General features: G+C 65.5%; 39 protein-coding genes. 21 read left to right on the top strand and 18 right to left on the bottom strand.

What is annotated here, in order from left to right:
- Positions 1 to 47: 47 nt before the first annotated feature.
- A complete protein-coding gene (locus V3572_RS15895) occupies positions 48 to 545 on the top strand; it encodes a hypothetical protein (protein ID WP_332112003.1) in 498 nt (165 codons plus the stop codon).
- Entirely contained in the window at positions 542 to 964 is a 423-nt protein-coding gene (locus tag V3572_RS15890) for a hypothetical protein (protein WP_332112002.1), read from the top strand. The genes V3572_RS15895 and V3572_RS15890 overlap by 4 nt, the downstream gene beginning before the upstream one ends.
- Before the next feature lie 62 nt (positions 965 to 1,026).
- Here the strand turns inward: V3572_RS15890 and V3572_RS15885 are convergent, their stop codons facing one another.
- Positions 1,027 to 1,245, bottom strand: coding sequence for a hypothetical protein (locus tag V3572_RS15885; RefSeq protein WP_332112001.1), 219 nt, complete (start codon positions 1,243 to 1,245; stop codon positions 1,027 to 1,029).
- A 173-nt stretch (positions 1,246 to 1,418) separates the two neighbouring features.
- Positions 1,419 to 1,811: a response regulator gene (locus tag V3572_RS15880; protein WP_332112000.1), complete on the bottom strand. Its 393-nt coding sequence runs from the start codon at positions 1,809 to 1,811 to the stop codon at positions 1,419 to 1,421.
- A 156-nt stretch (positions 1,812 to 1,967) separates the two neighbouring features.
- Here V3572_RS15880 and cysQ point away from each other — a divergent pair, with 156 nt between their 5' ends.
- Positions 1,968 to 2,729 carry a 3'(2'),5'-bisphosphate nucleotidase CysQ gene (gene cysQ, locus V3572_RS15875; protein ID WP_332111999.1) on the top strand — a complete coding sequence of 254 codons (762 nt, stop codon included), beginning with the start codon at positions 1,968 to 1,970 and terminating at the stop codon, positions 2,727 to 2,729.
- Positions 2,730 to 2,759: 30 nt separating this feature from the next.
- Here cysQ and V3572_RS15870 read toward each other — a convergent pair whose 3' ends face one another.
- Complete coding sequence (locus tag V3572_RS15870) at positions 2,760 to 3,611, bottom strand: universal stress protein (RefSeq protein WP_332111998.1); 852 nt, start codon at positions 3,609 to 3,611, stop codon at positions 2,760 to 2,762.
- A gap of 245 nt (positions 3,612 to 3,856) precedes the next feature.
- Between V3572_RS15870 and V3572_RS15865 the strand changes: the two genes are divergently transcribed.
- On the top strand, positions 3,857 to 4,822 hold the full coding sequence (locus tag V3572_RS15865; protein WP_332111997.1) for a glycosyltransferase: 966 nt from the start codon (positions 3,857 to 3,859) through the stop codon (positions 4,820 to 4,822).
- On the opposite strand, the gene V3572_RS15860 is transcribed toward V3572_RS15865, so the two are convergent.
- The 3 genes from V3572_RS15860 to V3572_RS15850 all read right to left on the bottom strand — a co-directional run bounded on the left by V3572_RS15860 (position 4,801) and on the right by V3572_RS15850 (position 7,108).
- Positions 4,801 to 6,177, bottom strand: a complete 1,377-nt coding sequence (locus V3572_RS15860; RefSeq protein WP_332111996.1) for a S1C family serine protease — start codon at positions 6,175 to 6,177, stop codon at positions 4,801 to 4,803. The two genes, V3572_RS15865 and V3572_RS15860, sit on opposite strands and share 22 nt — an antisense overlap.
- Before the next feature lie 206 nt (positions 6,178 to 6,383).
- Entirely contained in the window at positions 6,384 to 6,797 is a 414-nt protein-coding gene (locus V3572_RS15855; protein WP_332111995.1) for an Hsp20/alpha crystallin family protein, read from the bottom strand.
- Between the two features lie 83 nt (positions 6,798 to 6,880).
- Positions 6,881 to 7,108, bottom strand: coding sequence for a Trm112 family protein (locus V3572_RS15850; RefSeq protein WP_332111994.1), 228 nt, complete (start codon positions 7,106 to 7,108; stop codon positions 6,881 to 6,883).
- A gap of 498 nt (positions 7,109 to 7,606) precedes the next feature.
- Here V3572_RS15850 and V3572_RS15845 point away from each other — a divergent pair, with 498 nt between their 5' ends.
- Together V3572_RS15845 and V3572_RS15840 are read left to right on the top strand one after the other, a co-directional pair.
- Entirely contained in the window at positions 7,607 to 8,005 is a 399-nt protein-coding gene (locus tag V3572_RS15845; protein ID WP_332111993.1) for a hypothetical protein, read from the top strand.
- A gap of 199 nt (positions 8,006 to 8,204) precedes the next feature.
- Positions 8,205 to 9,062 carry a PHP domain-containing protein gene (locus V3572_RS15840; RefSeq protein ID WP_332111992.1) on the top strand — a complete coding sequence of 286 codons (858 nt, stop codon included), beginning with the start codon at positions 8,205 to 8,207 and terminating at the stop codon, positions 9,060 to 9,062.
- Between the two features lie 298 nt (positions 9,063 to 9,360).
- On the opposite strand, the gene V3572_RS15835 is transcribed toward V3572_RS15840, so the two are convergent.
- From V3572_RS15835 to V3572_RS15815, 5 genes are all read right to left on the bottom strand, one after another.
- Entirely contained in the window at positions 9,361 to 9,831 is a 471-nt protein-coding gene (locus V3572_RS15835; protein ID WP_332111991.1) for an HAD family hydrolase, read from the bottom strand.
- Between the two features lie 66 nt (positions 9,832 to 9,897).
- Positions 9,898 to 11,307 carry a sigma-54-dependent transcriptional regulator gene (locus V3572_RS15830; RefSeq protein ID WP_332111990.1) on the bottom strand — a complete coding sequence of 470 codons (1,410 nt, stop codon included), beginning with the start codon at positions 11,305 to 11,307 and terminating at the stop codon, positions 9,898 to 9,900.
- Positions 11,300 to 13,210 (bottom strand): two-component system sensor histidine kinase NtrB, encoded by a 1,911-nt coding sequence (locus V3572_RS15825; protein WP_332111989.1) that lies wholly within the window; start codon positions 13,208 to 13,210, stop codon positions 11,300 to 11,302. Before V3572_RS15825 ends, V3572_RS15830 begins: the two co-directional genes overlap by 8 nt.
- A gap of 31 nt (positions 13,211 to 13,241) precedes the next feature.
- Positions 13,242 to 14,648 carry a DUF4405 domain-containing protein gene (locus V3572_RS15820; RefSeq protein ID WP_332111988.1) on the bottom strand — a complete coding sequence of 469 codons (1,407 nt, stop codon included), beginning with the start codon at positions 14,646 to 14,648 and terminating at the stop codon, positions 13,242 to 13,244.
- Between the two features lie 166 nt (positions 14,649 to 14,814).
- On the bottom strand, positions 14,815 to 15,258 hold the full coding sequence (locus V3572_RS15815; protein ID WP_332111987.1) for a Spy/CpxP family protein refolding chaperone: 444 nt from the start codon (positions 15,256 to 15,258) through the stop codon (positions 14,815 to 14,817).
- Positions 15,259 to 15,669: 411 nt separating this feature from the next.
- On the opposite strand from V3572_RS15815, the gene V3572_RS15810 reads away from it, so the two are divergent.
- From V3572_RS15810 to V3572_RS15795, 4 genes are all read left to right on the top strand, one after another.
- The gene (locus V3572_RS15810) at positions 15,670 to 15,891 is read left to right on the top strand and encodes a NifU family protein (RefSeq protein WP_332111986.1); all 222 of its coding nucleotides are present in this window, start codon (positions 15,670 to 15,672) and stop codon (positions 15,889 to 15,891) included.
- Positions 15,892 to 15,945: 54 nt separating this feature from the next.
- On the top strand, positions 15,946 to 17,349 hold the full coding sequence (gene gltX, locus V3572_RS15805; RefSeq protein ID WP_332111985.1) for a glutamate--tRNA ligase: 1,404 nt from the start codon (positions 15,946 to 15,948) through the stop codon (positions 17,347 to 17,349).
- 133 nt (positions 17,350 to 17,482) lie between these two features.
- The gene (locus V3572_RS15800) at positions 17,483 to 17,710 is read left to right on the top strand and encodes a type II toxin-antitoxin system Phd/YefM family antitoxin (RefSeq protein WP_332111984.1); all 228 of its coding nucleotides are present in this window, start codon (positions 17,483 to 17,485) and stop codon (positions 17,708 to 17,710) included.
- Complete coding sequence (locus V3572_RS15795) at positions 17,707 to 18,102, top strand: type II toxin-antitoxin system VapC family toxin (protein ID WP_332111983.1); 396 nt, start codon at positions 17,707 to 17,709, stop codon at positions 18,100 to 18,102. The genes V3572_RS15800 and V3572_RS15795 overlap by 4 nt, the downstream gene beginning before the upstream one ends.
- An 83-nt stretch (positions 18,103 to 18,185) precedes the next feature.
- Here V3572_RS15795 and V3572_RS15790 read toward each other — a convergent pair whose 3' ends face one another.
- Both V3572_RS15790 and V3572_RS15785 read right to left on the bottom strand, forming a co-directional pair.
- Positions 18,186 to 18,614 carry a flagellar protein FlaG gene (locus tag V3572_RS15790; RefSeq protein WP_332111981.1) on the bottom strand — a complete coding sequence of 143 codons (429 nt, stop codon included), beginning with the start codon at positions 18,612 to 18,614 and terminating at the stop codon, positions 18,186 to 18,188.
- Positions 18,615 to 18,847: 233 nt separating this feature from the next.
- The gene (locus V3572_RS15785; protein WP_332111980.1) at positions 18,848 to 19,756 is read right to left on the bottom strand and encodes a DMT family transporter; all 909 of its coding nucleotides are present in this window, start codon (positions 19,754 to 19,756) and stop codon (positions 18,848 to 18,850) included.
- 294 nt (positions 19,757 to 20,050) lie between these two features.
- Here V3572_RS15785 and V3572_RS15780 point away from each other — a divergent pair, with 294 nt between their 5' ends.
- The 7 genes from V3572_RS15780 to V3572_RS15750 all read left to right on the top strand — a co-directional run bounded on the left by V3572_RS15780 (position 20,051) and on the right by V3572_RS15750 (position 30,908).
- Entirely contained in the window at positions 20,051 to 21,340 is a 1,290-nt protein-coding gene (locus V3572_RS15780) for a class II fructose-bisphosphate aldolase (protein ID WP_332111979.1), read from the top strand.
- A 335-nt stretch (positions 21,341 to 21,675) separates the two neighbouring features.
- Positions 21,676 to 26,046, top strand: a complete 4,371-nt coding sequence (locus tag V3572_RS15775; RefSeq protein WP_332111978.1) for a hybrid sensor histidine kinase/response regulator — start codon at positions 21,676 to 21,678, stop codon at positions 26,044 to 26,046.
- A gap of 165 nt (positions 26,047 to 26,211) precedes the next feature.
- Positions 26,212 to 26,985, top strand: a complete 774-nt coding sequence (locus tag V3572_RS15770; protein WP_332111977.1) for a sulfite exporter TauE/SafE family protein — start codon at positions 26,212 to 26,214, stop codon at positions 26,983 to 26,985.
- A gap of 166 nt (positions 26,986 to 27,151) precedes the next feature.
- The gene (locus tag V3572_RS15765) at positions 27,152 to 28,831 is read left to right on the top strand and encodes a hydantoinase/oxoprolinase family protein (protein WP_332111976.1); all 1,680 of its coding nucleotides are present in this window, start codon (positions 27,152 to 27,154) and stop codon (positions 28,829 to 28,831) included.
- The gene (locus tag V3572_RS15760) at positions 28,825 to 30,138 is read left to right on the top strand and encodes a histone deacetylase family protein (RefSeq protein ID WP_332112004.1); all 1,314 of its coding nucleotides are present in this window, start codon (positions 28,825 to 28,827) and stop codon (positions 30,136 to 30,138) included. The genes V3572_RS15765 and V3572_RS15760 overlap by 7 nt, the downstream gene beginning before the upstream one ends.
- Positions 30,139 to 30,195: 57 nt before the next feature.
- Positions 30,196 to 30,606, top strand: a complete 411-nt coding sequence (locus V3572_RS15755) for a HEPN domain-containing protein (protein ID WP_332111975.1) — start codon at positions 30,196 to 30,198, stop codon at positions 30,604 to 30,606.
- On the top strand, positions 30,570 to 30,908 hold the full coding sequence (locus V3572_RS15750) for a nucleotidyltransferase family protein (RefSeq protein WP_332111974.1): 339 nt from the start codon (positions 30,570 to 30,572) through the stop codon (positions 30,906 to 30,908). Before V3572_RS15755 ends, V3572_RS15750 begins: the two co-directional genes overlap by 37 nt.
- An 84-nt stretch (positions 30,909 to 30,992) precedes the next feature.
- On the opposite strand, the gene V3572_RS15745 is transcribed toward V3572_RS15750, so the two are convergent.
- The 3 genes from V3572_RS15745 to V3572_RS15735 all read right to left on the bottom strand — a co-directional run bounded on the left by V3572_RS15745 (position 30,993) and on the right by V3572_RS15735 (position 34,194).
- Complete coding sequence (locus V3572_RS15745; protein ID WP_332111973.1) at positions 30,993 to 32,192, bottom strand: aspartate aminotransferase family protein; 1,200 nt, start codon at positions 32,190 to 32,192, stop codon at positions 30,993 to 30,995.
- Between the two features lie 40 nt (positions 32,193 to 32,232).
- Positions 32,233 to 32,694 carry a dUTP diphosphatase gene (gene dut, locus V3572_RS15740; protein ID WP_332111972.1) on the bottom strand — a complete coding sequence of 154 codons (462 nt, stop codon included), beginning with the start codon at positions 32,692 to 32,694 and terminating at the stop codon, positions 32,233 to 32,235.
- 147 nt (positions 32,695 to 32,841) lie between these two features.
- A complete protein-coding gene (locus tag V3572_RS15735; protein ID WP_332111971.1) occupies positions 32,842 to 34,194 on the bottom strand; it encodes an SH3 domain-containing protein in 1,353 nt (450 codons plus the stop codon).
- Positions 34,195 to 34,379: 185 nt separating this feature from the next.
- Between V3572_RS15735 and V3572_RS15730 the strand changes: the two genes are divergently transcribed.
- Positions 34,380 to 35,264, top strand: coding sequence for a M48 family metallopeptidase (locus V3572_RS15730; protein ID WP_332111970.1), 885 nt, complete (start codon positions 34,380 to 34,382; stop codon positions 35,262 to 35,264).
- Here the strand turns inward: V3572_RS15730 and V3572_RS15725 are convergent.
- The gene (locus V3572_RS15725) at positions 35,245 to 35,595 is read right to left on the bottom strand and encodes a hypothetical protein (protein WP_332111969.1); all 351 of its coding nucleotides are present in this window, start codon (positions 35,593 to 35,595) and stop codon (positions 35,245 to 35,247) included. The genes V3572_RS15730 and V3572_RS15725 overlap by 20 nt on opposite strands.
- A 185-nt stretch (positions 35,596 to 35,780) precedes the next feature.
- Here V3572_RS15725 and rnr point away from each other — a divergent pair, with 185 nt between their 5' ends.
- A complete protein-coding gene (rnr, locus tag V3572_RS15720; protein ID WP_442877396.1) occupies positions 35,781 to 38,165 on the top strand; it encodes a ribonuclease R in 2,385 nt (794 codons plus the stop codon).
- Positions 38,166 to 38,409: 244 nt separating this feature from the next.
- Here the strand turns inward: rnr and V3572_RS15715 are convergent, their stop codons facing one another.
- Positions 38,410 to 39,687: an ABC transporter substrate-binding protein gene (locus V3572_RS15715; protein ID WP_332111967.1), complete on the bottom strand. Its 1,278-nt coding sequence runs from the start codon at positions 39,685 to 39,687 to the stop codon at positions 38,410 to 38,412.
- A 159-nt stretch (positions 39,688 to 39,846) separates the two neighbouring features.
- Between V3572_RS15715 and V3572_RS15710 the strand changes: the two genes are divergently transcribed.
- Positions 39,847 to 40,524 (top strand): response regulator transcription factor, encoded by a 678-nt coding sequence (locus V3572_RS15710; RefSeq protein WP_332111966.1) that lies wholly within the window; start codon positions 39,847 to 39,849, stop codon positions 40,522 to 40,524.
- Positions 40,511 to 41,896: a sensor histidine kinase gene (locus V3572_RS15705; RefSeq protein WP_332111965.1), complete on the top strand. Its 1,386-nt coding sequence runs from the start codon at positions 40,511 to 40,513 to the stop codon at positions 41,894 to 41,896. The genes V3572_RS15710 and V3572_RS15705 overlap by 14 nt, the downstream gene beginning before the upstream one ends.
- The last annotated feature ends 314 nt before the right edge of the window (positions 41,897 to 42,210 follow it).

Raw genomic sequence — 42,210 nt, 5'->3', positions numbered from 1 at the left:
ATGAGGAGGAGCTATGTCTACCAAAGTCAAATCCTGGGAAGTTTCCGATGAGTTCGCCCGGCGTCCCGGCCCCGGCGGCCGAACCTCCGGCCTCGTTTCACGGCATCGCCTGGGGAACCCCTCTGGCCGACATCAAGGGCATGACCGTGGTCGAAACAAACGGCCCGGCCGCCTATGCCAAGGTCACGGGCCTTGCGCCCCGCATCGCCGAGGTGGCGGTGACCGAGGTCGTCTACGCCTTTTGCAACGATCTTTTTGCCGGGGCCATGGCCACCTTTCAGGGCAAGGACCGCCTGGAGGCCATCCGGGCCGTGGTGGCCAAACGCTACGGCCAGCCCGTGACCCCCGGAGAAACAGCGGAGAACGTGGGCTGGCCTCTGGGGGATGTGATGATCATGCTGGAATATGACGCCCCCATCGGCGTCGGGGTGCTCAGCTATCTCCATGCCCCGACCTTTCTCCCCTGCAAGGGCGTGGGGGAGCAGACCCCCCCGGCGGCCATTCCCCAGACGGCGGCCCCCGGGACGCCGCCCATGGCGCCATGAAACACCGCCTGTATCTCGTCCTCCCCGTCCTGCTTGCGGCCTGCGTCCTGGCCCGGCCCATCCCCGGCCAGGGGGCGGCCGAACCCAGGGCCATGCCCTTCAACGACACGTCGATTTTTAATTATTTCAAGAATGTCGAGGAAAAAGAGGGGAGTCTCGACCGGGTCATGAGCCAGGAGGAGTTCGTCAGCCGCCGCTGCGCCCTGTATGCCACGGTCATGGGCGAGGCGGGCTACGACTTCGAGGCCACGGTCAAGGCGGCGGCCGTGCCCTCGGTCAGGATCGGGGACATCTCGCGCAATCCCCGGTTCAAGTTCCTGGCCGGGGTGTTTCAGATTCATCCAAAGGAGTTTCTGGCCCGAAAGATCATTTCGGAAGAGACGTATCAGGCGGTCATGGCGGTTTTCGAGGGAAAATGACCCCTGGTCCCGGTCTGCCCAGGGCGGGCGCGGGTGCGCGTGTCAGGCGGGGTTTCGCGGCGTCAATTGCGCTCGGGGTGGCCGCTGGCCAGTCGGCATTCCCGTCCCGTCCCCACCAGGCAGGCCCGCAGGCAAAAGATGCCGTGCGGGGACAGCCGGTCTTCGGTTCCGGCCAACAGTTCGCAGACCGCCCGGTTGACGGCCTCGGCGAAATCCCATCCCAGCCGCACATAGCTCGCGGCCTTGCGTTCCACGATTTCCTTGAAAAGGGCCATGTCCATGGCGCGCTCCTTTGTGACTGCGGCGGCCTGTCCGGTCGGCCGGGCTTTTTTTGCCGAGGCTGCGGGCGCCGTGGGGCGGGCGTGGCAGGGCGCTTGGCAAACAACCCGATGCAAGGGAAATGCCGGGAAAATAACGCCGCCGAGGGCGAAGGGCGCGGACGTGGCGGGCGCGATCAGTCCGCGCCGTGTCCGGCCAGGAGCCGTTTTTTCTGGGCGTCCTGGATTTTGTAGAACAGATCGTCCATTTCGGCAGGCTTCATGAGATAGTCGAAGGCCCCCTGTTCCATGCCTCGGATGGCCGCGTCCACATTGGCATGGCCCGTGAGCATGATCACCTCCACGCTGGCGTGGCTCTTCTTGATTCGGGTCAACGTCTCGATGCCGTCCATCCCGGGCATCTTGACGTCCAAAATCACCACGTCCACGGGATGTTCGTCCAAAATCGCCAGGGCCTTTTCCCCCCGGTCGGCGGTATACACCGTGAGTCCCCGGCGGGTCAGCCGCTTGGCCAGCGTCTCCACGTAGGCGTCCTCGTCGTCCACCAAAAGCACCCTACACTCGCTCACAAAAAAACCTCCAGCCTTCATCTTTGCCGACACCACCACGCTCCATATCCGCGCGGGTCCGGAAAGGCAACCGGTTCCACCTGTCCACGACTTCCGCCTTGCCCCGGATGCGGGTATGATGCATCCGTCGTCAGAACCACCCACAAGGACACCATCATGCAGCATGCCGATATTTTGGCCCTGTGCGGCGTCGCCCGGCTGGCCGGCCAGGAGATCCTGCGCGTGGCCGAAACCGCGTTCGCCGTGGACGTCAAAGCCGACGACTCCCCCGTCACCCAGGCCGACCGGGCCTCGGACGCCATCATCCGCCAAGCCTTGACCGTGCTGTATCCCGACATCCCCATCCTGTCCGAGGAATCGGGCCAAAGCGACTATGCCGTTCGCAAGAACTGGAAACGGTTCTGGCTGGTGGACCCCCTGGACGGCACCAAGGAGTTCATCAAGCGTAACGGCGAATTTACCGTCAACATCGCGCTTTTGGAAAAAAATCGTCCGGTTTTCGGCGTCATCCAGGTTCCGACCCAGGACGCCATCTATTATGGCGGGCCGATGCACGGCGCGTTTCGCATCTCCGGCACGGACGCCCCCGTCCCCATCGCCGTGCGCCGACCGGCCCCGGGCGAGCCCGTGCTCGTGGGGGCCAGCCGCTCCCATCCCGACGCACACCTCGACGCCTACCTGGCCGCGCTGCCGCCCCACGAACTGGTCACGGCGGGCAGCGCCTACAAGTTTTGCCTGCTGGCCCAGGGAACCATCCACCTCTATCCACGGTTCAACCCGACCATGGAATGGGATACGGCCGCCGGGCAGGCCATCGTGGAAGGGGCGGGAGGCCGGTTCACCGCACCGGACGGGTCGCCGTTTCCCTACAACAAGCCCTGTCTGAAAAACGGTCCCTTCGTGGCCACGGCCCTCTGAGGGAACTCCCCGGCCGGAGCGGTCACCCGCTTACTTGCACAGCCACAGGGCCGCGCCTTCGAGCTTGCGCAGGAGCTTGAGGCTGGTCGTGCCCACGATGTGCTCCATGAAGGCCTGGGGCTTGTCGCCCGTGCGGCCGATGGCCACGGCGGCATAGTTTTCCGTGCGGGCCAGTTTGAGGATGGCCTGGGCGGGGTCGTCGGAGACGATGGCCTTTTTGCGGACCCGGGCGGCATCGATGCCGTTTTCCGTCAGGATGTGCCGGGCCTTCTCGAACAGGGGGGCGGGATCGGGAGCGCCGTTGGCGCGAATGTTGAGCAGGGTGATGTCGTGGGCGGGCTCCCCGGACAGGATGAATCCGACATGGTCGGCCACGCGCAGGCATTGGGGCGAATCGTCCAGGCAGACCAGGACGTCCTTGCGGTTTGGGTCCGGGTTGCGGCAGACCCAGATGGGAAAGCCCACGGATTCCCACAGGATCTTGTGGGAGACGCTGTCGGTGAACATCTCGTCGAACCAGGACAGGCCGCGCCGCCCAAGGACCGCGGCGTCATACAGCCCGGCCTCGCACTCCTTGATGATGTCCTTGACGATCCCCTGATCGCCCCGGCAGGTCTTGGTGAAAACGTTGTTTTTGGGAAATCCCATGTCCAAAAGCCAGCTCTTGGCCTTTTCCATGGCCGGCAGGGCGTCTCCCGGCTGGCAGCGCGGGGACTCCTGAGCCGGGGCCGGGTGGCACGGGGCGTGGGCGGCGGTTTTGGGGCTGACGTAGAACAGGGTCAGCTTGACGGCGTCGCGCCGGGAAAAAAAACCGTACACGTAGCGCAGGCTCAAAGACGAGGTGAAATCGTCGCCGATGGCGACCAGAAGGTGTTTCTCCATGTCTTTCCTCAAGGGTGTCGTTTTTCCCCGTGGGCCCAGGCCACGGGACAGGTCTTGGCGTTTGGCCGTGGGAAGTGTTGCCGTCTTGCCGCAGCCGAGTCAAGGGCGGCCGGGGGCTTGCGGGAGGGGCTGGGCCTTTGCGCAGGAAAATGCGGGGCGGACATAAAGAACCGACCCCTTTCGTCCGATGAGATAGTCGGAATAACCGTCAATCCCGACAACCCCTTTCACCGGATACCACAACCATGGGAAAGATCTCGGTCATGCGGCCTCGTCCCGCCGACATCCATCCCCTCCTCGTGCTGCACGCCTCGCACCGGGTGGACAGCCTGATTTTATGCCTGAAGTGTCTGGAGCGGTTCACCGATCTTGCCCGGTTCAAGCGCATCTACGTGTTGCGCGACGCCGCCGCCGAAGAACACCGGGTGGTCCTGGCCCGCTTTGCCGCCAGAACCGGGAACGTGGATGTCCGCGAATGCCCGGAGGGTGGCCCGATCCCGGGATGCAACGCCGTCTTGAACGAGATTTTCGCCGAACATCGCCGGGATGTCGTGGTCCGGGTCGATGCCGACGTGTTCGTCACCCCTCGCTGGCTGGACCACCTGGTGGAGGGATATCGCCATCACGCCCACCTGGACGACGTGGTGCTGGTGAGCCCCCTGGTCCCGGTCAGCGCGGCGGGCCGCCGGGTTCTGGGACGGTTTCTCAGGGTGGCCTATCCGTCCGAACGGCACATGTACGCCGGGCCCCCCGTGGAGCAGGACTGGGTCTATCACCGCTGGATGTGGGAAAAGGTCGTGCGCGAAGGGCTGGCCGCAGCTTGGCTGGACGAGTCCGGCCCTCCCTACCACTATCTCGACGAGGTGACGCCGCACTGCGCCATCTACGACCGCAGGCTCATGGAGCGCGTCTATCCGCTGCCCGTGTCCCCGGTCCAAGGTCTGCCGACGACGGATGCCGATTCCGTGGTCCGGGCCATGCAAAGCGGCAATCTGCGCACGGCGGTCCTTTTGCGTAGCGTGGCGCACCACTACAGTTTTCCGGAGTGCGAGGACTATCTGCGCGGACACGTCTCCCTGGAGGCGGTGTGGCGCTATACCGAGAGCCTGCGTGTCGATCCCGCCGCCCAGGAAACGCCGCGACCGGCCATCCGACGTCCGGCCCTGCGGCTTCTGGCCGCAGGCGGGCTTCACCGGGTGATGCGGGCGTAATACCCCCGACCGCCGCGCTCCACCAAAAGGATGAGCGTGCGGTGCATGCTGTGACGCAACACCGCCCGGGGCAGATCGTCCATGCCGTTCACCCGTTCCCCGCCGATGCCGAGAAGTCGGTCCCCCGGGGCCAACCCGATCTTTCCGGCCGGGCTGGCCTTGACCACCTGGGCCAGGATCAACCCCTTGCCGCCGCCGTCGCGCACGGTGATGCCCCAACGCGCAGCCGCCAGGGCCTCGGCCGTCTCCCGCTGGAAGGGGGCCGCCCGGACCCCCACGGTGCGGCGGGCGCCGTCGTGCAGGATCTCCAGCACTACCTCCTCCCCCGCCGTGACGGTACGCAAAAGCCCCTGAAAATGTTCGGCATCCTCAACCTTGGCCCCGGACGCCGACAGCACCACGTCGCCGGGGACGATCCCGGCGGCCTGGGCCGTTCCCCCGGGGGCCACCTCGGTGACCAGAAGCCCGGACGGCTCGGGCAGGCCGAAGTAACGCGCCGTCCGTTCGTCCACGCCCTGGCCGAAAAGCCCCAGCCATACGGGCGACACCTTGCCGGTATCCATGAGCTCGGCCACCACCCGCCGGGCCTTGTCCACCGGGATGGCGAAGCCGATGCCCTCGGCCCCGGCCCGGATGGCCATGTTGATGCCGATGACCCGGCCTTCGATGTTCACCAGGGGGCCGCCGCTGTTGCCGGGATTGATGGCCGCGTCGGTCTGGATGAGGTCGGCGTAGGCCGCGCCGTCCTCGGCCCGGAGCGCCCGGCCCACGGCGGAGATGACGCCCGTGGTCACGGTGTGGCCGTAGCCGTAAGGGTTGCCGATGGCGATGGCCGGTTCCCCGATCAGGATGTCGCGGGAGTCGCCCATGACCGCCTGGGGCAGCTTCGTCCCGCCGCGCAGTTTGAGGACCGCCACGTCGAAATCGGCGTCGGAACCCAGCAGGTCGGCCTCGAAGGAGCGGCCGTCCTGAAGCACGGCGGTGATGGTCTCGGCCCCGGCGATGACGTGGTTGTTGGTCAGGACCAGGCCCTTGGCCCCGTCGATGATGACCCCGGAGCCCAGGCTTTGTTCCGTGTGCTTTCTCCCGGGGTTGCCCGGGAACTCGAAGCCGGGCCCTATGAAGCGGCGGAAAAAGTCGTCGGGGAAAAAGCCCCCGCCGAAGGGATCGGCCTGGCGCTGCACCACCTTGGCCGTGGTGATGCTGACCACGGCCGGGGCCACGGCCCGCACGGCCTGGACCGTGGGGGTCAGGCGGGCCGGGGAGACGGACGCCGGGGCGGCCTGGGCCATGGCCGCATGGGGAGCGGCCGTCAGGCAGGCAAGGATCATGGCCAGGAGGAAGGTCTTTTTCATGATGGCGAAAGGGCCCCGAAGGCGGGGCGGGTCGTGGCGGCGGTCGCGAAAACGCCCATGCGGCGTCCCGCGCCCGGCGCGCCGATAGGAAAGGATTCAGTGAGAGTAACCACCGCAGGGGAGGTGACAAGCCCGAAAACGGCGGGTTCCCCACGGCCGGGACAGCCTTCGGCCACGTCCCGGTTCGGGCGGCGCAGGCCGTGGGATCAGGAGATGGGGATGCGCCGCCGGATTTTTTCCGGACCTTTCTTGGGCACGGTGATCTCCAGGATGCCGTCGGCCAGGATCGCCGTCGCCGCGTCCCGGACGATGCCCGGCGGCAGGGCGAAGCGTCTGGCGAAGGGACCGTGGGAGCGTTCCAGCATGCGGTACAGGCCGGTCGCGCCGTCGCGGGGCGCGCGGCGTTCGCCGCGAATCCACAGGGAACGGCCGCGCAGCTCCACGGTCATGTCCTCGCGGGCCACGCCCGGGGCCTCGACGATGATCACGAAGGCCTCCGGGGTCTCCATCACGTCGGCCGTCGGCGACCAGAGAAAACCGGATTCGACGCCGGGATCGCAGCCCGGCGTCGCGGCCGTGCGGCGGGCGCGTTCCTCGGCCTGATCTCGCTTTGTCGCCATGTCTTCAATCCCCATCCAGGGGGTCCAATTGAGCTTGCCCATAGGTATCGCCGTTATTTTCCGGAGAGCCGGAGTGTCGCAGGTTACGCGTCGCGGGCGTCTTTGGCCGAACGCTTTCCGGCCTTCCAGGCGTCGTCCGGGACGGCCTCTTCGAGGAGCATGATCGGGATGTCCTCGCGCACGGGATAGACCATGGCGCAGGCCGGACAGGCCAATCCTTCGATGGCGTCCGGGGCGGCCAGGCAGGGGGTGAGGTCGCCCTTGCACTTGGGACAGGCCAGGATGCTGAGAAGTTCCGGGGAAAGGGCCACGCGACGCTCCTTCTGTGATTTTTTTCGTCTTATAGTCGTTTCCCGGCCGGGGGACAAGGGCGGGGGGAGGGGCGCGCAAAGTGGCGATACCATCGAAAAATTAATGATTATGCAGAGGGATAGATTATTTTTGTCGCAGGTCTGTCCTCGGGTGCATAGAGGTGTTTTCCATTGCCAGCGCCCTGAATTGATAGATGAAAATCTCGAAGGATTTGGTTTGAGTTGCGCCACTCGACAAGTCCCGTTCATCTTCCGCCCAGATTGTCTGAGTCGGGGTGGTTTTAAGGAAGGCGCCCGGGATGTATTTTTCAATTCATGGATTATATACAGAATTGTAGTCTTATTCATATATTTGCTCTATGAACGTGAAAATTCTTGCATTTTACATAAATTATTTTATATAAAAAGATTGACAAGAATTGTATAAATAATAAAATTTCGCAAAGTGTGGCTTAGGTTGTCCGACATTTCGAGAAAACTCGCAAAAAGGAGGCAACGATGAGCGCCATTACGGAGAAGATCAAACAACTTCTGGCATTTACAGTCGCTGACAATGATGAGGGACGCGAGGGTAGCAGAGGCAGGATCTTTGAGTCGGGGCATACCCGCGACTACCTCACAATCTACGGTGGGATTGATGTCGTTGAACAGGAAAGTGCTGGGGATTCGAGCCGAGGGATCATTAAATTCTCTTTCAATTGTCGGGTGAGAGAAAAATGGTATGAAATGGGAGCTGAGACGAATTCCAAGGATTATAACGCGCCCGGGGAGGTGACGGCAGAATACTTATATGCCTTTGGAAAGCTGATGGTCAGCGGCGTGAAGAGGAATGGGAGTGAAGGACGCTGCGCCAGAAGCATCATAAACAAAATCATAAATATTTGCCAATCATTCTAGAGTGGCGTTTCCTGGGGGCATGGCGGGCGTTTTGATAGAAGGGTTTCCCAGGCTCGCCATGACCCCGTTCTGAAATATATCTGTCGCGCGACAGAGTTGGCAACGGCGAAAAGCATAAGACAAGCCCCTTGATGCGGGGAAGAGGCGTGTCCCCGTTCTTCCGCTTCACAAACCCCCGGCCACGGGCTAGCATCCTTTGATGCCCGGCATCGATCTGCACACCCACACCACGGCCTCGGACGGCACGGCCACCCCGCGCGAACTCATACGCTTGGCCGCCGAGGCCGGGCTCTCCGCCATAGCCATAACCGACCACGACACCGTGGCCGGACTGCCCGAGGCCATGGCCGCCGGGCGCGAGTTCGGGGTCACGGTCGTCGGGGGGGTGGAGTTGTCGGTCTTCGACGGGCGGCGCGCCCTGCACCTGGTGGGGCTTTTCGTGCCGGAATCGCCGGGCGAACTGGGCGGTGTGCTGGCCCGGGCCCGCGAAAAGCGTCACGACCGCAACCGTCTGATCCTGGAGAAGCTCGCCGCCCTGGACATCCGCCTGGACTATGAAGAGGTGCTGGCCCTGGCCGACGGGTCCGTGGGACGCCCCCACATCGCCGCCGCGCTCCAAAATTCCGGCCGGGTCAAGACCATCAAGGAGGCCTTCGAACGCTATCTCGGGGCTGGCGGCCGGGCCTACGTGCCCAAGTCCAAGATGTTCCTGGCCAGGGCCGTGTCCCTGCTTATGGCCGAGGGCGCGCTTCCGGTCCTGGCCCATCCGTATCTGCTGCATGAGAAGGGCCGGTCCATGGAACGTCTTGCGGCCGGATACCGGGAACAGGGCGTGGCGGCCATCGAGGCCTACTACAGCGAACACAGCGAGTCCCAGACCCGGGAATATCTGGCCCTGGCCGCGAAATTGGACATGGGCGTCTCCGGCGGCTCGGATTTCCATGGCGCGGCCAAGCCCGGGGTGTCCCTGGGCCGGGGCCGGGGGCGGCTGTTCGTGCCGGAGAGCGTGCTTTCGGCGCTCGCCGCCCGGCGCGAAATCCTGTTGCGGCGGCCCTGACGCATCGGGTGCGACGCCCGCCCGTCCCCCGAAATCACCAGCCGTTCAGACGGCCGGGACAGGCCTCCAGCGGCGCCTACGAACGCGGCGAATCGAAAGAAACCCGGCAAACCCAAGGGGGCAGTTTTTTCGTGATGCGGCGTGTGCGTTTCGGAAGCCGTCGCAGGGCTCGGGGCGGCCGGGGCGGGACGCCCTCGTGTTGCGTTCGGTCATTTTCGTGATGGGTCGCCAAGCAGTAAAACATTGAAATTGTTCTTTTTCATTACAAAAAACAGAAATGTTATTTGTGAACGCCGTACTAGGTGCGCAGGGTCGCGACCAGCCGGGCGGGGTGGGCGAACACGTCCAGGGCGTCGCGGATGTCGGCGAACACGGCGTCGGCGGCCAGCACCGCGTCCAGGCAGGCCCCTTCCGGGCCGAGGATCGCCAGGCCCACGGCGCAGGCCCGCAGCATGAGCCGGTCGTTGCGGCCGTTGCCGACGCAGGCCGTGGCCGAGAGCCCCAAGGACTGGACAAAGGCCAGCTTGGCCGCATCCTCGGGGCCAGGGGGCAGCACCGTGACCGTGACCGGAAGCCCGGCCAGGGCCGCGCGCACCGTGCCGAAGGTGTCGGCCGTGATCACATGTACGGTCAGGCTGACGGCCAGGGCCGCCAGGCGTTCGGCCACCCCGGGTAGAAGCGCCCCGTCTTTGGCCAATGTGCCGTTGTAATCCAGGACAAGATGGGTAAGCGACACGTCCCCCGTGCCCGGAATCGTCGCCGTGAACATCGTTTCTCCCTGCCTGGCCATGCTGCGGCCGGCGTTGCGTTGTTACGTTGTCGCGTCGGCCCAAGGCTAGCGTCTGGCCAGCCCGTACTTGCGCAATTTGTATTGCAGGGTGCGGCGGCTGATGCCCAACAGGTCCGCCGTGCGTTCGCGGTGGCCGCCCGTGGCCCCCAGGGCCCGCTCGATGGCCGCCTTTTCCGCGCCATCGAAATCCATGGGACCGTCGTTGAGGATCGGCGGCGGCACGATCCCGCGTCCCGGCTCGGCCGCGCCAGGACCGCCGGGAAAGTGCGGCGGCAGCATTTCCGGGCCAAGGGTATCCGACCGGCTCAAAATCAGCGCCCGCTCCAGCACGTTTTCCAGCTCGCGCACGTTGCCCGGCCAGCCGTACATCGAAAGCCGTTCCAGAAAGGCCGGGGACACCCCGCGCACCACCTTGCGGTTTTTCTCCCCCAGCTTGCGTAAAAGATGCCCCACCAAAAGCGGCAGATCGTCCAGGCGTTCGCGCAGGGGAGGCATGCGCATCTCCAGGACGTTTAAGCGATAATAGAGATCCTCGCGGAATCGGCCGCTTTTGGCCTCGGCCGCCAGATCCCGGTTGGTGGCGGTGATGATGCGGGTGTCCACCTGGATGGGCGACACCCCGCCCACGGGCTCCACAATGCCGTCCTGGAGGACGCGTAACAGCTTGGCCTGGAGACCCGGCGGCATTTCGCCGATCTCGTCCAGAAAAAGCGTCCCCCCGTCGGCCAGGACGAACCGGCCCGGCTTGTCGCGAAGCGCCCCGGTGAAGGCCCCTTTGACGTGCCCGAACAGCTCGCTTTCCAACAGCTCCCCCGGCAACGCCGCGCAATTGACCCGGACCAGGGGCTTGGCCGCCCGGGGGCTGGCCTCGTGCAGGGCCTCGGCCGCCAGTTCCTTGCCGGTCCCCGAATCGCCAAGGATGAGCACCGTGGCCTCGCTCGGTCCCACCTGGGCGATCAGTTCCTTGAGCGAGCGCATGGACGGGCTTTCGCCGATCAGCCGGGCCGCGCCCGATCCCATGCGTTTCCGCAGGGCCTTGTTTTCACGCAGGAGGCGGGAGTAGTCCCGGGCCTTGTCCATGACCGCCGTGAGTTCGTCGTTGTCTGCGGGCTTGGTCAGATAGTCGAAGGCCCCGCGCTTCATGGCCGACACGGCCGATCCCACGCTGCCATAGGCCGTCAGCAGCACCACCGGGACCGGTTCTCCGGACGTGTCCAGGCGGGTGATGCACTCCAGGGCCTCCATGCCGTCCATGCCGGGCAGGCGCATGTCCAGGAGCACTACGTCGGGCTCCGACCCGGCCTTGGCGCGGCGCAGCCGTTCCAAGGCCAACTCGGCGCTGGCCGCCTCGTCCACCAACCATCCGGCATCGGACAGGACCGCCCGGACCATGAGCCGATGTCCCGGTTCGTCGTCCACCACCAAAACTCGTTTCTGCGCCGTTGCGTCAAGCATTCGTGTGCTCCAGGTTCTGCGCGCCGGGCTCTGCGTCATCCGGGAAGGTCAGTTCCACGCGCGTTCCCTGGCCGGGTGCGGAGGAAATGGACAGGGAACCGTCGTGATCGCGCATGATTTTATGGACAATGGCCAGGCCCAGGCCCGAGCCGTGTTTTTTGGTCGTATGGAAGGGTTCGAGCACCTTTTGCAGATCGCCTGGTTCGATGCCGCAACCGTTGTCGGCGACGGCCAGGGTGACCCGGCCGGGCGAGGGGGCGGCGCTTTCCAGCATGATGGTTCCGCCTGTTTCCGGCAGGGCGGCCAGGCTGTTGAGGATGAGGTTGATGAGGGCCTGTTTGAGGGCGTCGGGGTCGGCCATGATGGTTGCGACGGGGAAGTCGGTGGAAATGGCGGCGTGTTTATGCTCGATGTCGAACCGCAGGATCTGGGCCAGATCCCTGGCGAACGTCTTGAGATCCACGGGTTCGGGGGAAAGCTGGCGGGGCCTGGACAAAAAGAGCAGGTCGGCCACCACGCGGTCGAGCCTGTCGGCCTCATGGACCATGGTCAGGGCATAGGTCTCTTCGGGTTCGCGGCCCTTGAGCTTGGAGGCGAAGAATTGGGCGAATCCGCGCAGGGAGCTTAGGGGATTTCGAATCTCATGGGCCACGCCTGCGGCCAGACGCCCGATGGCGGCCAGTTTCGTGGCCTCGGCCAGATCGCGCTCCAGACGGCGGATGCGGGTGCGGTCGCGCAGCAGGATGAGCTTTTCCGAGGCGCGTTGTTGGCCGGTCTCCGGGGCGGGCCCCACGGGCACCCCCCGCAACTCCAGGCTCAAGCCGCCGTGTTCGAAAAGCCTCCAGGCGTCGTCGACGGGGTCGGTGGAAAGCGGCGGCTGCCCGGGCGTCGCCGCCTCCACGATCTCGGTCCAAGCCCCGCCCATGATCTCGGCCGGAGAACGCCCCGTCAGCCGGGACAGCAAATCCTGGGCCGCCGGGTTGAAGGCCGTGATCCGGTCTGCGGCGTCGAGGGTGACCAGCCCGTCGGGCATGTTGTCGAGCAGCCGGGAATGGAAGGACTCCAGTTGGGTCAGGCGTCTGCCCTGTTCCCGGCGGCGGGTGGCGGCCACCACCAGGACCAGGGAAAAGGCGGCCACGGCCAGGACATATCCGGCCTGGAGGATGGCTGCCCGGCGCACGTCGAGATAGGGCCCTTCGTAGTCTTCGAGATTGAGGCCGAGCAGGATGTAGGGTTTGGGGCGCGGGGCGAAATGGCCCGGGAAGCTGGAGAACGGGGGAGGCGGAGGCATGGACGGCGTCTGGAAGGACGGCAGGTCGGGCAGCATCGGCTTGGCCGGAAAAAGCGAAGAACCCGGCATGGGGGGCGGACCCGGAAAAGGCGGCATTCCCGGCAGGAAAGGAGGCGGCAGGGGGAAAAGCGGGCCGCGCGAGTCGGGTTCCAGTTCCGGGCGGGCCTGGGTGAAGTAGAGCAACAACTTCTGATCGGCATAGATCTGGGTGACAAACCACTCCCCGTCGGTTTCCAGGCGCTCCACGAGGTCGGGGGGCAGGTCGAACGCCGGGACTCCCCGGGGCGAAGAGAACGCGATGTTGCGCCCGGTCTCGTCGTACAGAGCCAGAAGCGCCACCTCATGGATGGAGGTCATCTCCTTGAAATAGTCTTCGACCAGGGCCCTGGCGGCGTCGGGGCTGTCCGGGCGGGCGCGCATGATCGCCCTGGTCAGGCTGGTCTGGATGCCGCGCAGGGTGCCCTTGGCCGAGAGCCTGACGTGGTTGTCGATGAGCGCCCGCTGGCTCTCCAGGTTGCGCCAGGTGAGATACACCAGGCTGGCGCCCAAAAGGACCAGGGCCAGGGCCGCCGGGAGCAGGGGGCGGCTTTCCCGAGAGATGCCTATGTCCATGGGGAAGCGGTCCTGGCCGCGTGTTGGTTGTTCATGGGGTCAGGATGATGCGCATGACCTCGTCCGGGGTCACATTGTTTTCAAGGGCCAATTCCTGGAAGGTCATGTCGCCGAAGGCCGTGATGCCCTTGGCGCCCAGCCGGTCCACAGCCAGGGTCAGGGGCAGGTCGAACTCGCGGCAAAAGGTGGACAGCATGGTCTTGTCCAGGTCCGGCGGGGGCACCACCAGGCCGCTTTGGGCGGGCGAGGCGGGCCGTTCCAGGCCGGGCTGCCAGGTTTCCTGGGGCAATATGCCGGTCTGGGCCGGGTACTGGTTCGCGGTCTGGGGGAGGGGCTGCCCGGGAATCTGGCCCGGAATCTGGCCCGGGATCTGGGCTGGGGTCTGGCCAGGGACGAACGCGGGGGCCGGGATCTGGAGCGGATTTTGGGTCTGAACCGGGGCCAGGGGTTGCGGGGCCTGGGGGGGCGTCTGGACCGGCGCCGGCGCCTGCGCCTGCGTCGGAGGCTGTGTCTGGGCCGGGGCCGGTTTTTGGGCCTGGGCCTGAGTCGGACGCTTGATGGGGGTGTCCGAGCGCAGGGACTCGTACACGTCAATGGGCAACAGCCCGTTTTTGTCCGCGATTTCTTTGAGCGTCATGGAGGCCGGGGCGTCGATGCCTCCGGCTTTGAGCTTGTCGGTCATGCGGGCCAGATCCAGGCCGTATTCCTCGCAGATATCCGACAGGCGGCGCTTGCCCAGGCCCGGGGGCGGGTCCGAAGGCAGCACCACCGAGGTCTGCATGCGCGGCGGCTGGATCTGGGCCGGGGCGCTGGTGGAGGGCACGGTGACCGTCCGCGAGGCCTCCCAGGCGTGTTTGAGGGCCTCGTAGACCCCGCCGGGGGCCAGTCCGTTGTCCTTGGCGATGTCTTTGAGCGTCTGTTCCGTCGAGGCCAGGCGGATGTTTTTTTGGGCCAGGGCGGCCTTGGCCCGTTCCAGATCGATGCCGAAGCGGCGGCAGAATTCGTCCAGCGGGGTCAGTTCGGCGTGGCCGTACGGGGGTTCGCCGTAGGTCTCGGACAGGCTGTCCTTGATGGCGGTGGACGTGCCGAGAATCTGGGCCATGGGCGGCAGCCCCAGGAGGGTTCCGGCAAAGACGAAAAGCGTCAGGGCCAAGGCGGCCAGAAGCGGCCGGTTCAGGGCCTCGATCTCCCCGTCCTGGCTGCGCAGGCTTTCCAGGATGGAGCGCCAGTCCAGGACAAGGTGCAGCGCCGCCAGAAGCAGGAGGAAAAAGCCCATGGTCACATGCACGTCGATCAGGCGATCCCGGGTAAGTCCGAAAATGGTCCAGTCGGCCCAGGCGGCCACCCGTGCATGGGGGGAAAGATACAGGAAAACGCTGGTCAAAAAGAGGCAGAAAAAGGTCAGGACCAGGGTCAGGGTCACGATTTTTCGAAGCATGGGGTTCTCCGGATGATGGCGACGTGGACAGGGCTTACGCCGCGCGTGTCCGGGGAGCATAGCAGGAGTTTCGTTCGGTCACAATTTGCCGGGCCCTGGCTTATGTGGCGGGGTTCCGGGGAGGGCATCCCGAAACCCCGCACCATGGAGGGAGGGTGATCAACGTTTATCCGGGGAATCCCGGAGGGCCCATGTGGCTGTGTCCGCCGGGACCGCCAGGGGGCAGGATGACGCCGGTTTCCTTGATGACCTTGCGTCTGGCCTCAACCTTGACCTTCTCCAGGGCCGTGCGCACCTTGGAGATTTCCTCGATCTGGGCAGCGATGGCCGCTTCGTCCGACTTGACGTCCACCACCAGGGCCTCAAGCTTGGCCTTGAGAACCTTGAACTCCTGGATCAGAGGGAAAAGCTTTGTTTCGGTCTCGTCCATGATCCGGTCGATGACCTGGCATTTCTCGGGGGAAACGCCGGGCATCATGAACGGCGGGGGACCATCGTGACCGCCAGGCCCGCCGGGACCGTCCGGTCCGCCAGGCTGGGCCTGGGCCAGATTGGCGACGCAAAACATGACGGCCGCGATCAGAAACAAGGTTTTCATATTTATCCGCATGGTCGCACTCCTTTGCGTTTGACTGGGTTTAGCAGCATCCGTGCCAACGAATAAACAGCGTATTTTTAGTATGTTACATTTTTATTTTGCGGCTTGTGCAAGATATTGTGCAGTTTTCGGATGCTCTTCTGCAAAATGTTGCACAACAAGCGGCAGGGCGGCTGCAATTGCACAAGATGGCGGCCGCCAGGTTCCCGGTCAGGCCTCCGGCCCGCGACTTGTCCGGACGGGGGCGGCCCGACCAGCGAAATGCGCGTGGAGATTGAAACGGCTGGCGACCCGTCGGGAGGGGATAGGCTCGGGGGAACGCCCGGGGGGACGCGGTTTGACAAGGTCCGGCAAAGGCATTACCTGCCCGCAAAACAGCCGTCAGAACGGGTTGGACGGCATCATTACCTAGAGGAGCACGACATGCGCGAGAAGGTCCAGGCGGCGCTTGACAAGGTGCGGCCCACGCTTCAGGCCGACGGCGGCGATGTGGAACTGGTGGACGTCACCCCCCAGGGCATTGTCCAGGTGAAGCTTACCGGGGCCTGCCACGGCTGCCCCATGTCCCAGATGACGCTCAAAAGCGGCATCGAGCGAGTGGTCATGAAGCTCGTTCCCGGGGTCAAGGGCGTCGAGGCGGTTTAGGACGGCGCCTGCGTCGCCCGGCATCATAACATTTATAGAAGGCGCCTGATCCCCATGACCACCATCGTCACCAGATTCGCACCCAGCCCCACCGGCCATCTGCATATCGGCGGGGCCCGAACGGCCATTTTCAACTGGCTTTTGGCCCGGGCCACGGGCGGCTCGTTTTTTTTGCGCATCGAGGACACGGACCAGGCCCGTTCCACCGAGGAAAACACCCGGGGCATCCTGGATTCCATGGCTTGGCTGGGCCTTTCCCACGACGGGGAGATCGTCTACCAGAGTCGGCGTTTCGACCTCTACAATCAGTATATCGACAAGCTTTTGGCCTCCGGCCACGCCTATTATTGCTCATGCACCCCGGACGAGGTGGAAGCCATGCGCGCACAGGCCCGGGCCAGGGGCGCCAAGCCCAAGTATTCCGGCCGCTGCCGCGAAAAGGGCCTGGCCCCCGCCCCGGGCGGGCCGGACATGGTGGTGCGCTTAAAGGCCCCGCTTTCGGGCTCGACCGTGGTGCGCGACCTGGTCAAGGGCGACGTGGCCTTCGACAACGCCGAACTCGACGACATGGTGCTTCGGCGCACGGACGGTTCGCCGACCTATAACATGGCCGTGGTGGTGGACGACTCGTGCATGGGCGTGACGCACATCATCCGGGGCGACGACCACTTAAACAACACCCCGCGCCAGATCCTCATCTATCAGGCCCTGGGGCTGCCGCTTCCGGTCTTCGGGCATGTGCCCATGATCCTTGGGCCGGACAAGAAAAAGCTGTCCAAGCGGCACGGGGCCACCTCGGTCATGGAATACGAGCGCGAGGGATTTTTGCCCGAGGCCATGCTCAATGGGTTGGTGCGCCTGGGCTGGTCCCACGGGGACCAGGAGATCTTTTCCCGCGAGGAGCTTGTGCGGGCCTTCTCCACGGACAACCTGGGCTCCTCGGCGGCGGTTTTTGACCGTGACAAGCTTTTGTGGCTCAACGCCCACTACATCAAGGAAACCCCGGACGCGGCGCTGGCGGCCATGCTCGGGGATTTTCTGGGACGCCTGGGCCATCCCGGGGCGGATGCGGCCTATCTGGCGCGGATCGTGCCCCTTTTGAAGCCCCGGGCCCAGACCATGGTGGAGATGGCCGAAAAGGCCGTGTTCTTCGTGATTGCGGATGGGGAGCTGGCCCACGACCAAAAGGCCGTGGAGAAGTTTTTCACGTCCGAGGCCAAGGGGCATCTAGCGGCCCTGTGGGAGCTTTTCAAGACCGTTTCGCCCTTCGACCAGCCGTCGCTTGAGACGGCGGTGCAGGGCTACCTGGACGCCACCGGGGTGAAGTTCAAGCTTCTGGCCCAGCCCATCCGGGTGGCCATCACCGGAACCACGGCCAGCCCGGGGCTCTTCGAGACCATGGACGTGCTTGGCAGGGAGCGGGTGCTGGCCCGCATGGAGCGGGCGCTGGCGTTGTAAGCGGATTTCGCCGGGGCGCCCGGCGACCAAGGACAGACGACGGCCCGGGGAGCGATTCCCGGGCTTTTTTTTCTTGACGGGCGGAGATGGATGTGTACATAAAATATTAAACAAATGTACATTTGAGGCGGCTATGATCCAAACCACGGCGACCAATCTCCGGAAAAACCTTTTTGCCCTGCTGGATAAGGTGGATGGGGGCGAGACTGTGACCGTCACCAAAGGCGGCAAGGTGGTGGCGCGTATTCTCCCAGAGCAGCGCTCCGACTGGCGGACGAAGATGCCTCCAGGGCCGAAACTCCTGGTTCCGGCTGACGAAGCGTTTGCCCCCATGCCCGACGAATGGGGCGATCTGGCTTGAAACGTTGTCTTCTCGACACCCATGCCATGGTGTTCTGGGCAACCGGCGAAAACATGTCCGCCAGTTTTCGAGCCGTATTGGATGAACTGGCCGGGAGCGGGGGGGTGTACGTCTCGTCGGTGTCTTTTTGGGAATTGGCGTTGTTGGCCCGCAAGGGGAGAGTGGAAATCGCCGACGTTGCTATATGGAAGGATCGTTTTCTCGATCTATCTAAGACAATTCTGATCGATCCATCAGCGGACGAGATGATCGCGTCCGCTGTATTACCGTTGCATCACAGGGATCCGTTTGACCGGTTGCTCGTAATCCAGGCCATGACGCTTTCTGCGGCCTTGGTCAGTCGGGACGCCTGCTTGCCCTCGTATGGCATAGACTTGTTTTGGATGGATTGACAACGTAAAGGTAAATGAACCGCACCTGCCGCAGGGCAGGCCGCGTACCTCTCCCGGGCCGTGTTGCCCCGTCCTCGCCTCCCTTACGCCGTGCCGTCGTAGATGGAGGCCACGCTTCCCTTTTTGATGGCCGCCGCCAGGCGCAGCAGCTCGTCGGACGGGATCTTGCGGATCACCTTGTCCGTGGCCGAATCGACGATCTCGGCCTGGACCGAGCCGGAGTCGCCGTCCACGCGCAGGTGTAGGGAGGTGGCGTCGGTGCGGATGCGGTTTTTGACGTCGCGCAGGGCGCTGGCGATGCGTTCCGCTTCAGCCGGGCCGAGGGCGTTCGAGGACTGGTCGGCGATTGATCCGGCGCGGTATGCTTCCTGGTTCCGGGCGGTCAGCCCCGCCACCGTGGAATCATTCCAAAACCGGGTCGTGGCCGGGTCGCCCCGGGCCGTTTGCGCAGAGGCGCCGTCCCCGTCCCGGACGCCGCTCGACAGATGTGCAGAGATGATGGTGTCCATCATGGCCGATCCTTTGGCCGTCGCCTGTACGCTGGTGCAAGATGCGACTCCTTTTGCCTGTCTTATCGGCTTCGCCGGGATCGTTCTTTACCCGCATGGCGGGGGTCGAAGGCCGGATCGCAAGGCGTGGAGCGGTTTTTCGCTGTTGCGGCAAAGGGATGCCCCGTGCGGTCGGGTTTTTTTCGTCGAGGTGAAGGACGCGGACCCGGGAAAGGGGATGCCCCTTTGCTTTCGGGTCAGGTTTTTTTGGGCAGAAACGACTTGGGCACGCGCACGGCCTGCCGTCCGCCCTCCCAGATGGCCAGGAGCACGCCCAAAAGGATCAGGGCGCTGCCGCCGTAGCCCACGGGCGTGAACACCTCGCCGAACATGATCCAGGCCAGGCCCGCCGCCACCACCGGTTCGATGGTGGCCACCACCGCCGCCCGGGTGGCCTCCAGGTGGCGAAGTCCGGCATAGTAGACGGAATAGGCCCCGTAGGTGGAGCACAGGGCCAAGAAGGCGCAGGCCGCAAGCCCGGAAAGGCTGGGCAGGCGCAGGTCGAAAAAGGGCAGAAGGGCCAGGGCCCCGATGGGCAGGGCGTAGAAAAAGATCGTGGGGGTTTTGTAGCGCGACAGGTACAGCTTGCCGAAGATGAAATACAGGGCGTAGGTGAACCCGGCCAAAAGCCCCACCAGCACCGAGGCGACGGTCACCGGCACGCTGCCCGCCACGTCTCCGGCCAGCCGGGGCCCCAGGCTGATGCCGGCCACGCCCAGGATGGTGGCCGCCACGGCCGCGATCTTGAACGGGCCCATGCGCTCCTTGAGCAGAAGAAACGACATGAGGGCCACCCAGGCCGGGGCCGTATACAAAAGGACCGAGGCCATGGCCGCGCCGCCGAGCTTCACGGCATAGACGTAGGAGCCAAAGAGCCCGGCGATGCCGCAGATCCCGAAGGCCGCCACCGGCAGGATGTCCTTTTTGTTAAGGCGCAGATCTTTGGAGATCAGGGCATGGGTTCCGAAAAGCGCCCAGGCCAGCGCCGTGCGCCAAAAGGCCACCTCAAGAGGGGCCATGCCCGCCTCGAAGGCCAGCTTGGAGGCCGGGCCGATGAGCCCCCACAAAACGGCGGCGCACAGCACATACGCATATCCGGCGGCCATGACATCTCTCCCTGAAACAGACGGTTGACGCGAAGCACGGTTGCCTACCAGGAATCCGATGCGCAGGCAAAAGGATTTCCGGTCGGTTTCCGGGGATGCATCCCGGGCCGGGAGAAACCGGCCCCGGGGCCCCGAGGCGGTACATAGACGGACTTTCGAATATAACTTATCCTCCGAGGTGCAAAAATGACCCGGGACGCGACCCGATGCGACACTGCCCGTCCTTGCCGGAGGGGCGGCGCATCTCACGGCGCACCCCCCCCGGATGCAACACACGACGCCAAGGAGAATCCCATGTCCGACAAAGCCTGCCCCCCCGATTTCGAGAAGGCCCTGGCCGTTGGCCGTCCGCCCAATGTCGTGAAGCTTTTTCCCCATTCCAAGGCCCTTCTCGTCAGCGGCAAGGTCATCGACCGGGCCATGCGGGAAAAAGGCAAGGCCATGACCATCGCCGCCAACTGCAGAAGCCACATCACCCTGCGCGGCGTGCTGCGGGCCGCCAAACGCGCCGATGCGGCCGTGATCCTGGAGATCGCCCGGTCCGAGGGCGGGGCCAACGCCTACTGCCCCGTGAGCCTGTGGAACCTGGCCCGTCAGGCCGACGCGGTCATGAACGAGCTGGGCGTGACCGTGCCCGTGGCCATCCATGCCGACCACTACGGCATCAAGGCCGAAAAGGATCTGGGCCCGGCCCGGGTGGAGATTCCCTCCCTGTTCGACGCGGGCGTCACCTCCATCGCCATCGACGCCTCCCATCTGCCCGACGCCGAGAACCTGGCGGCCAACATCGCCCTGTCCCCCCTCGTCCCGGCCTGGGCCGGATACGAGACGGAGGTGGGCGAGATCAAAGGCGCCTCCGGCCTGTCCACCCCGGCCGAGGCCCTGTTCCTCATCGCGGGCTTAAACGCCCACGGCATCCACCCCGACTGGATCGCCCTCAACAACGGCACCACCCACGGCATCGAGGAGAGCGCCTCGGGCATCCAGGTGGAGTTGACCGCCAGCATCCACGCCGCCCTGGCCAAGTACGGCCTGTCCGGGGCCCAGCACGGCACCTCGGGCAACTCCTCCGAGCGCCTGCGCGAGATCGCGGCCAAGACCGCCACCACCAAGGCCAACGTGGCCACCGCCCTGCAGATGATTTCCTGGGGGGTCAAGGTCAACGACTACGGCAACGCCATCCTGGACGCCTCCGGCGACCTGGTGAAGGTGCCCGGTCAGGGCGTCTCCGAGGAGTTGTGGGCCGAGATGAAGGCCTATGCCGACGCCCACGGCATAAAGGGCGGCAACTACAAAAAGCTCAACATCGTTTTCGAGAACAAGATCCTCGGACAGGCCGCCGAGATCCGCGAACGCATGGTCCAGGCCGTGGAGGACTTCGTGTACGGCCTTCTGGCCGACGTCTTCAACGCCTCGGGCACCGGCGCCCTGGGCCGGGCCCTTCTGGCCAAGGCCGGAACCTACGCCCTCGGCCCCAAGGCCGCCCGCCTTGAGGATCCGGCCGCGTGGACCCCGGAGAAGGCCGCCGCCCGGGCCAAAACCCTGTCCTCGGACAAGGGCCTGGAAGGGGACTTCGACGACTGATCCCGGCTGTGGCGAAAAAACTGCCGGGGGTGCACGACGCCTCCCCCGGCCGCAGCATCTTTCGGCGCAGGCCATCGCCTGGCGTCGGGGACGTACTCTGGGGGCGGAGCGTATCGGTTTATAAGTGGAAATAATCGACAATTCGTTGCGCTTTGAAGCTTTGGCCGGTAAGCATCGAGTACGGGGAGGAGGCCGGGCGGGGAAGCGGAGTCGGCAAGGTCGGAGGTGTTGTGCGTCCAGGGGCAGGCAGGCGAGGCCACACTGACCGGCGAAGGGCCGGATGGGTTTCGGCGCGACGCCGCCGGAGGCCCTGCGTCGTCAAGGGGACGTCCGCCGTGGCTGCGGCCCTTTTTTCGGTGTTCGCCCTGGCCCTGGTCCTGATCCTGGCGGACATGGCGAATCCGTCCCCGGCAGCGGCCCAGCCCAGGTTTCACCATGTCACGGTGGAGGACGGGCTTCCCCAGTCCTCGGTGCTCAATATCACGGTCGACACCCGGGGCTTTTTGTGGATCGGCACCTACGACGGCCTGGTGCGCCACGACGGCTACGAATACCGGGTCCACCACGCCGACCCCGGCAACCCCGACGCCATCTCCGACGCCAATATCCGGGCCGTGTTGCCGGACCACGACGGTTCCCTGTGGGTGGGGACCAAAAGCGGCGGCTTGAACTTTTTCGACGCCAGGCGGGGCCGGTTCCAGCACTACCGCCATGACCCGGGCAACCCCTTCAGCCTGCCCCACGACGAGGTGCGGGCCCTGTGCCGGGACGCCTCGGGGCTGTTGTGGGTGGGAACCTTCGGGGGACTGGCCGCCTTTGATACGGCCGGAAAGCAATTTACGACCTACCGCCAGGCGACGGCGCCGGACCAAAGCCTGCCCGCCGACGAGATCCTGTCCCTGGCGGCGGGCCCCGGCGGCATGCTCTTCGTCGGCACCAACGCCGGGTTGTTCCGGTTCGACACTGCGGCCAAGACCTTTTCCCCCATGCCCCTGGACACCCGCCAGTCGGACACCGGGACCGGGGGGACGGCGCGGGTCGGCCCGCCGGTCGTCGCCAGCCTGTACCTGCAGGGCGGCGACACGCTTTTTGTCGGCACGGAATGGCAGGGGCTCTACGAAATCGATCTGCAAAGCGGCAACGCGGCCGGACATCTTCCGGGGCGGGCCGTGTCCTCAACCTTCGTCGATTCCCGGGGCGGGCTGTGGGTGGGCACGGACGCCGGGCTGGCCCACCGGGCAAAGCCCGACGGCCCGTTCGTCATGTACACGCACGATCCCATGGACCCCATGAGCATCTGCGGCAACGACATCCGGGGCATCGCGGAGGACGCCTCGGGCATCCTGTGGTTCGGCAGCTTTACGGCGGGCTTAAGCAAGCTTTCCCCCAAGACCCGGGCCTTCGACCTGTATCGGAAAAAAACCGACGACCCCCGGGGACTCTCCGGGGCCGAGGTCAGCGCCGTGACCATGGACACCCGGGGACGCCTCTGGGTGGGAACCCGGGACGGCGGCATCACGGTCATGGACCGCAGGGCGGGCAAGCGGCAGGTCTTCCGCCATGATCCAAACGACCCCGGCAGCCTCTCCCAGGACGAGATCACGAGCCTCCTTCGGGACCGCTTTGGCAGGATATGGGCCGGAACCGCCGACAACGGCCTGAACCTGTACGACGAGGCTAGCGGAACCTGGAAGAAGTACCGCCACGATCCGGATGATCCTGAAAGCCTTTCCCAGGACAAAATCTGGTTCGTGGCCGAGTCCCGCGACGGGATCCTGTGGATCGGGACCAGCAAGGGGGGCTTAAACCGCATGGACCCGGCCACGGGGAAATGCCGCCGCTACCAGCACGATCCCGGCGACCCCCATAGCATCAGCCACGACCGGGTGCGGCACATCACCGAGGCTGCGGACGGCGCCCTGTGGATCGGCACCAACAAGGGCTTAAACCGCTTCGACCGGGTCAGCCAGACCTTCCGGCATTGGGACAACGTCCCCTCCGACCCGCACAGCCTGTCCAACGACCGGGTCACACCCATTGTGGAAATGCCGGGCGGCATGCTGTGGGTGGGCACGGACAACGGCTTAAACCACTTCGACCCGAAAACCGAAACGTTCACCCGTTTCACCAAGGCCGACGGGCTGATGAACGACGGCATCCAGGCCATCCTGCGCGACGAGTCCGGGGTGTTGTGGATGAGCACCTTCAAGGGCCTGAGCCGTTTCGACCCTTCGGCGCTGGAGTTTCGCAACTACACCTCCAAAGACGGACTCCAGGGCGTGGAGTTCTGGATGAACGCGGCCTACCGCGACCCCTATTCCGGGGAGATGTTTTTCGGCGGGGTCAAGGGCCTCAACGGATTCATTCCCGGCGAGGTGGAGAAAAATCCCCACATCCCGCCCGTGGTGGTCACCGCCATCGCCATCACCGACCATCCCTATGTCGGGGAGGCTGTGGATTTCGTCCGGGAGATCGAGCTTTCCCCCCTGGACCGAGGGTTTACCGTGACCTATGCGGCCCTGGACTTCGCCGATCCGAGCAAAAACCAGTATTCGCACAAGCTCGATGGGTTCGACCGCGCCTTCAGCAAGCCCTCGACCCGGCGTTTCGCCACCTATACCAACCTCGACCCCGGCGAGTACGTGCTGCACATGCGGGCCTCCAACGACGACGGCATCTGGAACGACACAGGGACATCCCTGCTCGTCCGGGTGCTGCCGCCGTATTGGAAGACGTATTGGTTCCGCCTGCCCGCCCTGGCGGCCGTGCTTGGCGGGATATGGCTTTTTTACCGGCTGCGGTTGTCGCGGGTGGAGCGCAAGCGTCTGGAGCTGGCGGCCATGGTGGATGAACGCACCCTGGCCCTGCGCCGGGAGATCGAGGAGCGCAAGACGGCCGAGGAACGCCTGCGCGACGCCAAGTTCTCCGCCGAACAGGCGGCCATGGCCAAGTCCGAGTTTCTGGCCCGCATGAGCCACGAGATACGCACCCCCATCAACATCATCATGGGCATGGCCGACCTGTTGTCGGAATCGGGCTTAAGCGACCGGCAGCGCCGCTATGTGAGCTCTTTCCAGTCGGCAGGCGAGCTTTTGCTGGCCATCATCAACGACATCCTGGACTTCTCCAAGATCGAGGCCGGTCGGATCGAACTTGAGCATGTGGTTTTTTCCTTGAACGAGGAATTGCGCCGGGTGGCGGACCTGGCGGCCTTCCGGGCCACGGGAAAGGGGCTCGGCTTCACCTGGACGATAGCGGAAGACGTGCCGGACTTTGTCGTCGGCGATCCGGCCAGGCTGCGCCAGGTGCTCATGAACCTTTTGGGCAACGCGCTGAAATTCACGGTCAGCGGCGAGGTGCGCCTTCGCGTGGAACGCAACGCCGCCACGGCCAGAAGCGGCGGTCCGGGTCCGGGGGAAGGCTTTCTGGCCCGGTTCACCATCACGGACACGGGCATCGGCATTCCGCAAAAAGTGCTGGGGGACATCTTCGAGCATTTCACCCAGGCCGACGTGTCCACCTCCCGCCAGTACGGCGGCACGGGGCTCGGACTGGCCATCTGCCGCAGGCTGGTGGACCTCATGGGCGGCGCCATCACCGTGACCTCCGAGGAGGGCCAGGGCAGCGTCTTCAGCTTTACGGCCATGCTGGACGTGGCGCGCACCGGGAGCGTTCCCGACACCTCCCGGACGGTTGCGCCGGAGACGGGTTTTCCGGCCGGTGAGGCGCTGTCCGTGGACCCCCCGGCCTTCCGGCTGCGATTTTCCGGAAAGCCGTCCACCATCCTCCTGGCCGAGGACAACGAGGCCAACCGCAACGTGGTCAGGCTCTTTTTGGCGGATCAGCCCGTGGAGATCTTTGTGGCGGAAAACGGCCTGCAGGCCGTGGAGCTTGTGCGCGACCGGGTTTTCGACCTGGTGTTCATGGATGTGGAGATGCCCGGCATGGACGGGCTTGCGGCCACCCGGGCCATCCGGAACATGGAGCGCCAATCCGGGCGCGCCGCCGCGCCCGTCATCGCCCTGACCGCCCACGCCTTTCAGGAGCACAGGCGGCAATGCCTGGAGGCCGGATGCACGGATTTCGTGACCAAACCCGTAGGCAAGGCCCGGCTCCTTCAGGTGCTCGACGCCTACCTCCCCGGGCGGGGTTTCGGCCTGAGGCCGACCGGGCAGCAGCTGACGGCCGATGCGGCGTCGGCGACCGGCCCGGATGGCGATGCGTCCCCATGGGTTGGCCGTCGCGCCAGACAGGCCGATGGCCACCAGGCGACCGGCCCGAAGGGGGGGGCGTCTCCATGGGCGTCTCTAGGGACGTCCCCGGTCGCGTCCGGCAAAGAGGAGTCCACCTCGTCCGGCTTGCCCGGCTCACCCGGCTCGCCCGATACGGCAAGGAAACCCGATACGCCCGGAAAGCGGGTGGTCTACGTCAGGGAGCGCCTGCGGACCATCGTGCCCGTGTTTCTTCGGACCTCCGCCCAGGGGCTCGTCGACATGCGGGACGCCCTGGCCCGGGGCGATCTTGAGGCGGTGCGCCGGGGCGGCCACAGCCTCAAGGGCTCGGCGGCCACCATGGGGGTCTCCGCCGTTGAGATCCTGGGCCGGGACATCGAGCAGGCCGCCCAGGACGGCGACAGGCCGCTTTTGCAGGAACTCTTGACCGAACTGGCGGTCTGCCTGGACAACCTCGACATCCGGCTGCGGTAAAAAGGCGTTTTGCAACAGGAAAAACTGCGGCCAAAGGCCCTCGGGCAGACCCGCCCCATGGCCCTGGAGCCCCTTTTTCGCGCCCGTTCACGGTATCGTCATGACCGGTCGGATCGCAATTCGGTATGAGGGGGCATCCCGTGCATCCTCAATTCAGGATTTCCCATGGAAACCGCCGTCGTCTGCCTGGCCGCCCTTTTGGCCTCGGGCCTGACCCTGTTCTCTGGATTCGGCCTGGGCACCATCCTCACCCCGGTCATGGCCGTCTTTTTTCCCGTGGAGGCGGCCGTGGCCCTGACCGCCGTGGTGCATTTCGCGAACAACCTCTTCAAGCTGGCCCTTTTCGGGCGCAAGGCCGACCTCGGGGTCGTGCTGCGCTTCGGGCTTCCGGCCCTGGCCGCAAGCTTTGTCGGGGCGCGTCTTTTGGTCTGGCTGTCGGAGCAACAGGCCCTTGACGTCCATGATCTCTTCGGAACGGTTGTAACCATCACCCCCGTCAAACTTTTCCTGGGACTTTTGATCATGGGCTTCGCCCTGCTTGAACTGCTTCCCGCCCTGTCGCGGGTGGGCCTGCCGCCCCGCTATCTCCCCCTGGGCGGGGCCATAAGCGGGTTTTTTGGGGGGCTTTCCGGGCATCAAGGGGCCTTTCGCAGCGTCTTTTTGCTCCGGGCCGGGCTGTCCAAGGAGGCCTTCATCGCCACGGGGGTGGTGGCGGCCTGTCTGGTGGACGCCACGCGGCTCGGGGTTTATGCCGATTTCTTCACCCGGGAGATGCTCGGCGGTAAAGTCTGGCTCCTTTTCTGGGCCACCCTGTCGGTCTTTGCCGGGGCCTACGCGGGCAAGAGGCTCGTGCCCAAAATGACCATCGGCCTGGTGCGCCTGGTGGTGGGGTCCATGCTGCTCGGCCTGGGCGGGGCCATGGCCGTCGGGCTGATCTGACCCCATGCCCGTCCCGGCCTCGACAGGCGCGCGCGCTTCCTGCTAGGAATACTTGGAAAGCTTCCGTTTCGGCCGCGTCGCATGGGATGGCCGGGCAGGGGACACGTTCGCCCCTCCCCTGATTCCCTGTCCCCGGGCCGGAACGGACACCAGCCGGGGGGAGCGCATGCTGCTTGGTATCGACGTCGGCGGAACGCACACGGACGCGGTGTTGATCGGCCGCCAGGGCATAGTGGCCATGGCCAAGATCAAGACCGATCACGACAACCTGCTTGTCTCCATCAAAGACGCCCTGGAAAGCATCGTCTCCGTGGCCGGGCCCGAGGGCGTCTCCAGGCTGAACCTGAGCACCACCCTGTCCACCAACGCCATTGTGGAGGGCGACACCGAGCCCGTGGGCATGTTCGTCTCCGGCGGCCCGGGCATCGATCCGGCCCTGTACCGGGTGGGGGACCACTATTTCACGGCCGAAGGCTGCATCGACCATCGGGGCGAGGAGACGGGGCCCCTGGACGAGGCCGCCGTGGCCCGGGGGATGGAGGCCTGCCGGGAGGCCGGGGTGTCGGTGTTCGCAGCCGTATCCAAGTTTTCCACCCGAAATCCGGCCCACGAAAACCGCATCAAGGAGCTGGTGCATCCCCTGGCCGACTACGTGGCCATGGGACACGACTTCTCGGGCCGCCTGGGATTTGGGCGGCGCATCAACACCGCCTATTTCAACAGCGCCGTGTGGCGGCTCTACAACCGCTTCGCCGACGCCGTGCAGAAAAGCGTCCTGTCCATGGGGCTTCGGCCGCGCATCAACGTGCTCAAGGCCGACGGCGGAACCATGCCCCTGTCCATGTCCCGGCAACTGCCCATCCAGTCCATCCTGTCGGGACCGGCGGCCTCGGTCATGGGCATCATCGCCATCTGCGACATCCGCGAGGACGCCGTGATCCTGGACATCGGCGGCACCACCACGGACATGGCCGTGTTCGCAGGCTCGGCCCCCCTGGTGGAGCGCGAGGGCATCGCCATCTCCGGGCGGCCCACCCTGGTGCGGGCGCTTCGGGTCCGGTCCATCGGAGTGGGCGGCGATTCGGCCATCCACGTCACGCCCCAGGGGGTCATGGTGGGCCCCCGGCGGCTCGGGCCGCCCATGGCCTTCGGCGGGGCGCATCCCACATTGGTGGATGCTCTAAACGTCCAAAATGTCATCGCCTACGGCAACGTGGCCGCCTCGTTTACGGGCATGGCCGCCCTGGCCGAGGGCTCGGGCCTGGACCCCGAAACCCTGGCCGACTACGCCATCGCGGCGGCCGTGAACAAGATCCGCGAGGAGGTGGCCGGGTTCGTGCGCGAGATCAACGACCGTCCGGTCTACACCATCTACGAGATGCTCGAAGGCCGCAAAGTGGCCCCCGCCAAGGTCTACGTCATGGGCGGCCCGGCCCTGGCCCTGTCCGCCCTGTTGCAGGACGCCTTCTCCCAGGAGGTGGTGGTGCCGGAGAACTTCGCCGTGGCCAACGCCGTGGGCGCGGCCCTGGCCCGGCCCACCTTTTCCGTGGAGCTTTTCGCGGACACGGCCCGGGGGCGCATGGTGGTTCCGAGCCTGGGGCTGTCCCGGGAGGTGGGCCGGGACTACGATCTGGCCGCAGCCGAGGCCGACGCCACGGCGCTTTTACGGGAGCATGTCCGCTATCTCGGGGCGGAGGATGACGAGGCCCCGGTGGAGACGGTGGAGCGGTCCTCGTTTAACATGGTGGACGATTCGACCTTTCTGGGGCGCAACATCCGGGTGGTGTGCCAGGTCAGGCCGGGCGTTTTGCCGCAGTATCGGGAGGCGGTCACGTGTCCGTGCTGAAAGCGGCCCGCGAACTGGGCATCGTGTTCTTCCCGGCCTTTGACTGGGCCATCTCTCCCACCCATCCCGAACGCCAGGAGCGGCTGCTCTATACCCTGGACCAGCTTAAGGAGGAGGGGGTTTTCGACATCCCGGGCATCCGCGAATACAAACCCGAGGTGGCCGGGGAAGTCGACGTGGACCGGGTGCATTTCTGCTTTCCGGAGACTTCCGGGGTGGTCAGCCCCTCGCATCTGGTGTCCGCCGGGGGGGCCATCCGGGCCGGACGGCTTTTCATGGAGAAAAAGGCCGCCAAGGCCTTCGCCATGGTCCGCCCGCCCGGGCATCATGCCATGAAATGCGTGCATGGGGCCCGGGGCTTTTGTAACATCAACATCGAAGCGGTGATGATCGAGCGGCTGCGCGAGGAATACGGGCCGCTTCGGGTGGCCGTCGTGGACACGGACTGCCACCACGGCGACGGCACCCAGGACATCTACTGGAACGATCCGGACACGCTTTTTATTTCCCTGCACCAGGACGGCCGCACGCTCTATCCGGGCACGGGCTTCGCCCACGAGCTGGGCGGCCCGGGGGCGCTGGGGGCCACGGTGAACGTGCCCCTGCCGCCGGGCACCTCGGACGAGGGGTTTTTGTACGTGGCCGAGCACCTCATCCGGCCCCTTCTGGACGATTTCAAGCCAGACCTGGTGGTCAATTCCGCCGGGCAGGACAACCATTTCTCCGACCCCATCACGGACATGGCCTTTTCCGCCCAGGGCTACGCCAGGCTCACGGAGATCGTGAACGCGGACCTGGCCGTGCTCGAGGGCGGCTATTCCATCCAGGGGGCGCTGCCCTACGTGAACCTGGGGATCGTGTTGTCCATGGCCGGGCTGGACTATTCCCATGTGCGCGAGCCGGGGTTCGAGCCGTCCCGGGTGCGCCAGGGCTCGGCCGTCACGGACTACATCAAGCGGCAGTGCGTGGACATCCGCAAGCTGGCGAAAAATCCGCCGCCCAGGCAGCGCAGCGGCGAGATGGTGGGGGAGTGGTTCGTGCGGCGAAAGACGCTTTATTACGACACGGACCACATCACGGAATACCAGACCGAGAGCGTCTTGGTGTGCCCGGACTGCCCGGGGGTGCTCAAGATCGAGTCCGAGTCGTCGCGCACGCCGCTGTGCCTTGGGGTGCAGATACCGATCCGGGCCTGCCCGCGCTGCCGGTCCGAGGGGGCGCGGATATTCGACGAAGGGGCGAAAAGCGGGCGGTATGCGGTGTCGCGGCTGATCGACCGGGTGGGGAAGCGGTATCTGCGGGTCTGAGGGTAGCCGCCGCACGGCAATGGTCAGGAGAACGAACCGAGCGGGAAAGGGAAAAGCATGGGGCCGGAGGACACAGACGTCCTGTACTGGTTACAGGTAGCGGAGTACGATCTTGAGGTCGCCCAGGGTATGCTTGACAAGGGTTTTTACCTGTATGTCGGTTTCATGTGCCATCAATGCATCGAAAAAACATTGAAAGCTGTTTTTGTCGAAAAAAACCATGATGTTCCGCCTTATTCGCACAATTTGAACATGTTGATGGAGAAATGCGGAATAGGGCGTGATGCGCCAGAGGATTTTCTTGATTTCATTGATCGTCTATCGCCTCTGAACATTCAAGCGAGGTATCCAGCATACAAAGATGACATCAAGTCATTGATCAAGCAGGATTACGCCAAGATAATCCTCCGCGAAACGAGGAAATACCAGTTATGGCTGGCGAAAAGGATCGATACCTCAAAGACGTGATGGCCTTTGTCGCGCTTCTTGTGGCGAAATACAAAATCCACAGCGTGGTGGTTTTCGGATCAGCGGCCCGGGGCGAGGCCCGCGAGGACAGCGACATCGATGTGGCGGTCTTTTCCGAGGAGTTCGGGGCCGACCCGGTCATGGAGATGACCGACCTGTTCCGCCTGCGGCGGCGCGTCAACCCGGCCCTGGAGCCCATCCCGTTTTCCCGTGATGCGTACGACCATCACGGCGCGGCGGATTTCGTGGCTCGGGTGCTCATGGAAGGGGTCGAGGTCTACAAGGCCGGACACCCCGGTTAGCCGCCCTTTTCCAAGAATAAACGCCCCCGCTCGGAAATCCCGGGCGGGGGCGATGTTTTTTATTTCGTAGCGGCTGCGGCGGCCTTAGAGCGCCCCGAGCACGGCCCCGAGCGCCGAGGCGAAGCGGGACAGATCCTCGCGCGGGATGGTCAAAGGCGGCAGAAGCCGGAGCACCTTGTCCTGGGTCAGGTTCAGGACGAACCCCCGGTCCAGAAGCTCCCGCCACACCGCCTGGCCCGGAAAGGCCAGTTCGATGCCGATCATAAGCCCCATGCCGCGCACGCCGACGATCTTGTCCGGATACGTCTGGCGCAAGTCCTCGAAAAGCCCCATGGCGTAGTCGCCCACGCGCTTGGCCCGGTCGTCGATCCGCTCCCGGACCATGACCTCCACCACCGTGGACGCGGCCGCCGACACCAGGGGCGTGCCGCCGAACGTGGTGGCGTGGCTGCCGGGCGCAAACCCGGCCGCCACCTCGTCCGTAGCCAAAAGCGCCCCCATGGGCAGTCCGTTGGCCAGGGCCTTGGCGCAGGTGAACATGTCCGGGGTGACGCCGTAGTGCTGGAAGGCCCAGAACTTGCCCGTGCGGCACATGCCGGACTGGATCTCGTCGATCATGAAGAGGATGCCCCGCTCCCGGCACAGCGTCGCCAGCCCGCTCACGTATTCCTTGGGCAGCGGGTTGACCCCGCCCTCGCCCTGGATGACCTCGATCAAGACCCCGGCCGTTTCGGGCCGGATGGCGTTTTGTACGGCCGCAAGGTCGCCCCAGGGCACGGTGACGAACCCTTCCGGCAGGGGCGCGAACCCCTGCTTGATCTTGTCCTGGCCGGTGGCCGTCAGCGTGGCCAGGGTCCGGCCGTGGAACGAGCCGGTCAGCGTGATGATCTCGAAAGCCTCCCGGCCGCGCACCTCGCGCATGAACCGCCGGGCCAGCTTGATGGCCCCTTCGTTGGCCTCGGCCCCGGAGTTGCAGAAAAAGGCCTTGCCGCAGTGACAGGTGGCCAGCAGACGTTCGGCAAGCTCAACCTGTTCGCGCTGAAAAAACAGGTTGCTCACATGCACCAGCTCCCCGGCCTGTCGGCGTATGGCCTCGGTCACCTCGGGATGGCAGTGACCCAGGTTGCACACCGCAATCCCGGCAAGAAGGTCCACGTATTCCCGTCCGTCCAGGTCGAACAGCCGGGAGCCCTGGGCCCGGGAGACGGCCAGCGGATAGCGGCCGTAGGTCCGCATCACGCTTGCCTCATCCCTGGCCCGTAGCGCCGAAAACGCGTCAGCCATGGCCATGTCCTCCAATGTTGGTGGATGATCGGGCGAACCCTTATTCGCCCGTATGCCCGAATCCGCCCGCCCCGCGTCCGGTGTCCGACAGTTCGTCGGCGGTCAGCAGTTCGGCGGTGAAGACGGGCAAAAACACAAGCTGCGCGATGCGCTGGCCAGGGCGCACCGTGCGCGGCTCACTTGCGGTGTTGAGCAGCCAGACCATGATCTCCCCCCGGTAGTCGGGGTCGATGACCCCCACGCCCTGGGCCACGGTCAGGCCGTCCTTGGCCCCCAGGCCGCTGCGGGAGAAGACGAAGCCCGCAATGCCCGGTCGGCCGATCTCGATGGAAAGTCCGGTGGGGATGGCGGCGCGCTGCCCGGGCGCGATGGCCACCTCGGCGGAAAGGGCCGCCGCCAGGTCCAGCCCGGCGCTTTGGTCCGTGCCCCGGTGCGGGGGCGAGGCCGTGTCCCGGAGATATTTGACACGCACGGGCAGGGGCTTGACGAGCTGGCAGGGCATGGGGGCGACTCCGTGCGGTTTGCTGGTGAAAACGGAAAGGATGGCACGCTATCCCCTTTCGTTCCAAAGGGGAAGAGGGGCGACGGGGCCGTCTCAGGGGAAATCCAGCGGCGCAAGGCCCTGGTTTTTTAACCCGGGGCTTTGTCGTCAATACCCCGGCCGGGCCAGGAAGGTCAGGGCCAGCACCCGGTTGATGAGCAGCCGCTCGGGCTTGACCTCGGGAACCTCCTCCCCGGCCCTAAGCGTGGTGATCACCGCCCGGCCCAGCACCAGCCGTCCCTCCCGGCCGTCGGGCATAAGGGTGCGCAGTCCCCAGATGTTGTGGTAAACCGCCGGTTTCCCCTGGAATTCCCCGACGTAGAGCATGATGTGCCCGCGCATCCACACCAGGGTGGCGAAGGGCACGGCCCGGGACCGGATGGCGTCCTCCTTCTGGGCCGGGGTGAGCCCCTCAAGGGACATGGTGGGGCCTGCCTTGGCCTGGGCGCTGGAGTTGCGCGGCAGGTAGATGCCGAAGGGGGCGAACAGGTCGCGGACCATGGACGAGCAGTCGCGTTTGTCGTCGATGCCGCCCCAGCCGTAGGTCTGGCCCATCATCTGGTCGGCCACCCGGGCGATCTGGCGCGGCGTGGCCGTCAGGGGCATGGGGGCCGCGTCCTTTTCCGCAAGGGCTGTCCGGCGCAGGACGGCCATCCCTCCCGGGCCGGACCCGGGAACCAGCACGCTAACGCTCTGTCCGGATTTCCCGGCCAGGGGCAGCACGCAGCCGATGTCCGCCGTCTGGCCGCCGGGCAGGGGCACGTTGTCCCGGATGACGGCGGCCAGGGGCGCGGCCATAAACTCGCGCATGAAGGCCTCATCCACATAGGCCGCGTCCGAGGCCGGTATCCAGCCGAAGGTGTAGGGCGTCTCCACCAGGAGCCAGGCGCCGTCGCGGGTGGCGTGGGCCACGTACAGGGGCGTGCCCAGGTGGACGGTCGAATGTTGCAGATAGTCGAAGGGATAGCCCTCGCCGGGCTGGCTGGGATCGTTGAACCGCGCCCCGGCCGTGGGCATGGCCCGGATGTTGGTGTTGGTGACGGCCACGGCCCGGCGGGCCAGGCGGGGGAAGCCGCGTAGATCGGCCTCACGCTCCACGTTTGCGGCCCAGGCCGGGTCGCGGGGGCGATTTTTTTCGTCGAAGCCCGGGGACTTTTTGTATTGCGCAAAAGGTTCTAAAACGGATTTGAGGCTGTAGCCCGGCTTTTCCTGGGTCCAGGGCATAAACTGGGAGGCCGTGAACTCGTCCAGGCGCATGGCGGCCTGTTCCTTGCTCAAAAGGGGCCTGTCCGGGGACTGCCGCTCCGCGAACCACATGGTTTTCTGGGGGATGATCCGCAGATCCTCCACCTCGCCCGGGCCGCGTATGGAGGTGGGCTGGGGGATCGGGGCGGTCTTCGGGGCGCACCCGGCCAGGACGGCGAATAGGACCAGGACAAGGGCGGACAGCCGACGGTTCATGAACACGGGCTCCTTGGGACGGTGGCGGATTCGGCGTCACCCGGGGTGGGCTGGACCTGGGCTTTTTCTTGACGCAAGACGCCCCGGTTGTCTATCCGGAAACGCATCGGGGATGGCCCGGGGCGTGGCGTAAAACGCGCGCCGGAGCATGGCGGCCGGACCACGGGCCGGGACAGGGAGGCAGCATGGCCACATCCGCCCCAGGGCGCGGCCTGGGGGCCAAAAAAAACGTCGTGGCCACGGCCACGGCGCAGCAGACGGCGGCGGCCTCGCGTCTGGCGGCGGCCATGCTCGATGTGCCCGTGCCGGTCTGCGTTCGCTCCAGCCGCCGGGCCGGGGGCGTGATCCTGCGCATGCTGCCGGGCCGGGGTCTGGAGATCGTGGTCCCGGCGGGCTTTCGCCTCGAACTTTTACCCCTGGCCGTGGAGTCGCGGCGGACCTGGATCGAGGACGCGGCGGCCAGGCTTGCGGCCTCGGGGGAACTGCCTGGGCTTTTGCCCGTGCTTTTGCCCCGGCGCATCCCCCTGACGGCCCTGGGGCTGGAATACCGGGTGGACTATCTGACCCGCGAGGCGCCGGGCCGGGGCTGCCGGGTGCGGGAGATGGGGGCCGGGCGTCTGGCCGTGTCCCTGGCCGCGCCCCTGGCCGGACCCCTGGCCGGGCGAGAGACGGGCGGCGAATCCCTGGAGTCCGCCCGGCAGGCCCTGTGCGCCTTTGTCAGGGCCAAGGCCGCGCCGCTTCTGGTTTCGGCGTTACGCCAAGCGAGCCTGGAGACGGGGCTGCCCTTCGTCTCGGCCCGGGTCCGCCAGCAGCGCACCCGCTGGGGAAGCTGCACGGCCGGGGGGCGGGTGAGCCTCAACGTCAATCTGGCCTTTCTGCCCGCCGTCCTGGCCCGCTACGTGTTTATCCACGAACTGTGCCACACCCGGCATCAGGACCATTCCCCGCGCTTTTGGAACGCCGTGCGGGCCATCGAGCCCGGCTGCCGGGAACTGGATGCGGCCCTGCGGCACGGGGCGCACTACGTGCCCTTGTGGTTCTCGCGGGGGATCACGGGGCCTTCGTCGTAACCACATCGACGCCGCGCCATGAGAAAAAGGCCGTGGTCACGTCCCCAAAGCCGCTCGGGACGCAGACCACGCGGCCCTTGACGCCTGCGTCCAGAAGCGGGATGAAGAAGCGGCATGCCTTTGCCAGTTCTTCGGGGGCAAGCGGCGGGGCCTGGCTTTGGAATTGCAGATGGTCCCCGGACGACCCGAGCTCCAGATGGGTCGCGCCAAGGCCGCCAAGCAGTTCCATGATCGCGTTTTTAAGGATGTCTTCCAGCTCCCCGAACCGTTCGAAGCTGATCTCCGGTCCAAACTGGAATTCACCGACGAGAATACATCCGGTATCGTGCATGCGTTTCTCCGGAAAACGCGCATAGCATACGGGGCCATTGCCGTAAACGACGGGCGGGGCGTGATTGCCCGCCATGAGAATCCGCCGGGAGCAACCGGCAAGGAGGCCAGGTGGCCGCGAGAAAGAAAACCCGTTTCGACGGGGAAAGTCGGGACGAGGAAGCGGGCCAGGGCCGCGAACAGGCCATGGACGTCAGCCCAGCGGCGGTTATCAGGCTCTTTCGGGAGCGCAAAAGGCCCCTGTCGGACAACGAGGTGGTGGACGGCCTTCAGGCGGGCCGGGTGCGCCGCCAGCAGGTGCGCGATATCCTGGACGACCTGGTGGAGGAGGGGCGGCTGATTCGCATTGACCGGGCCTACGGCCTGACCGAAAGCATGAATCTGATGGTCGGGCGTCTGGAGATCCAACGCTCCGGGGTGGGCTACGTCATCCCTGACGACAAGCGCCGCAAGGATCTGTTCATCTCCCAGCGGGACATGGGCGACGCCTGGCACGGCGACCGGGTGGCCGCCGCCGTGACCCGGGAACGCACCGGCAAGAACCACGAGGGCCGGGTGGCCCGCATCCTGGAGCGGGGCCACGCCGCCTTTCCGTGCCGGGTGATCAAGCGCATGGGCAAGGATCTCTTTCTGTGCCGTCCCACGGACCCCCGCCAGCCCATGAGCTTCATGGCCGATTACCGTCCCGAGGGCGGGGGCAGGGAGCCCTCCCTGGAGGACATCATCACGGTCACGGCCGGGGAGAAGCTGGAATATCGCATCTATTCCGGCTCGGCCACGGCCCTTTTGGGCCCCCAGCGCGACGCCGCCGTGCAGGAGAAGCTGGTCAAGATCAACCATGAGGTGCCCTCGACCTTCCCCCGGCGCACCTTGGCCGAGGCCGCAGCCCTTCCCGAAGAACCGGGCGAGGCCGATTTCGCGGGCCGCCAGGATCTGCGCCAGGTGTCCTTCGTGACCATCGACGGGGCCAAGGCCCGGGACTTCGACGACGCCGTGCATGTGGAGAAGATTTCCCGGGGCTACCGCCTGCGGGTGGCCATCGCCGACGTATCCCACTACGTGCCCGAAGGCTCGGCCCTGGACAAGGAGGCCCTGGAGCGCGGCAACTCCTATTACTTCCCCCAGTCCGTGGAGCCCATGTTCCCCGAGCGGCTCTCCAACGGGCTGTGCAGCCTAAATCCCCACGTGCCCCGGCTGGCCATGGTGGCGGACATGAAATTCTCCGACAAGGGGATCATCCGCGAGTCCACCTTCTATACGGCGGTGATCCAAAGCGCGGCCCGCCTGACCTATGCCCAGGTGAACCGCGGGCTTCTGCTTGGCGACGAGGCCGAACGGGAAACCATGGCCCCGGTGCTGCCCATGCTGGAAAAGGCCGAAAAGCTGGCCCGGCTGTTGCGCGGCCTGCGCCAGGAGCGCGGCACCCTGGACTTCGATCTGCCCGAGCCGGAAATCCATTTCAACCTCGACGGCGAACCCGTGGACATTCGGCCCAGGGTGCGCCATTTCGGGCACCAGATCGTGGAGGAGTTCATGATTGCGGCCAACGAGGCCGTGGCCCGGTTCCTCACGGAAAAAGAAACGCCCCTTTTGTACCGCATCCATCCTGATCCTGACCCGGCCAAGCTTGAGGCCCTGTTCAAGCTTTTGGGAACCACCAGCCTGGCCACGTCGCTTCCGGCCGAGCCCGGCCCGGGCGACCTGAACCTCATGCTGCGCGCGGCGGCGGAGACGGACCTGGATTTCCTGGTCAGCCGACTGGCCCTGCGCACCATGATGCAGGCCTCCTATTCCCCGCGCCATGAAGGGCATTTCGGGCTGGCCTCGGTCTGCTACTGCCATTTCACCTCGCCGATTCGGCGCTATGCCGACCTTGTCGTCCATCGGGCCATCAAAAAGGCCCTGGCCGGGGAGGGCCCGGGCTGGATCAGCCCGATTAAGCTCCAGAAGGCGGCCGAGCACTTAAGCCGCCGGGAGCGGGTGGCCATGGAGGCCGAGCGCGAGATTTTAAAACGCATCACGGTGCTCTTTCTGGAAGACAAGGTGGGGCAGGAGTTCACCGGGGTCATCGGGTCGCTGGCCGACTTCGGGTTCTGGGTGGAGCTTAAGGAGGTCATGGCCGAGGGCATGGTCCGCTTGTCGACCATCACCGACGACTATTACGGGTTTTTCCCCGAGCGCCAGGAGCTTTTGGGCGAACGCACGGGGCGGGCCTTCCGGCTGGGGCAGACCATCACCGTGGAGCTGATGGATGTGGGCATCGACCGCCTGGAGGTCAATCTGCGGCTGGTCGAGGGCGGCGAGATGGGGGAGCCCGGGGGCCGGAAGGGCAAGCCCCGGCCCGCCGGATCGTCCAAGTCGGGGCGTTCTGGCCGGTCGGGCCGGTCTGGCCGGTCAGGCGGCACGGGAGAAGAGGCCAAATCAACGAAGTCGAAGCGGTCGAAGAAACCGTCCGCCGCGCCAGGAGCGCCTGCCGTTGCGCCAGGGACCGCACAGGCGGCCGCACCGGCTGGCGATGCGCCGAAGCGTTCGAGTTCGTCGCGGCGCAGGGGCCGGAGACGGAAGCGGTAGTGTCGCGTCCCTAAAAAAATACGCCAGTTTTTTTAAGAAAAGAGAATATGTTCAGGGTGTTGTTCTCGAAATCCGCACATGCGGATTTCGAGAACAGGACGCTATGGGACGGGAGAGCAGGCCGGGTTGGAGCGTAGCGTCGTGATGCGGCGGCAAAGGGTTTTTTCGTTCGGGGTTTCCAAAGGGGACGTGTCCCCTTTGGCCGCCGGAGGCTTTCTTACGACCTCCTCCCCCCCATTCCCCGCTACTTTTTGGGCGAGCCGAGGTACAGTTCTTTGGGAAGTCCGGGTTCGAGCTGGTAGCGGGCGATCTTTTCCCAGAAATAGGTATCCCCGTCCTTGCCCAGGGCCCAGAAATCGAAGTCCCAATCTTCCCGGCGATCCCCATATTCATTGAGGGCCAGCCAGCCCGTGACCCCGTAGGTGCGTTCGGCCAGAAGCGGGATGAACCGCTTCAGCGTGGCCGGGTCCATGGATTCGGCGGTCTGGGCGGCCAGGAAGGCCAGCCAGGCCGCGTCGTAGGCCGCCGCGCTCTGGGGGTCGGGGAACAGGTCCGTCTCTTTGGCGATGCGCCGTTCGATCTGGGTGTAGACGTTGGCCCCGCCCTCGCCGTAGCGCGGGGCGGTGAACCGGGTGCGCAGGGCGAAGGCCGCGCTTTCGGGGTCTTTGGCGATGTCGTCGTTTAAGGCCGTGGCGTCGCTGCCGAACCAGGGAAGTCCGGCCAGGACGGGCCGCTTGGCGGCCTCCCGGAAGATGGACACCACCTCACGTCCCCCCACGAACACGATGGCCGGTTTGGCCTTGGGGTTGGCGGCCAGGATGTTTTCCGTTTCTTTGGCCAGTTCGTCCAGGATGACCGCATAGTCCGTGCGGTCGGGGTCGTAGCGCGCCCCGGCCGCCGTCTCGCCGCCGAGCTGCTTGAAGCGGGCCTTGGCGTGGACCACCAGTTCGTCGCCCACGGTGTCGCCGCGCCACAGGGGGATCATGACCGTATGCCCTTCCTGTTTGACGAGCGCGGTCAGGGCCTCGGCCTGATAGGTGTTCGAGGGGCACAGGCGAAACAGCAGATCGCCTTTTCGGGCCAGGTATTGGGCGACGCTGCCGTAGCTTATGAGCGCGACGCCCTTTTGGGAGGCGAATTCGTCCACGGCGGCGGTCTCGTCGTCGCTGGCCGGGCCGATGACCAACCGGATGCCCTTTTCGGCCAGCCGTTTGAGGGCGGCCAGGGCCTTGTCGGGGCTGGAGCCCGTGTCTTCGATGACGATGGAAAAGGATTCGCCGGACCCGGCGCCTGCCAGGTAGCTGCGGATATCGGCTTCGGCCAGCTCCAGGGCGGCCTTGGCTGTGCGTCCCTTGGCGGCCAGGGGGCCGGTCAGGGGCACGAGCGCCCCCAGGGTGTATCCGCCTTTCTGGGCCATGGCCTGGGGCGCGCCAAGGATCATGGCCGCAGCCAGGATCAGGAGGGCGGCCGCGAGGCGGCCCGGACGGGAACGGCCCTTATCGGGCGACAGGGTGGGGTGCATGACCGTCTCCTTGCGGGACTTGTGTTTCTTGGGCAATGATAGACGCAAACGCGGCAAAAGGAAACCGCGCGGCGGGCGTCTTTCTTTTTGCCGGGGCATTGGGTACCACGGAGCAACGAAACAGTTTCTTGCCGGTTCGCCGACACGGGGGAAATAAAGGTGCGTATCCTCATCGTCGAAGACGACCTGGAGGCGGCGGCCTACATGGCCAAGGGACTCAGGGAGAGCGGCTATGCCGTAGAGCATGTGGCCGACGGCAAGGAGGCCCTGTACCGCATCGCGGCCGAGACCCACGACGCCATGGTCGTGGACCGCATGTTGCCCGGGGTGGACGGCCTGACCATCATCAAAACCATGCGGGCGGCCGGGAACAAGACCCCGGTGCTCATCCTGAGCGCCCTGGGCGATGTGGACGACCGGGTCAAGGGCCTGAAGGCCGGCGGCGACGACTACCTGACCAAGCCCTACGCCTTTTCCGAGCTTCAGGCCCGGCTGGAGGCGCTTTTGCGCCGGGGCGGGGGCGAGGCGGCCGAGACGTCCCTGCGCGTGGCCGACCTGGAACTGGATCTGGTGTCGCGCACGGCGGCCCGTTCGGGACGCCCCATCGAGCTCAAACCCAAGGAATTCCTGCTTCTGGAATACCTCATGCGCCACGCCGGACATGTGGTCACCCGGACCATGCTTCTGGAAAACGTCTGGGACTATTCCTTCGATCCACAGACCAACGTCATCGACGTCCACATAAGCCGCCTGCGCCACAAGATCGACAGGGACTTCGACAAGCCGCTTCTGCACACCATTCGCGGCGCGGGGTACACCATTCGTGATCCCCGGTAGGATCGTCCGATCCACGGCCTTCCGGTTGGCCTTTTTGTACATGGCCCTGTTCGGAACCTCGGTGCTGGTGCTTTTGGGGTTCATCTACCATTCCACCGCCGGATTCATGGACCGCCAGACCGACGAGACCATCAACGCCGAGGTCCGGGGGCTCACGGAGCAATACAGCCAGCAGGGGCTTTCCGGGCTGGTGCGGTCCATCGAATCCCGCGTGGCCCGGGACAAAAACGGCGGCGGCCTGTATCTGCTCACGGACTGGAAGTTCTCCCCCCTGGCCGGAAACCTCAAGGAATGGCCGGACTTCGACTCCACCCAGGACGGCTGGGTGGATACCGGTTTGCGCGAGGCCGACGGCGAACGCGTCTTCGCCCGGCTGAAATATTTTCTTTTACCCGGCAACTATCATCTGCTGGTGGGCCGGGACGTGGCCGAACGCAACACCGTGGAAGACCTGATCATGGACGCCCTGGTGTGGGGTCTGGTGATCACCGTGGCCATGGGCGGCCTGGGCGCGGTGCTCATGACCCGGGGCATGCTTGGCCGCCTGGACGTCATCAACCGGGCCAGCCGGGAGATCATGCGTGGCGACCTCACCCGGCGCATCCCGGCCAAGGGCACGGGAGACGAGTTCGACCAGCTCACCGGGAACCTAAACGACATGCTGGATCGCATAAGCGGCCTCATGGACGGCGTGCGCCACGTCAGCGACAACATCGCCCATGATTTGCGAGGGCCCCTCAACCGCATCCGGACCCGGCTCGAACTGGCCCTGCCCGAAAACGGCGCGGACAGCGCCAACCGCAAGGTGCTGGAACGCACCATCGCCGACATCGACGAGGTGCTGGGGGCGTTTCACGCCATCCTGACCATCTCCCAGGCCGAGGCCGGAAGCCGCCGCGAGGAATTCGCCGTGCTTGACCTGGCCCGGCTGGCCGAGGATGTGGCCGAGCTGTATGAGCCGTTGGCCGAGGACAAGGGCCTTCGGCTGCTCGTGAGCCTGGCTCCGGGGTTGGCCGTGTCCGGCAACCGGCATTTGCTGTCCCAGGCCCTGGCCAATCTGGTGGACAACGCCATCAAGTACACCCCGTCCGGCGGCGAGGTGGGAGTGGAGCTTACGAGCGGCCCGGACGGCCCGGAATTGGCCGTGCGAGACACGGGACCGGGCGTACCGTCCGAACACCGGCAGGCCGTTCTCGAACGCTTCCACCGTCTGGAGTCGAGCCGCAGCGCCCCGGGCAGCGGCCTGGGCCTGAGCCTGGTGGCCGCCGTGGCCAAACTGCACGGGGCGACCCTGGTGCTTGCTGACGCGCGGCCCGGACTGCGCGTGGCCCTGACCTTTCCTCCGGTCGAGCAGGCCGCTTCCAGCGTATGAAAAATCGTTCATTCTGCGGCAATCCCTGTTTCATCTTCGCGGCGTAGGACATACTCACCCGAACGGTTGACCCCCGGTCGGGGAGGGGTGCGGGTTACACGCCACGCCGAGCCCCGAAGCCGCACCCTCTGCCTTGCGTTTCCCCCGGAACACGACCCGGGGCAAGTCCGCAAGGTTTTCTCCTCCCTCCTTGATTTCGGCCCCCGTTTCCTGCGGGGGCCGAGTTTTTTTGTGGGGACTTCCCGGGGGGGAACTTTTTTGCGGCGCTTCGTGCGCTTGACATTGATGCCGATGCCATTTTTATGGGCAAAGAA

The organism is Desulfolutivibrio sp., from assembly GCF_036584575.1.
Lineage (GTDB): Bacteria > Desulfobacterota > Desulfovibrionia > Desulfovibrionales > Desulfovibrionaceae > Desulfolutivibrio.
The sequence above is the reverse complement of the archived record's forward strand: the minus strand, read 5'-3'. Positions and strand labels throughout refer to the sequence as shown.

Coding starts and splice junctions, on each gene's coding strand:
- V3572_RS15895 (WP_332112003.1), top strand. CDS start 48: ATGAGTTCGCCCGGCGTCCCGGCCCCGGCGGCCGAACCTCCGGCCTCG.
- V3572_RS15890 (WP_332112002.1), top strand. CDS start 542: ATGAAACACCGCCTGTATCTCGTCCTCCCCGTCCTGCTTGCGGCCTGC.
- V3572_RS15885 (WP_332112001.1), bottom strand. CDS start 1,245: ATGGACATGGCCCTTTTCAAGGAAATCGTGGAACGCAAGGCCGCGAGC.
- cysQ (WP_332111999.1), top strand. CDS start 1,968: ATGCAGCATGCCGATATTTTGGCCCTGTGCGGCGTCGCCCGGCTGGCC.
- V3572_RS15870 (WP_332111998.1), bottom strand. CDS start 3,611: ATGGAGAAACACCTTCTGGTCGCCATCGGCGACGATTTCACCTCGTCT.
- V3572_RS15865 (WP_332111997.1), top strand. CDS start 3,857: ATGGGAAAGATCTCGGTCATGCGGCCTCGTCCCGCCGACATCCATCCC.
- V3572_RS15860 (WP_332111996.1), bottom strand. CDS start 6,177: ATGAAAAAGACCTTCCTCCTGGCCATGATCCTTGCCTGCCTGACGGCC.
- V3572_RS15855 (WP_332111995.1), bottom strand. CDS start 6,797: ATGGCGACAAAGCGAGATCAGGCCGAGGAACGCGCCCGCCGCACGGCC.
- V3572_RS15845 (WP_332111993.1), top strand. CDS start 7,607: ATGAGCGCCATTACGGAGAAGATCAAACAACTTCTGGCATTTACAGTC.
- V3572_RS15840 (WP_332111992.1), top strand. CDS start 8,205: ATGCCCGGCATCGATCTGCACACCCACACCACGGCCTCGGACGGCACG.
- V3572_RS15835 (WP_332111991.1), bottom strand. CDS start 9,831: ATGTTCACGGCGACGATTCCGGGCACGGGGGACGTGTCGCTTACCCAT.
- V3572_RS15830 (WP_332111990.1), bottom strand. CDS start 11,307: ATGCTTGACGCAACGGCGCAGAAACGAGTTTTGGTGGTGGACGACGAA.
- V3572_RS15825 (WP_332111989.1), bottom strand. CDS start 13,210: ATGGACATAGGCATCTCTCGGGAAAGCCGCCCCCTGCTCCCGGCGGCC.
- V3572_RS15820 (WP_332111988.1), bottom strand. CDS start 14,648: ATGCTTCGAAAAATCGTGACCCTGACCCTGGTCCTGACCTTTTTCTGC.
- V3572_RS15815 (WP_332111987.1), bottom strand. CDS start 15,258: ATGCGGATAAATATGAAAACCTTGTTTCTGATCGCGGCCGTCATGTTT.
- V3572_RS15810 (WP_332111986.1), top strand. CDS start 15,670: ATGCGCGAGAAGGTCCAGGCGGCGCTTGACAAGGTGCGGCCCACGCTT.
- gltX (WP_332111985.1), top strand. CDS start 15,946: ATGACCACCATCGTCACCAGATTCGCACCCAGCCCCACCGGCCATCTG.
- V3572_RS15800 (WP_332111984.1), top strand. CDS start 17,483: ATGATCCAAACCACGGCGACCAATCTCCGGAAAAACCTTTTTGCCCTG.
- V3572_RS15790 (WP_332111981.1), bottom strand. CDS start 18,614: ATGATGGACACCATCATCTCTGCACATCTGTCGAGCGGCGTCCGGGAC.
- V3572_RS15785 (WP_332111980.1), bottom strand. CDS start 19,756: ATGGCCGCCGGATATGCGTATGTGCTGTGCGCCGCCGTTTTGTGGGGG.
- V3572_RS15780 (WP_332111979.1), top strand. CDS start 20,051: ATGTCCGACAAAGCCTGCCCCCCCGATTTCGAGAAGGCCCTGGCCGTT.
- V3572_RS15770 (WP_332111977.1), top strand. CDS start 26,212: ATGGAAACCGCCGTCGTCTGCCTGGCCGCCCTTTTGGCCTCGGGCCTG.
- V3572_RS15765 (WP_332111976.1), top strand. CDS start 27,152: ATGCTGCTTGGTATCGACGTCGGCGGAACGCACACGGACGCGGTGTTG.
- V3572_RS15755 (WP_332111975.1), top strand. CDS start 30,196: ATGGGGCCGGAGGACACAGACGTCCTGTACTGGTTACAGGTAGCGGAG.
- V3572_RS15750 (WP_332111974.1), top strand. CDS start 30,570: ATGGCTGGCGAAAAGGATCGATACCTCAAAGACGTGATGGCCTTTGTC.
- V3572_RS15745 (WP_332111973.1), bottom strand. CDS start 32,192: ATGGCTGACGCGTTTTCGGCGCTACGGGCCAGGGATGAGGCAAGCGTG.
- dut (WP_332111972.1), bottom strand. CDS start 32,694: ATGCCCTGCCAGCTCGTCAAGCCCCTGCCCGTGCGTGTCAAATATCTC.
- V3572_RS15735 (WP_332111971.1), bottom strand. CDS start 34,194: ATGAACCGTCGGCTGTCCGCCCTTGTCCTGGTCCTATTCGCCGTCCTG.
- V3572_RS15730 (WP_332111970.1), top strand. CDS start 34,380: ATGGCCACATCCGCCCCAGGGCGCGGCCTGGGGGCCAAAAAAAACGTC.
- V3572_RS15725 (WP_332111969.1), bottom strand. CDS start 35,595: ATGCACGATACCGGATGTATTCTCGTCGGTGAATTCCAGTTTGGACCG.
- rnr (WP_442877396.1), top strand. CDS start 35,781: ATGGACGTCAGCCCAGCGGCGGTTATCAGGCTCTTTCGGGAGCGCAAA.
- V3572_RS15715 (WP_332111967.1), bottom strand. CDS start 39,687: ATGCACCCCACCCTGTCGCCCGATAAGGGCCGTTCCCGTCCGGGCCGC.